The sequence below is a fragment of the Novosphingobium sp. Chol11 genome (assembly GCF_945870625.1).
Taxonomy (GTDB): domain Bacteria; phylum Pseudomonadota; class Alphaproteobacteria; order Sphingomonadales; family Sphingomonadaceae; genus Novosphingobium.
In genome coordinates this window covers 1-54954 of record NZ_CAMBTS010000004.1, presented here as the reverse complement: position 1 = coordinate 54954, position 54954 = coordinate 1, and the positions used below count along the sequence as shown (strand labels likewise).

The following is a 54954-nucleotide window of genomic DNA, read 5'->3' as shown; positions in this document are numbered from 1 at the left end:
CGTCGATGGCGGGCCAGCCTGCCGACGGGGCAGGCGCGCGGGGGACTTCGATGTTCAACGTAGAGGCTCCCTGTGATGCGCCCGCACACGCCGGAGTGCCGGGGCATCCCGGCAGATGCGGCCGTCAGACCAGCTTTTCGTCGTCATCCTGTCCCGATCCGCGCACGTCTTTGCCTGCATCCCCGCTCACTCCCGTTCAGCTGCAGTGTGCGCGTTATTCGTCTGTATGCGCAAGTATTACCGGTGAAAACGCGCACCGCAGCGATTTGAATACGAATGCGGCGCTGCTGTGCGTATTTACAGCATGCGCCGCAGCGTCTGATCCTTCAAGGCAAAGTGGTAATAAAGAGCCGCGCCGATGTGCAAGGCTGCCAGCGCGGCAAAGCCATAGCCGAGAATTTCATGGGCTTCCGTCGCCGCGCCGACAATCGGCATGGCCTTGGTCAACGGCAGCTTGGGCCACAGGAACAGGCCGTACATCGAGATCGGATACTTGCTCGCCGATACGAAAATCCAGCCGGTGATCGGCATGACGAGCATCAGCGCATAGAAGGACAAGTGCGTAACGCGCGCCACCTTGCGCAGCAGCGGGCTGACATCCGCAGCGTGGGGAGGCGCGCGCCAAGTCAGCCGCCAGCCCAGCCGGACCAGCGAGAGCAGCAGGATGAGAATGCCGGTCGCCAGATGCGAGGGCGCCGGGATCTGGAGTTCTTCCAGCGTCTCGCCCAGCAGTCCGGTGACGAGATTGAGGAGGACAAGCGCGGCGATGATCCAGTGCAGCGCCCGCGCGGTCTGGTTGTAGCGCACGGGCCCCGGAATGCTGGCCATGCCGATCAACGCTTCTTGGCGGCGATCGCCTCGATCTCGATGAGGAAGTAAGGACCGGCGAGCGCTGCGACCTGAACGGTCGAACGCGCCACGGTATTGGGGTTTTCAGCGGTCTTGAAAAACTGCTTGAAGCCTTCGTTGACGCCGGCAAAATCCATCTTGCCCAGCTTTGGATCGGCCACGACAAACTGCGTCAGCTTGATGATGTCCGACATCGCATAGCCGCGCGCTTCGAGGATTTTCTTGATCTGATTGAACGTGCTGATCGTCTGGGTCTTGGTGTCGCCCAGATCCTCGATCGATTTGACCTGGTCAAAAGTCTTGGTGGGATCGACCGGCGAGGCCAATTGGCCCGAGAGATAGAAGATATCGGTGCCCGCCTGAACGTCTGCGCCATCAAGGATCAACCCCTTGGGATTGCTCTGAATGCGCGTCACTTGCGCCTGCGCGGTGGCCAGAGGGGCAAGCGCGATGAGGGCCGCGGCGGACAGAAGCGTGAAGCGCATCGGTGGTTCCTTTTTTGCAGGAGCGGTTGGTATTAGCGGGACATCACCCACCCTTAGGTCATGGCCATGCATGGGTCATACGCGAAACAGCGCATGGGCAAAAGCGCTCGCTTGAAGCGTGTAGCAGCATGCTGGGGCAGGTTTGAGCAATGCATCAGGTGAACTGGCATCACTGTGCTTGCCCGAAAGGCGCAGTTATCGGGACAACAAACTGCTTTGCGCACATGGTGCGACACCATAACACGAGCCAATCATTCATTTTGTGCATGAAAGCTGGCATATGATCTTGCTCAGGTATCGAGCAGCGGCGTTGCTCTCGGGCACCCTTTCTCTCGCCGTCGCGCTCGCTCAGGCATCGCCCGGCTTCGCGCAGGACCGGCCCAGCAATGGCGAATCCGCGGTCGAGGTTTCGGCCGAAGGCCGCGAGATTTATGAGCAGATCTGCCAATCGTGCCACATGGCCGATGCCAAGGGCTGCGGCGTGCCCGGCGCGATGTTCCCCGCGCTGGCAGACAATCCCCGGCTGGCGGACAAGGACTATGGCAGCATCATCCTGCTCAAAGGACGCGGCGGCATGCCGTGGTTTGCCGGCATGCTGACCCGCCCGCAGATCGCCGCTGTGCTCAATTACGTGCGCGGCCATTTCAACAAGTATCAAGATACGGTGACGGTGGCCGATCTCGATCGGATCACGACTGCCAATCCGCCGGTGCCCGATTGCAATTGCGGCCACTGATCCGCCGCGTTTTGCCAAATTCATTTGGGGTTCGGCGTTCCTGCCGCCCCCGCCGCCACAGGAGGTTTCATGCTCGATCACTTCACTGCGCCAACGCGGCGCGATCTGCTCAGGGTGATCGGCAAAGTCGGCGGCGGTGCGGCGCTTTATCAGACGATGACGGTGCTGGGCCATGCGGCCGAATCGCATTTCACCGGCCCGCCGCAGCTCACCGGCGCGCGGCCCGGCGCATCGGTGCTGGTGATCGGCGCGGGCCTTGCCGGGATGCTCGCGGCCTATGAACTGACCAAGGCGGGCTACAAGGTCCAGATTCTGGAGCTGCAGGGACGCGCGGGCGGGCGCAACATGACGCTGCGCGGCGGCGATACGGTGAACGAACTGGGCTCGGTGCAGAAAGTGGGCTTCGCGCCGGGCAATTATCTTAATCCCGGCCCCTGGCGCATTCCCTATCACCACCGCACCGTGCTGCATTACTGCAAGGAACTGGGCGTTGCGCTCGAACCGTTCATGCAGAGCAACCACAACGCCTTCATCCACCGCAAGACCGCATTTGGCGGCAAGCCGCAGCGCTACCGCGACCTGACGATTGACTTCAAAGGCCACGTCTCCGAGCTGCTGGGCAAGGCGCTCAATGCCGGCGCGCTCGATGCTGCGGTCACGCCGGAGGACAAGGCCAGGTTGCTTGAGGCGATGCGCAGTTGGGGCGTGCTCGACAAGAACATGACCTATGGGAAAAGCGAGAAAGTGGGCGAGCAGCGCGGCTGGGAGCGGCCGCCGGGCGGCGGGGTGAACGGCGCGCCGATCCCCAATGATCCCTTCGGCCTTTCCGAAACGCTCGACAGCAAGATCTGGGATCAGCTTGGCTTCTTTGCCGAGCATGCGATGCAAACCTCGATGTTCCAGGCCAAGGGCGGGATGGACCGGATCGGCAAGGCATTTCAGGCGCGCGTGGGCAAGACGATCCGCTTCAACACGCGCATCACCAAGATCGCGCAGGACGAAAAGGGGGTGACCGCCAGCTGGACCGACGCCATCACCGGCGCGGCCGGCGAGACCAAGGCCGATTGGATGGTCTGCACCATTCCTGCCAGCATTCTGGGCCAGATCGACGTGCAAATCGCCGATACCAAGAAAGCGGCGCTCAAAGCGTTGCCCTATGGAAATTCGGTGAAGATCGGGCTGGAGATGAAGCGCCGCTTCTGGGAAACCGAGGATGCGATCTATGGCGGGAGCTCGTTCACCGATCAGGCGATCGGGCTGGTCAGCTATCCGGGTCACGGTTGCTTCAGCGATGGTCCGGCAGTTCTTCTCGGCGCTTATCCGTTCGGGGTGGGCGCGTATGTGCTGGCGGGGATGACCCCCGAAAGGCGCATCCAGGCCGCGCTGGATCAGGGCGCGGTGTTCCATCCGGCGCACTACAAGGCGGAGTTCAGCAATGGCGCGTCGCTGGCGTGGAGCCGTATGCCGTGGATTCTGGGATGCTGCGCCACCTGGACCGAGGAATCGCGCGCCGCGCATTATCAGAATCTGGTGTCGATGGACGGGCGCATCGTGCTCGCGGGCGAGCATTGCTCGTATTACGGCTGCTGGCAGGAAGGCGCGCTGCTCTCCTCGCTCGACGCCATCACCAGGCTGCACCAGCGCGCATTGGCGGGGTGAGCCGGGGGCAGGGCGCGCTTGCGGCAAAAAGTATCTTCGTCACCCAGAACGCGTTTCAGGGTCCATCCATCTGCATATGCGGTGCTCGCCGGAAAGGCACCCCGCGGCAGCATCATCTTTTCATTGCAAGCTCCGGCGCGCGCTGAGAGATGGACCCTGAAACAAGTTCAGGGTGACGACGGCTGGACTGAGCGGGTGACTGACATGGCTGCAGAATCGACAATGCGCGTCCTCGAAGTTTCAGCGCTCGCGCCCGATCTGGCGGGGGTAGCGCTGGGGACGCGCGCGGTGCCGGAGCCCGGGCCGGGCGCGGCGCTGGTGCGGATCGAGGCAGCGGCGCTGGGTTTTCCTGACTTGCTCATGACCGAGGGGCTCTATCAGGCCAAACCGCCACTGCCGTTCGTGCCGGGCATGGAAGGGGCAGGGGTGGTCGCGCGCGCGGGGCCAGGCAGCCAGTGGCAAGCCGGCGACCGGGTGATCGTCGGCGGGATCGGCTGCGCGGCGCAGTACGGCGTGTTTGCCGATGCGGCGATCATGGCGCTGCCGGATCGCTTGAGCTTTGCCGAAGGGGCGGCCTTGCGCGCCGCCTATCTCACCGCGTGGGTCGCGCTGGTGCGGCTGGGCCGCGCCGAGGCGGGCGAGACGCTGGTGGTGCACGGCGCGGCGGGCGGCGTGGGCCTTGCGGCGGTCGATCTGGGCCGCGCGCTGGGCCTTGCCGTGATTGCGGTGGCATCGAGCGCGGAGAAGCGCGCCGAGATTGCGCGGCTTTATGCGCCCGATCACCTTCTCGCGGGGCCGACTGGAATCCGCGAGGAAGTGCTGGCGCTCACCGGCGGGCGCGGGGCGGAACTGGTCTATGATCCGGTCGGCGGCGATGTGTTCGATGAGGGCTGCCGCTACACCGCGTTTGGCGGCCGCCTGCTGGTGGTCGGCTTTGCCAGCGGCCGCATCCCGCAGGTGCGCGCCAACATCCCGCTGATCAAGGGTTTCGCCGTGGTCGGCGTGCGCGCGGGCGAATATGGGCGGCGCTTCCCGGAGCGCGGGGCAGAGAACGTCGCCGCGATCCTCGCGCTGGCGGTAGAAGGCAAGATCCGCCCGCATGTAAGCGCGCAAGTCGGGCTGGACGACTGGCGCGAAGCCTATCTTGCGATGCGCGAACGCCGCGTGGTGGGGCGCACGGTGATCCTGCCGCATGGGTGAAGGGGGATGATCGGTTCGCGTGCGCCGCGCCGCTGCTGCTAGCTTTCCGCCAGATCCTGGGCAGCCGAAAAGCGGGCAGATAAGCGCTCGAACGCCGCCTCCTCATTAGAATTGGCGGGCTTCCACCTGTAGTCATAGCCGCGAACCATCAGCTGGCGGCAGCGCCTGCAGTGGGTCCACCTGTTGAATTCGTAGCTTTTTGATTGCTGGCGAAGCGGCCAATGGCCACGAAAATGGCACCACACCCGTGTCAAGGATCTCAGCTTATAGAACATTTTTGACGGTCAACTGGTTTTCCATCCTCAGCGGGAGTTTCGGGCACGCACCTGCGGAGCTTAACCTATATTGTTAACGGCATGGTCCGTCTACGCCAACTAGCTAAATGCTGTGCCAGGACGGCTCTCATCACGGCCCGGTCGCCGCAGCCTTGCCGCCGGGGCCTTTGACATGGCGGGGCTCGCGGCCTTCCGCCCGTGTCCCGGCGCGTTTCTCGGCGGCGAATAGCAGAGCGCGTGGTGTCGACCACCAGCGCCGGATCGCATGCTTCTACCCCAAAAAAAAGGGGCCATCCGTTGCCGGATGGCCCTTGAAAGTTTGGGAGAGGGTGCCTGAAAGGCTTAAGATAAATGCGCCCCTGGGGACTATCTCGCAAGTGCGAAATGCACGAACATGGTTGCGCTTTATGCAATCGATTGTTTCGGGTGGGGTGGAACTCTTGCACCTCCAACCCCGCTCACCCTGCAGTCCTGAGCATGTCGAAGGGCGAAAGGTGTTAGCGCAGCGGTTGCGCTGCGATGCTTCGACAAGCTCAGCATGAGCAGGGTTGGGGTGTTTGAGTAAGGCTTGGCGCAAGCCGCTCTAAACCTCTGAAATTCCAGGCGCATGACAAAACCTGTTGCCAGCACGGCGCAGGCGGGGCAGCTTTGCCCGCATCAAGGAGCCAGCCTGACATGATCAAATCTCGCCTCACCCTCTCCGCCGCGATGGCGGCATTTGCACTTGCGGGCCATCCCGCCCAGGCCGCAGCGCCCGGCTACCCGCAGGCGGAAGCGCAAGTGCTTGATCTTTCGATGAAGTCCATTGCCATGCGATCGGTGCGCGGGCCGAACAACCGCACCATCGACGTGGCCAATCTTTACAAGCAGGCGCTGCTTGCCGGCGGCTGGGCCGAAGGCGACATCGAGATAACCCCGGTCGATGATACGGCCTATATCATTGCCACGTGGAAGGGATCGGAACCGGCGCTGAAGCCGCTGGTGATTTCGGGGCATATGGACGTGGTGGAAGCCAAGCCCGCCGACTGGACACGCGATCCGTTCACCCCGGTGGTCGAGGAAGGCATCCTCTATGGCCGCGGCGCGACCGACATGAAGTTCAACGGGGCGACGGCGCTGGCCTCGCTGGTCGAGCTGCGCCGCGCTGGCTTCAAGCCGAAGCGCAGCGTGATCCTCCAATTCTCGGGCGACGAGGAAACGGTGATGAAGACCAGCGGGATCATCGCCGAGAAGCTCAAGAATGCCGAAATGGTGATCAACATCGATGGCGGCGGCGGCAAGCTGGACGAGGCATCGGGCAAGCCGCTGGCATGGTCGTGGGACGGCGCGGAGAAGACCTATGGCGATTTCCAGCTCGAAGTGACCAATCCCGGCGGCCACAGTTCTGCGCCGCGCCCAGATAACGCCATCGTGCAACTGGCGCAGGCGCTGGCGAAAGTGGGTGCTTACAAATTTCCCGCCGAGCAGAACGAGCTGACCAAAGGCTTTTTCGCCAAGGCCGCCGATCTGGAGCCCGATCGGGAGTTGGCCGCGGCGATGCGCGCCTTTGCCGCCCATCCGGGCGATGAGGCCGCGCTCGCGATCCTGCGCGCCAATCCGGCCACGGTTGGCAAAGTGGGCACGACGTGTGTGCCGACGATGGTCAGCGCCGGCCACGCGGTCAACGCGCTGCCGCAGCGCGCCACTGCGAATGTCAACTGCCGCATCTTCCCCGGCCATCTGCGCGCCGAGATCATGGCGCAACTGGGCAAAGTGATCGCGATGCCGGTGGTCAAGATTACCGATGTTTCCGAAGGCTCGCTCGAAACGCATGCCTCGCCGATGCGGGCGGATTTTGTCGCGGCGAGCGAGAAGGCGATCCGCAAGGCCTGGGGCAAGGATGTCGTTGTGGTGCCCGGCCAGTCCTCGGGCGCTTCTGACAGCATGTACTACCGCGCGCTCGATGTGCCGAGCTATGGGGCCAGCCCGCTGTTTACCAAGGATTCGGAGGAATTTTCGCATGGCCTCAACGAGCGGGTGCGGCTGGTGAATATCCGCCCCGGGATCACCTATTTCCTCAGCCTCGTCACCGATCTGGCGAAATGAGCGCATCGAGGAAGCGGCGCGCAATCCCGCCCGCTTCCTCCGCGCTGAAGCACCCAGGCGATAGGCACAGCTCCAGCCAAAGCCCATCGACCAGCGCGGTAACCGCAATCGCGGCCCGGCGCAGATCGGGCTCTGGTACGCCGCATCCGGCCAGCAGGCGTTCGAGGCGGGCGCGATAGCCGGCATATTGCGCATCGTGCTGGCGCGCGAGATCGGCGCGCGCGGTAATCAGGCTCCAGAACGCGATCCATGTCGCCAGCAGCGCGCGATCGGCAATCGGCGCGTCAAAGCTGGCGGTGACGAAGGCTTCGAGCCGCGCGCGGGGGGCGGCGCCAGCCGCCGCGACTGCGGCATCGAGCGCGTCTGACACTTGCGCATCGACATGGGCATACGTCGCCGCCACCAGCGCGTCGATCCCGCCGAAGTAATGCCCGACAAGGCCAGGCGAAACTCCCGCCTCCAGCGCAATCGCGCGCACACTCGCACCGGCGGAACCGGCGGCGGCAAGCACCCGTGCGCAGGCCTCGATCAGGCTGAGGCGGCGGGCGTCAGGCTCGGCGCGGGAGAAGGCGGGCGATTTCATCTTGCATGGGATACGCGTTGTTGTACGATCGTCCAACAGGCAATTTCGTGCGCAGGGATTCGGCAGATATGGGTGATCAATCCGCGTTTCCGGCGCTGGCTGAGAGTGAGCACGATCCCGACGCGGACTGGAGCCTGCCCGGCTGGCTCTACACCGATCCCGAAAACCATGCGCGCGAGATGGAGCGCGTGATCCGCCCGTCGTGGCAGATCGTCTGCCACGAAAGCGATCTGGCGCAGCCCGGCGATTACCGCACGCTCGACTATATCGGCGAAAGCGTGATCGCGGTGCGCGGCGAGGACGGCGTCATCCGCGCCTTCGCCAATGTCTGCCGCCACCGCGCGATGCGGCTGGTCGAAGGCCCGGCAGGCTGCGCGAAGAAGCTGGTGTGCCCCTATCATGCCTGGGCCTATGAAACCGATGGCCGGCTGACCGGGGTGCCGATGAAGGCGGATTATCCAGCGCTGAAGCTGGAGGAAAACGGGCTGGTGCCAGTGGCGCTGGAGATTTGGCACGGCTTCGTGTTCGTGCGGCTGACCGATGCGGGCTTTCCTTCGGTGGCGGAGATGATGGCCCCCTATGAAGCCGAAGTCGCGCCTTACCGGTTTGCCGAGATGCGCCGGATCAGCGATGTGCGGCTGCGCCCGCGCAGCGTGAACTGGAAGAATGTCGGCGACAACTATTCCGACAACCTCCACATTCCAGTGGTCCACGACGGGCTGGTGCGGATTTTCGCCAAGTCCTACGAGATCGAGGCGCAGGAATGGGTCGACCGGATGAAGGGCGATCTGGTCGACAAGCCTTCTGCGCTGTTCTGGGAGCGGTTTTATCAGGCGCACCTGCCGCCTGCGCCGCATCTGCCGCTCGAAGGCCAGCGGCGCTGGCTCTATTACAAACTGTGGCCCAATATCGCTTTTGATATCTATGCCGATCAGATCGATTTCATGCAGTGGCTGCCGACCGGGCCGACGACTTGCGTGCTTCGCGAAATGGCCTTCGCCTTGCCCGATGCGAGCCGCGAAATGAAGCTGGTGCGCTATGCCAACTGGCGGATCAACAGGGTGGTCAACAAGGAGGATACCTGGCTGATCGAGCGGGTGCAGCAAGGCATGGCCTCGCAAACCTATGGCGCGGGGCCGATTGGCCAGAGCGAGGTCTGCCTGCGCAGCTTCGCGCGCAAGATCCGCGCGATCACGCCCGAGGCGCGGCTGCACAAAGCGCCGCCGCCGGGGTGGAGCAAGGGCTAAGGGAATGCCCACCCCCGGCCCCTCCCGCAGGCGGGAGGGGGGAAGGAGGGGCGCAACGCAAATCTCCCTTCCCGCTTGCGGGAGGGGTCGGGGGTGGGTTCTTCCCACTTAGGAAATCGGGAGCATACCAATGACCAATCGCTACGACGCGCTCATCATCGGCGGGGGCCACAATGGCCTTGTCTGCGCGTTTTATCTGGCCAAGGCGGGGATGAAAGTGCGCGTGCTGGAACGGCGCGATATCGTCGGCGGGGCCTGCGTGACCGAGGAATTTCATCCCGGTTTCCGCAATTCGACCGCGAGCTACACGGTCAGCCTGCTGCGGCCCAAGGTGATCGCCGACATGAAGCTGCACGACCGCGGCTTTCGCATCATCGAGCGCACGATCAGCAATTTCTTCCCGTTTGCAGATACCTACCTGAAGCTCGGCGGCGGGGCGGCGCGCACCGAGGCGGAGTTTGCGCGGTTTTCGCAGAAGGACGCCGACGCCTACAAGCATTACGACGCCGCGCTTGAAAAGGTGGCACAAGTGCTGCGCGATATCGCGCTGCAAACCCCGCCCAATGCCGGCGGCGGCGCGCGTTCACTGATGCTGGCGGCGCAGCAGGGCTGGCCGCTGGCCAAGATGGACCTCGCCGCGCAGCGCGATCTGCTCGACATTTTCACCAAGTCGGCGCGCGATTTCCTCGATGGCTGGTTCGAACATGATTATGTGAAAACTGCGTTCGGCTTTGACGCAGTCGTGGGCAATTATGCCGGCGTCTCGACCCCGGGCAGCGCTTACGTGCTGCTCCACCATGTGTTTGGCGAAGTGAACGGCAAGATGGGCGCATGGGGCCATTCGGTTGGCGGGATGGGCGCGATCACCACCGCGATGGCCGCCGCCTGCGCCGAATATGGCGTGGAAATCAGCCTCGAATGCCCGGTCGACAAAGTGCTGGTGAACAATGGAAAAGCGACCGGCGTCAAGCTGGCGAGCGGCGAGGAGCTTTATGCGCCGATCGTTGCGGCCAATGTCGGCCCGGCGATGCTCTTTCGCCAGATGGTGGATGCAAGCGATCTTGATCCCGATTTCAACCGCCGGATCAAGGGCTACAAGACCGGCTCGGGCACTTTCCGCATGAATGTCGCGCTGTCGGAGCTGCCCAGCTTTACCGTGCTGCCGGGCAAGGACAAGGCCGAGCACCACACCGCCGGGATCATCATCGCGCCGGGCATGGACTACATGGATCAGGCGTTTACCGACGCCAAAGCGCAGGGATGGTCGAAAAAGCCGATCATCGAGATCAAGTTGCCGAGCACAGTGGACGACAGCCTCGCGCCGCCGGGCCAGCATATCGCCAGCCTGTTCTGCCAGCAGTTCGCGCCCGAATTGCCGCCCAAGAAGAACGGCAGCCCGCAAAGCTGGGACGATGTGCGCGAGAAGGTGGCCGATCTCATCATCGACACGGTCAACGACCATGCCCCCAATTTCAAGGCAGCGGTGCTGGGCCGCCAGATCCACTCGCCGCTCGATCTGGAGCGCAAGTTCGGCCTGATCGGCGGCGATATCTTCCACGGCCAGATGGGCCTCGACCAGCTTTATGGCGCGCGGCCCGTGCTCGGCAACGGCGACTACCGCTCGCCGATCAAGGGGCTCTACATGTGCGGATCGGGCACGCACCCGGGCGGCGGCGTCACCGGCGCTCCCGGCCACAATGCGGCGGCGGAGATCATCCGCGACCGCTCGGTGGTGTGGAAAGCGCTGCATAGGGCGCGGTAAAGCACCCCTCCGTCAGTCCTCCGGACTGCCACCTCCCCATTTGCCCTGCGGGAAAATGGGGAGGACCTTGATCCTCCCTGTTTTGACGAAGTCCAAACGGGGAGGGGGACCGGCGCCGAAGGCGGTGGTGAAGGGGGACGCGCGCTAGAGCGCTGCGATCAGCGAGATCCCAAACTCGAACACGAACTGCAGCAGCACGGGCAGCAGCTGGATGCCCACCTGCAGCACCCCCCATAGCACCCACACCGTGATCGCCCCGGCGATGATCCAGTGCTGCTTGCAATAATAGAGATAGCGCAGCCAGAGCCGCTTCCACCAGCGGGGCTTCATGCCAGCGCCGCGCCTTGCCCCCGCCGCACCGCCCAATAGACCGGCAGCCCTGCCGCCACGAGCAGCGCGCCGTATCCCACCGCGCTCGCGCCCAGCCCCCAGGTCGCCCAGACGATGAACGCCGCGCCGATCAGCGCGACCACGATCAGCCAGCGTTCTTCCGGCAAGAGCCGGATCGCGGCCATCATGCTGATGAAATAGCTGAGCATTCCCGCCGCCAGACTGATCGAGGCAATGAACTGGAACAGATCGCCCATGCCGCGCCCGAAATTGAGTAGAGTTACCGCCGAAAGCAGGATCGAGGACACCACATGGCTGCGCACCGGCGTGCCGCTCGCGCCATCATGTGCGAACCATGCCGGAAACACCCCGCCGCGCGCCATCGCGCAGGGCATTTCGCCTTGCAGCAGGATGAAACCGTTGAGCGTGCCGAAGGCGCTGATCGCGGCGAAGACCGCGACCACTTGCCCCATGCCGCTGCCGAAATAGCGGCCCAGCAAATCGGCGACCGGGGCGGGGGAGGCGGCGGCGGCAGCCAACGGCATATAGGCCCAGAAGGCCAGGCTGATGCCGAGGTAGATCACGCCTGTGAGCATTACGCCGATCAGCGTGGCGAGCGGCACCACGCGCGCCGCGTTTTCCACTTTGCCCGCCGGAACGGTCGCGGATTCAAGGCCGAGGAAGCCCCAGAAGGTGAGGCCCGCCGCCGTTGCAATCGCGCCCGCCGCAATCGGCACCGGCGGCTGCGCTACATGCGGCGCGCCGATCAGCGTGAGCCACAGCGCAAGCCCGATCAGCAGCACCAGCGGCATCAGCTTGATCGCGCTGGTGATCACCGAAACCTCTCCGGCAGAGCGCACACCGCGAATATTGACCCAGGTCAGCAGCCAGACGCAGCCCACCGAGAGCAGCGCGGGCAGGCCGGTGGTCTGGCCGATGGCGGGAAAGATCAGGCTGAGATTGCTGACGACGGCGACAGCAATCGCGCCGTTGCCCGCCCACAGCATCACCCAATAGCTCCATGCCGCGCAAAACCCGGCAAACGGCCCGAACGCGGCCTGTGCATAGGCATAAGGCCCGCCGCAGATCGGCAGCTTCGCGCTCATCCGCGCAAACACCGCAGCAAGGCAGGTCGCCCCGCCGATGGTCACGATCCAGCCATAAAGCTGGTTGGTGCCCAGCGGCGCGAGCGTGGCGGGGAGCAGATAGATGCCCGAGCCGATCATGTTGCCGACACACAGCGCCAGCACCATCCAGAAGCCGAGACCTTTGCCCTTGGTGCCCACGCGCGCCTCCCCCGCTCCCCGCTTCGGGGACAAGATCATGACAGTAACGCTTGATCGCGCGCCGTCACCGTGTTTGTTGCAAAGGTGATGGCCACTGTCACTGCATACGATCCGCGCCTCGTTGCCGCCGCCATGGCGATGAACGACAACGTGCTCCACGAGGCCGAGCCGCTGCTGCGCGCGCTGCTCAAGGAAAATCCGTTCGATGTGCGCGCGATCCGCCTGTTTGCCGAGCTGGCCGGACGGATCGGGCGCTATACCGACGCGGAAAACCTGCTGCGCCGGGCGATCGAGCTCGCCCCCGGTTTCACCCCGGCGCGCGCCAATCTGGCGCTGGTGCTCTATCGCACCAACCGCGCGGCCGAGGCGATCGACGAACTGGCGCGCGTCACCGCCGAAGATCCCGACAATATCGGCGCAGCCAATCTGCAGGCGGCTGCGTTCGGCCGGCTTGGCGAGTTTGACGAGGCGCTGGCACTTTACCGCCAGGTGCTGAGCGATGCGCCGAATCAACCTAAAGTTTGGATGAGCTTTGGCCACATGCTCAAGACCGTGGGCCAGCTGACCGAAGGGATTGCCGCCTATCGCCGCGCGCTTGAGCTCAGTCCCGGGCTGGGCGAGGTGTGGTGGAGCCTTGCCAATCTCAAGACGGTGCGCTTTTCTGACAAGGATCTGGCGGCGATGCGGGCGGCGCTGGAGCCGGACGATCTTGCGGACGAAGACCGCTGGCATCTCGATTTTGCGCTGGGCAAGGGACTGGAGGATCGCGGCGAGGCCGAGGCCGCTTTCGCGCACTATGCCGCCGCCAACGCCTTGCGCAAAAAGCGCTTGGCATACCGGGCGCAGGACATGACCGCGCAAGTCGATGCCATGATCGCCGCCGCCGCGCCCGCGTTGTTTGCGCGAGGGGCAGGGGCCGGCTGCGCCGCGCCCGATCCGATCTTCGTACTGGGCATGCCGCGCGCGGGCTCCACGCTGATCGAGCAGATCCTCTCCAGCCACAGCGCGGTGGAGGGCACCACCGAGCTGCCCGATATCGCGATGCTCGCGCGCAGTATCGATGGCTATCCTCGCGCGCTGGCGGAACTGTCTGCGGCGCAGCTGCGCGCGCTGGGCGAGGACTATCTGGCGCGCACCCGGGTGCAGCGGCACACCGCGCGGCCGCTGTTCATCGACAAGATGCCGAACAACTGGCTGCACGCGGGCTTCATCCACCTCATCCTGCCGGGTGCCAGGATCGTCGATGCGCGCCGCCATCCGCTGTCGTGCTGCTTTTCCAATTTCAAGCAACACTTTGCGCGGGGGCAGGGCTTTACGTATGATCTGGACGACGTCGGGCGCTATTACCGGGATTATGTGCGGCTGATGGCACATCTCGATGCGGTTTTGCCGGGCCGGATTCACCGTGTGATTTACGAGCGGATGGTTGACGACACCGAGGGCGAAGTACGCGCGCTGCTGGCTTACTGCGGGCTCGATTTCGAGCCCGCGTGCCTGGCCTTTTATGACAACGCGCGCGCGGTGCGCACACCCAGTTCAGAGCAAGTGCGCCAGCCGATCTACCGCGAAGGGACCGAGGCATGGAAAGCCTTCGAGCCTTGGCTAGGGCCGCTGGAGGCAGCACTGGGGCCAGTTTTGGAAGCATACCCCGATGCGCCGCCCGGTTTGTGATCGGCAGTGTGGCTGAGTTGCAACAGATTGGGGCGCAACAGATCAAGCACAGTCGTACCTTCTTGACCTCACCGGTGCGCTGGGTGCACCCGGTTGGGATAATCGACGTAAAACGTGGGATGGGCAAAATCATGAAAATTTACGGGGACTCGATGGCCGGTCGTTTGACCCGGCTGGCTTTGCTGGCTTCCACCGCGCTCGCCGCGCCAGTCGCGATGGCGCAGGATGCGCCGCAGAATGCAGCAGATGCTGCGATTGTCGATTCCGATCCCAACGTGATCATCGTCACAGCCCAGAAGCGTAGCGAAAACCTCCAGAACGTGCCGATCGCCATTCAGGCGCTCACTAGCGCCAAGCTTGATCAGCTTAACGTTTCGAATTTCAACAGTTACACGCAGCAGTTGCCATCGATCGTGGCGCAATCGGCCGGTACGCCGGGAACCAACGTGATCTACATGCGCGGCGTGGCCTCGGGCGGCGATGGCAATCATTCAGGCTCACTCCCCTCGGTCGGTGTCTATCTCGATGAACAGCCGGTTACGACGATCGGCGGAAACCTCGACGTCCATGTCTACGATATTGCCCGCATCGAAAGCCTCGCCGGGCCGCAGGGCACGCTCTATGGCGCAAGCTCCGAGGCAGGTACGATCCGCATCATCACCAACAAGCCTGATGCAACCGGATTTTCCGCGTCGATCGATAGCCAGGTCAACACCGTTGAAAAGGGCGGCCAGGGCGGAAACATCGAAGGCATGATCAACCTTCCGCTATCGTCGGCGGCTGCGCTGCGCATTGTTGCTTTCTACCAAAAAGATGCCGGGTTTATCGACAACGTGGCCGGGACGCGCTGTTTTCTGCTCCAGCCAGGCGGGATTTGCGTTAACAACGCGGGCTTGGTGGAAAAGAACTTCAACGATACCGACATCTATGGCGGCCGCGCCGCGCTGAAGGTCAATCTGGACGACAACTGGACGGTGACCCCGTCGGTCATGATTCAGGAAACCAAAAGCCACGGTATCTACAGCTTCGATCCCAGCGTCGGCGATCTGCAGGTCCAGCGCTTCTTCCCCGATTTCCGCAACGACCGGTTTATCCAGGGCGCGCTGACGATCGAAGGCAAGATTGGCAACTGGGATCTGACCTCGGCCACAGCCTACCTTGATCGCAAGACTTTTTCGTCGAGCGACTACACCGACTATGCCGAGGCTTACGATTCGATCTATGCCTCGTCTGGCGGAGTGGCTTCGTACCAGTATTTTCAGGATGGAGCCGGAGACACGATCGATCCGCGCCAGCGGGTGATCGGCGGTGACCATTTCAAGATGTTCAGCCAGGAATTGCGCATTGCCTCACCGGTGGAAAATCCTGTGCGGCTTGTAGCTGGCGCATTTTACCAGTTCCAGTCGAACCAGATCGAGCAGAATTATCTGGTCACCAATCTTGCTCCGCAGCTTTCGGTCAATAATCTGCCTGGAACCCTGTGGCTCACAAAGCAGTATCGCGTCGACAAAAACTACGCGGCGTTCGGCGAACTGAGCTGGGACATTGCGCCAACCGTCACGCTGACCGCCGGCGGCCGGTATTTCAGATATGACAACACGCTGATCGGCTTCTTCGGCTTTGGCCGTGATCCAAACTTCATTCAGGGCGGCAACAACAGCGGCCCGCCCAACGCAATCTTTTCGACGCAAACCGGCGTTGCCGGGTGCTTCACCCAATCCGGCGTGCGGCTGCGTGCCGCGCAATTGGCGGGACAGGCAGACACCACCTTGCTTCCGGCCGCCGTGGCCGGAGGGCCATGCACCAACCTTGGCGAGTTCAACAACGGCAGGGTCGATCCCGTGCGGGCCAAGGGTGACGGCGCAACCTGGCGCTTCAACGCCACTTGGAAACCTCGGGATGGCTTGTTGTTCTATGCCACAGCATCGAAGGGCTTTCGCCCCGGCGGCAATAACCGCCGCGGCGATTTCGGCAGCTACCGGCCGGATTTCCTGATGAATTATGAACTTGGTGCCAAGGTAAAGCTGGGTGCCATGCGGCTCAATGCCGCCGTTTATCAGCAAAACTGGCAAAATTTCCAGTTCAGCTATCTTGGCCCCAACAGCTTTACCGTCATCACCAACGGTCCTAACGCGCGGATTCGCGGCTTCGACGTTGATGCCACTTTCCAACTGGAGCGGCTCAACCTCAACATTGCCGCAGCTTACACCGATGCCAAGACGCTGAACAACTTGTGCCGTACTGCGGATCAAGGCGTGGTCTGTTCGGGCGCCGACGTATTGGCTCCCGGCGGAACCCGTCTGCCGATCACTCCGCAGCTCAAAATGGCGGCAACCGCGCGCTACACAGCGCCTGTCGGCAGTGCCAATGTCTATGGCCAATTGAACTTCAGCTTCCAGTCGGAGGCTTCATCGGATCTGCGCGTTGCCTTTGCCAATGCCCAAGGCGGCTTGCCGTCTTTTGGCACAATCAACGCAGCCATCGGCAGCAATTGGACAAACTATTCGCTCGAGCTTTTCGTCTCCAACATCTTTGATACGCGCGGCCAGCTCTCGCGCACGGTTTCGTGCGGGGCATGCACCGGTCGGCCTTATGTTTTCGCCACCGCACCTCGCACGATCGGCCTTCGCGCAGGGGCAAAGTTCTGATCGGGTCGTATCTGCAAAACGGATGAGACAAAGGGGGGCGCGTCCGCAAGGATCGCGCCCCTTTTTCGCGCGCCGCGCCCCTTATGGCCGATCGAGCACATAGCCCAGCGCGCGGACGGTGCGCAGCATGTTGCCCGCGCCCGCCTCGCGCAGTGCGCGGCGCAGGCGGCTGACCCAGGCGTCCACCGTGCGCTCGTCGAGCGGTGGCTCCACTTTGCCCAGCGCGGCGATCAGTTGCGCGCGCGAGAATACGCGGCCCGGCTGCTCCATCAGGTAGCGCAGCAGGCGAAATTCGTTGGGCATAAGCGGGATCGGCGTGTCTTTCCAGCGCACCTGCAAGGCGGCCAGATCGAGCGAGAGATCGCCCAGCCGCCGTGTGCGCGCGGCAAGCTCCTGCTGCGGCAGTTGCACCGCCAGCACCCGGTCTAGCAGCACCGCCCGGGTCAGCGGGCCGACAATGTAATCGTCCGCCCCGGCGCGCAGCGCGCGGCGTCTCGCGTCATCGTCATCATCCTCAAGGATCATCGTGACATGCGCGTTCTCGGTCTGCGGGTCGAGCCGCAAACGGCGGCATAGCTCAAGCCCGGAAAGCGCAGGCAGCAACCAATCGACAAAGGCCCATGCGCGCCCTTCCAGCAGCGGCAGCCGCGCGGCGCCATCCCACAGGTGAAACACCACGCGCAGCTCGTTGTGGGCGAAAGGCTCATGCCCGACCGCCAGCGAACCGGTCAGCAGAATATCGATCTGCGGCATCGTCTTCCGCCCCTGAAGGTCTGGTGTTCAGCGCTCCTGTGGGGCTGTCATATGACGGGTGCATGACGAACTCGGCCGCGCCAAAGGGCACATGCGGTCAAACCGGATGAACAAAGGGCCGACTCTCGCGAGCCGGCCCGTTCTTGTTACGCAGTGCTGCGGATAATCAGCCGACGACGCGCTCGGCCAGCACAGTCAGACCCTTGTCGCCGACTTCGGCAAAGCCGCCTTCGACCATGATCTCCTCAGGCGCTGCACCCGCGCTGCGATAGACCTTGAGCGCGCCGTCCTTGATGATCGACATGACCGGCGCATGGCCTTCGAGCACGCCAAACTCGCCCTCCGCACCGGGCACGACGACCATGTAAACATCTTCCGAGCGGACAAGGCGGGCGGGGGTAACGAGTTCGAAGTGTAGCGACATTTCAGCTTCTCCCCCCTCCCGTGTGCGGGAGGGGCCGGGGGTGGGCCGGGGCGGAGCGCTGCGTTTGCGGCAGGCCCACCCCAAACCCCTCCCGCGTGCGGGAGGGGCTTCGGTTCAAATCAAGCTTCTTCGGCCATCTTCTTGGCCTTGGCGACTGCATCGTAGATGCCGCCGACCATGTAGAATGCGCTTTCCGGCAGATGGTCATATTCGCCGTCGACCACCGCCTTGAACGAGCGGACGGTGTCTTCGACTTGCACGAACTTGCCCGAGATGCCGGTGAACACTTCGGCCACGTGGAACGGCTGGCTGAGGAAGCGCTGAAGCTTGCGCGCGCGCGCCACAGTCACTTTGTCTTCTTCCGAAAGCTCGTCCATGCCCAGAATGGCGATGATGTCCTGCAGCGACTTGTACTTCTGCAAGGTTTCCTGAACCCGGCGCGCGGTCTCGTAGTGCTCCTGGCCGACAACGGCAGGCGTCAGCACGCGGCTGGTCGAGTCGAGCGGATCCACTGCCGGATAGATGCCCAGCTCCGAAATCGCGCGGTTGAGCGTGGTCGTCGCGTCCAAGTGGGCGAACGACGCGGCCGGCGCAGGATCGGTCAAATCGTCGGCAGGCACGTAAATCGCCTGAACCGAGGTGATCGAACCTTTGGTGGTCGAGGTGATCCGCTCCTGCAGCGCGCCCATGTCGGTCGACAAGGTTGGCTGGTAGCCCACCGCCGAAGGAATACGGCCGAGCAGCGCGGACACTTCCGAACCCGCCTGCGTAAAGCGGAAGATGTTGTCGACGAAGAACAGCACGTCCTGGCCTTCTTCGTCGCGGAAGTATTCGGCCATGGTCAGGCCCGAGAGCGCAACGCGCGCGCGCGCGCCCGGCGGCTCGTTCATCTGGCCGAACACCAGCGCCACTTTCGAGCCCTCGGGGGTCGGGTTGCCCTCAGCGTCCTTGGCGATAACGCCGGCGTCGAGGAATTCGTGGTAGAGATCGTTGCCTTCGCGGGTGCGCTCGCCCACGCCGGCGAACACCGAAACGCCGCCGTGGCCTTTGGCGATGTTGTTGATCAGCTCCTGAATGAGCACCGTCTTGCCCACGCCGGCGCCGCCGAACAGGCCGATCTTGCCGCCGCGCGCATAAGGCGCGAGCAGATCGATCACCTTGATGCCGGTGACCAGAATGGCCGCCTCGGTCGATTGCTCGATGAACTCAGGCGCCTTGGCATGGATCGGATTGCGCTTGGCCGCGCCCACCGGACCGCGCTCGTCGATCGGCTCGCCGATCACGTTCATGATGCGGCCGAGCGTCATCGGACCAACCGGGACCGAGATCTGCGCGCCAGTGGCCGTCACAGGCTGGCCGCGCGTCAGGCCGTCGGTCGAGTCCATGGCGATGGTGCGCACGGTGTTCTCGCCCAGATGCTGCGCCACTTCGAGCACGAGGCGATTGCCGTTGTTGTCGGTCTCAAGCGCCGAGAGAATCGCGGGCAGTTCGCCAGTGAAGCTCACGTCGACAACCGCGCCGATCACCTGGCTGATCTTGCCAGTGGGAGCATTGCCGAGGATTGGCATGGTAAGTTCGGGTGCGGTGGCCATTGGTGTTTTCCTTGCCTTAATTCTTGAAGTTCAGCCGAGGCGGCGCTCGAGATCATCGACCGACGCCTGCCAATCGGCATACTCATCGGTTTCAGCCCAAAGTTCGTTCAATTCACTGCTGGTTGCGATCAGGTCAGCCGCTTGCTTGGCTTTCGAAGCAAATGCGGCAGCGCGCTCGGCGTGCTCCGCTGCCCAAGCGGCCAGCTCTGCATCCAGATGCGGGGAGGGGTTGCCCAGCGCCGCCGCGACCAATTCGCTTGCTGCAAACGCCTGATCGGCGTCGTCGTACCCGCCGCTATCGATAAAATCGGTCAGGCATGCTTCCACGTCGGCCCAATCGCGCGACTCCCCGATTTCGCCAAGGAAATCGAGCGCACCATCGTTCTCGGTGAACTGGACGCCCCAAGCACCCATTACAGAGCCTCTGCGCCTGCGATGATCTCGATCAGCTCCGTCGTGATCGCGGCCTGACGGCTGCGGTTGTACTGGATGGTCAGCTTCTGGATCAGTTCGCCCGCGTTGCGGGTGGCGTTGTCCATCGCGGTCATCGAAGCGCCCTGTTCAGATGCTTCGCGTTCGAGCAGCGCGCCGAAGATTTGGGTGGTGACGTAGCGCGGCAGCAGGCCTTCGAGGATTTCCGCTTCGCTCGGCTCGTAATCGACAACAGCGCCGCTGTCGTTCGCAGCGACCGGGGCGGGGACCGGGATCAGCTGCGCGGTCACCGGGTCTTGCGCCAGCGCTGATTTGAACTTGGGCGCGATCAGGTGCGCGACATCGAACTTGCCGCCTTCGAACAGCGCGATCAGCTCGCGGGCAATCGCGCCAGCTTCCTCGAAGCCGGGCGTGCGCACGGTGCTGGTGTCGAAGCCATCCGCTTTGAGATCGGGATATTCGCGCTTGATCGGCGCGCGGCCCTTCTTGCCCACGAGGTAGAACGACACATCCTTGCCCGCCGCAATCAGCGCGCGCGCCTGAATCTTCGCTTCCTTGATGATGTTCGAATTTAGACCGCCGCACAGGCCCTTGTCGGTGTTGACGACAACCAGCAGATGGCGCTGGCTCGACCCGGTGCCGCGCATCAGCAGCGGCGCGTTGTCCTGGCCTGCCACTTTGGAGGCAAGGCTGCCCATCACGGCGGCCATGCGGATGCCATAGGGACGCGCGGCTTCCGCCGCCGCCTGCGCCTTGCGCAGCTTGGCCGCCGCGACCATCTGCTTGGCCTTGGTGATCTTCTGGGTCGATTTGACCGAGTTGATCCGCCCTTTGAGTTCCTTCAGCGAGGCCATGACGGCTCCCTCAAACCGTCATCCCGGGCAAGTGCCGGGACGACGCAATCCAAAATTTAAGCGAACTGCTTGCCGAATGCATCCAGCACGTCCTTGGCCTTGGCTTTTGCGCCGTCGCCCAAGTCCTTGCTGTTGCGGATTTCCGCCAGCAGATCGGCCTGCTCGCTGCGCAGATGGCGCACCAGTTCGGCCTCGTATTCGGTCACGCGCTTCACCGGCACGGCATCGAGATAGCCTTGCGTGCCTGCGAAGATGATGATCGTCTGCTCTTCGAAGGCGAGCGGGCTGAACTGTGGCTGCTTGAGCAGCTCGGTCAGGCGCGCGCCGCGATTGAGCAGCTTCTGGGTCGAGGCATCGAGGTCCGAACCGAACTGCGCAAAGGCCGCCATTTCGCGGTACTGCGCCAGCTCCAGCTTGATCGAGCCCGAAACCTTCTTCATTGCCTTGGTCTGCGCCGCCGAACCCACGCGCGACACCGAGAGGCCGACGTTGATGGCGGGGCGCACGCCCTGATAGAACAGGCCGGTTTCAAGGAAGATCTGGCCGTCGGTGATCGAGATCACGTTGGTCGGGATGTAGGCCGAAACGTCGCCCGCCTGCGTCTCGATGATCGGCAGCGCGGTGAGCGAGCCGCCGCCCAGCGAATCGTTCATCTTCGCCGCGCGCTCCAGAAGGCGCGAGTGGAGATAGAACACGTCGCCGGGATACGCTTCGCGGCCCGGCGGGCGGCGCAGCAGCAGCGACATCTGGCGGTAGGCCACGGCCTGCTTCGAAAGATCGTCATAAACGATGACCGCATGCATGCCGTTGTCGCGGAAGAACTCGCCCATCGTCACGCCGGTATAAGGCGCGAGGTATTGCAGCGGTGCAGGCTCCGAAGCGGTGGCGGCGACCACGATGGAATATTCCATCGCGCCGTTTTCTTCGAGCTGACGCACGATCTGCGCCACGGTCGAGCGCTTCTGGCCGATGGCGACATAGATGCAGTAAAGCTTCTTGCTCTCGTCGTCGCCGGCGTTGGGGCCCTTCTGGTTGATGAAGGTGTCGATCGCCACGGCGGTCTTGCCGGTCTGGCGGTCGCCGATGATCAGCTCGCGCTGGCCGCGGCCCACGGGAACGAGCGCGTCGATGGCCTTGAGGCCGGTCTGCACGGGCTCCGAGACCGATTGGCGCGGGATGATGCCGGGTGCTTTGACTTCGACGCGCTTGCGCTCGGTATATTCGATCGGGCCCTTGCCATCGATCGGATTGCCAAGACCATCGACCACGCGGCCGAGCAGACCCTTGCCGACGGGAACGTCGACGATGGTGCCGGTGCGCTTGACGACATCGCCTTCCTTGATTTCGGCGTCCGAGCCGAAGATCACGACGCCGACATTGTCGGCCTCGAGGTTGAGCGCCATGCCCTTCACGCCGTTCGAGAATTCGACCATCTCGCCGGCTTGGACCTGATCGAGGCCGAAGATGCGGGCGATGCCGTCGCCGACCGAGAGCACGGTGCCCACTTCGGTGACTTGCGCTTCGGTGCCGAAGCTGGCGATCTGGTCCTTGATGACCTTCGAAATTTCAGCAGCGCGGATTTCCATTTTCGGACCTTTCGTAAAACCTTCTCGCTCAGCCCCAAGTTTCGGGGCTAAGTTTTAGCCTTTCATGGCCTGGGCGAGCGAATTGAGACGGGTGCGGATCGAGCTGTCGATCATGCGGCTGCCGATCTGGACCACCAGACCGCCCAGAATCGCCGGATCGACTACGGCATTGAGTTTCACATCGCTGCCTTCGAGCGCTTTGAGCTTTGCCGCGAGCGCGTCGATCTGAGCGGCGTCGAGCGGATGCGCGCTGGTCACGGTCGCGCTCACTTCGCCGCGCTCTGCTGCGGCAATCGCGGCAAAGGCGCGCGCCATATCGGGCAGCGAGGCAAGGCGGCGGTTGGCGGCGAGCACGCCGAGAAAATTGCCAGTGAGCGGCGAAAGACCGAGCAGCTGGGCGATAGCGGCGATGGCCTTGGCCGAATCTTCGCGGCGCACTTCGGGGTTGCGGATCAGCCCGGCCAGATCATCCGACCCGCGGATGGCGCTGGCCAGCGTTTCAAGATCGCTCTCGACCACGGCCACACTGCCATGCGCCAGCGCAAGATCATAGAGCGCCGAAGCATAGCGTCCTGCCAAGCTGGCCGTAATCCCGCCGGAAATCTCCACGCGTCAAAGTTCCCTTCACCAAGGATAATTCAAGCAGGCCATGGTGCTGTGCACAAAGTCACAGCAGCCCGCAATCGGGGCGCGGTTAGCAACGTAGCCGCCGCATTACAAGACGCCAGTTTTCAGTGCTGTGGTTTCGCGCGTTCGCGGGTGCGGAAAGGTGCCCGGCGAGCCGCGTTCCCGAAGATTTGCTTTGAGCGCATGGCGCGGGATGGCAAGCGCAGCGGCTAAGGGCAAAGCTTGGTGAAAGGAACATGGAGACGCGATATGATGAGCGATGAAGAAGCATGGGCGGCTGTCTGCGCGCGCGACCGCGCCTTTGATGGCCGCTTTGTCACCGGCGTGCTGACCACCGGCATCTATTGCCGCCCGTCGTGTTCTGCGCGGCATCCCCGGCGCGAGAACGTGCGCTTCTTCGCCGATGGCGCGCGTGCCCGCGATGCTGGCCTGCGCGCCTGCCAGCGTTGCTCGCCCGATGATGTGTCGCGCGATGAGCGCGCCGTGCTGGCCGCCATCGCTGCGATCAAGTCTGCAGAACAGCCGCTGGCGCTGGGCGCGCTGGCGCAGGAGACCGGCTATAGCCCCGCGCACTTCCAGCGCGTGTTCACCCGCCATACCGGCCTGTCGCCCGCCGCCTATGCCCGCGCGCTGCGTGCCGAGCGCACTGTTCAAGCCCTTACGGAGACCGCCCGCGTGACCGATGCCATCTATGATGCCGGCTTTTCCGGCCCCTCGCGCTTCTATGCTGCCATGGGCGCAAGTGAAGGGGGGCGGCTTGGCATGAGCCCCTCGGCGTGGGCGCAGGGCGGGCGCGGGGTCACGATCCGCTGGGCGACGGTGCCCACAACGCTCGGCAAAATGCTCGTCGCCGCGACCGACACGGGCGTTTGCCGCCTCTCGTTCGGCGAAGACGGCAGCGCGATTCGCCAGCGCTTTCCGAATGCCGAACTGATCGAAGGCGGCGCGGAGTTCGAGGTATTGCTCGGCCAAGTCGTTGCCGCAGTCGAAACGCCCGGCGATTTCGCGCATATTCCGATCGACGTCAAAGGCACCGCGTTTCAGGAAGCAATCTGGCGCGAGTTGCGCCGCATCCCGCGCGGGGAGACACGCACCTATGCCCAGCTCGCCGCCGCTGTCGGCAATCCGGGCGCGGTGCGTCCGGCGGGCAGCGCCAACGGGGCGAACCACGTCTCGGTCCTCATCCCCTGCCACCGGGTGATCCGCACCGATGGCAGCCTCGGCGGCTACGCCTGGGGTCTCGCCATCAAGCAAGAGCTCTTGGCGCGGGAAAGGCCTTAACCGGCCCTCGGCGAAGGCTGGGGCCTCGTGCGGTCAAGCACGCCGCCAGCCCCCTCATTCCCCCTTAACACCGCGCCGCCGCTGCTATACCCTCCAAGATCAATCGCATTACCCCCCGGGAGAACCAGCCATGACCACCACCCTCGCGCTCGACCCTGCCATGCCGCAGACCATTGGCGAAGCTTTCGCCCATATCGGCAAAGTCACCGCGCCGACCGCGCTGGACATCAAGGTCATGGTGCTGGTCGAGGCAGCGAGCAAGGAGCTTTACCGCGCCTCTGCCGCGCAAAGCGACAACCCGGCGGTGGCCGATCTGCTCGTCGCCAATGGCGATGAGGAATTCCTCCACGCGACCCGCGCCGCCGCCGCGCTGAAGGCGCTGACCGGCGAAGAGTTCGCGCCGCCCGCCGCTCAGAACAACCCCTACCTCGCCGGCGGCGCGTTCCCGCTCGCCGAACTCACCCCGGCGGCATTGCGCAAACTGGCCGATGCCGAATTCGCGGGCGAAGCGCTCTACGAAGGTTGGGCCGCGAGCATCGGCAACGCCGAAGCCGCTGCGCTCTTCCGCGCCAACGGCAAGGAAGAAACCGACCACGGCAACCGCTTGCTAGCGGCAGCGGCGCTGCTGGATTCTGCGCTGGAGGGGTGAAGGGGGAGCTTGCGCAGCCCCCCTATGCAACGTGGCGGTCATGCAGCCCGGCGCATTTGTCCATAACCCGTGGCTTCGTATTCGAAGCGACCAACCAGTTCGTTCATCGCCCCGGCTTGATTAAGCAGCGAGCGTGCTGCGGCGGAGGACTGCTCGACGAGTGCGGCGTTTTGCTGGGTCGAACGATCCATGTCTTCCACCACTGAACTCACCTGCGTGATCGTCGCCGATTGATCGCGCGCGGCAACCGCTATGCTCTCGATCATTTCGGACAATTCCTGCGTGCTGGCGACGATTTCCGTCAGCGCGGTCTGTGTCTGGCCGATCATGGTAACGCCTTGCACCACATCGCGGCCGCTTGACTGGATGATGCTGCCGATATCCTTGGCTGCATCCGTGCTGCGCTGCGCCAGCGCGCGGACTTCGGTTGCGACAACGGCAAAGCCCCGTCCGGCTTCGCCTGCACGCGCGGCCTCGACGCCCGCGTTCAGTGCAAGCAGATTGGTCTGGAACGCGAGCCCTTCGATAATGCCGACAATTTCTTCCATGCGGCGGCTCGATTCGGCGATCTGGTTCATCGCCGCGACTGTCTGGGTCATCGAATCGCCGCCGCCGTTGGCGCTGTTTTGCGCGCTCCGGGCCAGAGCGTTGGCGTCGGTCGCCGTCTTGGCTGTGCCGCTGGCCGACTTGTTCAAATTGCGCACCGCCGCAGATGATTCCGCGAGGCTTGAAGCCTGACGTTCGGTGCGCATGGCCAGATCGCTGGCGGCGGATGAAATTTCATTGGCCCCATTGCTCACGCTGTGCGCCGTATCTGCCAATTGTCGGATGAGATCTGCTGTGGTGGCCAGGGCATCGTTGAAATCGGCGCGGAGCCGCTCATACTCGCCGGGGAAGGGTTCATTGATCGATGCGGTCAAGCGACCGGCTTTCAGCGCGGATAGGCCTTCGCCAAGCGCGCCAACCACTTTGCGTTGAACCGCCATCTGGCTTTCAGCATCGGCGGCGCTGCGGGCCGCCACGCTGAGCTTGATGGACGCCAGCGCCCGTCCGATATCGCCGACTTCATCGGTCAGGTCCTCGCCGGGGATGGCGTGGTCGATGTTGCCGCCAGCTATTTCCTGCATGGCGTCGATGAGCTTGGTGAGCGGCGCCGACAAGCGGTGCCGAAACAGCAGCACGATGCCTGCTGCCAAGGCGAGCGAGAATAGGATCAGCGTGATAGAGAGAAATTTGAAGGTGCCGACGGCCGCTTTTGCTTCGGCGTTTGCGGTCTTCGACAGCTGCACGTTGGAGGCAATATCTTCGTTCAACGCACCGACTGCGGCATTGCCGGTCGGGGCAAGCGCTACTGCCTGCGCAGCCGCTTCAGCGCGCTGTGTCAGGGGGATCCGAGAAATCTTGATTGCCGCGGTCTTTTAGTCGGCCCACCGGGATAGGACCTTGTCATAAATGACTCGCTCGGCGTCATCGGATACCATTGAGCGGTACGTAACCAAAGCGGCATCCACGGTGCCGATTTGCTTGGCTGTGGTTTCCCTGTACTGGCGTAGTTCTGGCTCGCTGGATGAGATGACCTGCTTGTTCAAAGAGAGCCGTGCTTCGATCATTGTGGTGCGCACATTGCCCAGGAGTTGAAGGCTGGGTACGGTATTCTCGGCCGAATAGGCCAGGCGACTGCCCAGCGCTTGTGTGGCTGTCAGCACCATGGCTGCGCTGCCGACCGCCGCTCCGGCCAGGAGGAGGCTACCTACCAACGCCACTGTCTTTATTTTCAGGTTCCCAAAAATTGCCATGAGTCTCGTCCTACAACATGAATCTGTGCGCAATTCCAACCGCCGACCAACCGCCGATAGGGCAGCGCGCGGTTTGCCTTCTATGTTGTCATGCTTCAAAAACCGCTCTGGATAATATGGGGTTATCCCTTATCAGCTCGGGCCTCCCGAACTGATTTTAAACAAACGAATAGGGATCGATATCCACCGCCACGCGCACGCCGGGCGGGAAGGTCAGCTCGCCCAGCCAGTCGCGGATGATCGCTTGCACTTCGGCGGAGCGGCGCGCGTTGATCAGGAGGCGGTAGCGGAAGCGGCCGCGCAGCAGCGAAAGCGGGGCAGGGGCGGGGCCGAGCACCATGACATCGGGCAATTCGGGCCGGGTGCCGCCGATGGCGCGCGCGGCGTCGCGCGCTTCGGCCTCGTCCTCGCTCGAGACGATGATCGCGGCCCAGCGGCCGAACGGCGGCGCTCCCGCCTCGCGCCGCGCTTCGGTCTCGGCGGCATAGAACGCGTCGCGCGTGCCGCTGGCGAGCGCGGCGATCACGGCGGCGGCGGGATGGCGCGTCTGGATCAACACTTCGCCCGGCTTGGCCCCGCGCCCGGCGCGCCCGGCGACTTGCGCGATCTGCTGATAGGTGCGCTCGGCGGCGCGCAGATCGCCGCCCTCCAGTCCCATATCGGCATCGACCACGCCGACAAGCGTCAGTTCGGGAAAGTGGAAGCCCTTGGTGACGAGCTGCGTGCCCACGATCACGTCGATCGCGCCGCTTTCGGCCTGGGCGACAAATTCCGCCGCCTTGGCCGCGCTGGTCAGTGTGTCCGATGTCACCAGCGCCACGCGCGCACCGGGCAGGATTTCGGCGACCTCGTCGGCGATCCGCTCGACGCCGGGGCCGCAGGCGACGAGGCAATCGGGCTCGCCGCATTCGGGGCACGTCGGCGGCGGCGGCACTTCGTGGCCGCAGTGGTGGCAGGCCAGCCGCCGCGAGAGGCGGTGCTCGACCAGCCAGGCCGAGCAATTGGGGCATTTGAAGCGAAACCCGCAGTGGCGGCACAGCGTGAGCGGGGCATAGCCGCGCCGGTTGAGAAACAGCAGGCTCTGCTCGCCTTTGGCCAGCCGGTCCTTCAGCGCCTCGACCAAAGGCGGCGCGAGCCAGCGCCCGCGCGGGGGCTGCTCCTCGCGCAGATCGATCACGCGGATTTCGGGCAACCGCGCGCCGCCGAACCGGTCGGGCAGCACCAGCCGTTCATAGCGGCCCATCTCGGCCATCTGGAGGCTTTCGAGCGCGGGGGTGGCGCTCGCCAGAATGATCGGCGCGCCTTCGAACCGCGCGCGCATCACCGCCACATCGCGCGCATTGTAGCGCACCCCGTCATCCTGCTTGAACGAAACTTCGTGCGCCTCGTCGACCACGATCAAGGCGAGGGCCGGGAAGGGCAGGAACAGCGCCGAACGCGCGCCGACCACCACCCGCGCGCCGCCAAACGCCACCTGCCGCCACGCGCGCCGCCGCTCGGAGGCCTTGAGCCCCGAATGCCAGAGGACCGGCTCTGCCCCAAAGCGCGCCTCGAACCGCGCCAGGAACGCCGCCGTCAGCGCGATTTCGGGCAGCAGCACGAGCACTTGCCCGCCTGCCTCGATGGCGGCGGCGATGGCTTCGCAGTAAACCTCGGTCTTGCCCGATCCGGTCACGCCATCGAGCAGGAAAGTGCGGAATGCGCGGGCCTTGACCGCGCCTACCATCGTCGCTGCTGCCTCGGCCTGCAGCGCGGAAAGCTGCGGCTCGGCAAAGCGCGGATCGGGCGCGGGGTAGGGCCGGTCGCTGTCGACCAGCACCGGCTCCAACAGGCCGGCATTGGCCATCCCGCGCAGCACGCCTTCGGAAACGCCCGCGATTTCGGCCAGTTCGCGGATCGAGCCTTGCTCGCCGCCGATCAGGTCCATCGCCTGCAGGCGCTGCGGGGTGAGGCGCGGCGGCTCCTGCCCGGTCAGCCGGTATTCGGTCACGGTCCCCCCGCCGCGCAGCGCCGCGCTGCTCGACATAGCCATGCGCGCCACCGAGCCGAGTGGGGCGAGGTAATAGTCCGCGCACCATTCGGCCAGCCGCCGCAGCGGCGCGGGCAGCGGCGGCACGGGCAGCACCGCCAGCAGCGGGCGCAGCTTGGCGGCGGCCACTTCCGCGCCGGGCAGGCGGCCATCGTCCCACACCACCGCCACGATCTGGCGCGGCCCGAGCGGGGCCAGGACCACGCTGCCCGGCGTCACCTCCATCCCCTCGGGCACGCGGTAATCGAGCGCGCCCAGCGCGGCATTGAAGACGAGGCAGCGAACGCGGTTCATCGCACCCTCGCTAGTGCGGCGGCCGCGCAAAGGAAAGGCGCTGCGCGGCGGGGGCCTAATGCAGGGGGCCAAATGCAGGGGGCCAAATGCAGGGGGCCAAATGCAGGGGGCTAAATGCAGGGGGCCAAATGCAGGGGCCGAATGCAGGGGCCGAATGCAGGGGCCAAATGCAGGGGACTGACAGCGCGGCCCCGACTGCTTATAGCCCCATGGGAATCGCCCCGAACGGGCTTGGAGAGAGCGCGTCATGAAATTCTTCGTCGATACTGCCGACACCGCTGAAATCGCCGAAATGGCCGCCACCGGGCTGCTCGATGGAGTGACCACCAATCCTTCGCTGATCGCCAAATCGGGCCGCGATTTCATGGAGGTTACGCGCGAAATCTGCGATCTCACCCACGGCCCGGTCTCGGCCGAAGTGATCGCGCTCGATCACGAAGGGATGATGCGCGAGGCCGAAATCCTGAGGCGGATCGCCGACAATGTGTGCATCAAGGTGCCGCTGACGATCGACGGGCTCAAGACCTGCAATAAGCTGACGGGCGATGGCACGATGGTCAATGTCACGCTGTGCTTTTCGGCCAACCAGGCGCTGCTCGCCGCGAAAGCTGGCGCGACGTTCGTCTCGCCGTTCGTTGGCCGCCATGATGACAACGGGTTCGACGGGATGGACCTCATCCGCGACATCCGCCTGATCTACGACAACTATGCCTTCGCCACAGAAATCCTCGTCGCCTCGATCCGCCACGGCGTGCATGTGCTTGAAAGCGCAAAGATCGGTGCGGATGTGATCACCGCGCCGCCCGCCGTGATCAAGGGCCTGTTCAAGCATGTGCTGACCGAAAAGGGCATCGAGGGCTTTCTTGCAGATTGGGCCAAGACGGGGCAAAGCATAGTGTAATCGGGCGACTAACTGATAAATCGGCGGAGCAGACTTGAGCGACACCACCCCCCTCGACCAATTCCGGACCGTTCTGGCGGGCACGGCGCGTGCAGTATCGGATGATCCTGAGGTCGAAGTGGCGTGGACCGCCGAGGCCGCGAGCCAGTCCGGCGGCAACATGCGGCTGCCGATGCCGGGGCGCACGCTTCCGGCTGCACAAGTCGCGCAGGCGCGCGGCGCGGCCGATTCGATGGCGCTGCGGCTGCGGCTGCACAACGATATCCTGCATCAGCGCGGCGCTCCGGCAGAACCTGCGGCCCGCGCTTGCTACGATGCGGTCGAACAAGTGCGCTATGAGGCGCTGGGCACCGATGGCTATGCCGGGATGCGCGGCAATATCGGCGCCGTCACCGATGCGCGCCTCGCCAGCGATCCAATCGCGCGGGCTTCGCGCAGCGAAGACGTGCCGCTCGCCTCCGCGCTGGCCATGTTGCTGCGCGAAAGCCTCACTGGCGAGCCGATCCCGCCCGGCGCACAAGAAGGCACCGACATGGTGCGCGGCTGGATTGCCGAGCGCGCGGAGGGCGATTTTGCCGCGCTGGCTGATGTGCTGAGCGATCAGAAGGCGTTTCAGCAACTCGCGCTCGATATGCTGGGCCATCTCGATCTCACCAAGACCAGCGAGAACGAGGAAAACAAGAGCGACGAGGATCAGGGCGAGGACGGCGACAACGACGACGAGGACCAGCCCGACACCTCCGAGGATTCCGCCGAGCAGCAGCCCACCGAAGTCGCGGGCGAGCCTAGCGAGAGCGAGGAGCAGGGCGAGCAGGAGCAGGACACCGAGCGCCCCGAGGAGACCGCCGACGCCGATCTGGCCGATGACGGCGAGGAGGGCATGCTGCCCACCCGGCCCAACCGGCCGTGGACCGATCTGCCCGATGGCTGGGACTACAAGCCCTACACCACCGCGCACGACGAGGTCGTTCTGGCCAGCGAACTGTGCGACGAAGAGGAACTGACCCGGCTGCGCGCCTATCTCGATGCGCAATTGAAGGGCCTGCAAGGCATCGTCACGCGCCTCGCTAACCGGCTGCAGCGCCGCCTCATGGCGCAGCAAAACCGCTCGTGGGATTTCGATCAGGAAGAAGGCATGCTCGATGCCGCGCGGCTGGCGCGGGTGATCATCTCGCCCGGGCATTCCTTGTCCTACAAGATCGAGCGCGAGGTGAAGTTCAAGGACACCGTCGTCACTTTGCTGATCGACAATTCTGGATCGATGCGCGGGCGGCCGATCTCGATCGCGGCGATCAGCGCGGATATCTTGGCGCGCACGCTCGAGCGCTGCGGGGTCAAGACCGAGATCCTGGGCTTCACCACCCGCGCGTGGAAGGGCGGACAATCGCGCGAGGCATGGCTGGCAGGCGGCAAGCCGCCGCATCCCGGCCGTCTCAACGACTTGCGCCATATTGTTTACAAGAAAGCGGACGAGCCATGGCGGCGCGCGCGCAAAAACCTCGGGCTGATGATGCGCGAGGGGCTGCTCAAGGAAAACATCGACGGCGAGGCGCTGATCTGGGCGCATAGCCGCCTACTCGCGCGACAGGAAGATCGCCGCATCCTGATGGTGATATCGGACGGCGCGCCGGTCGACGATTCGACGCTGTCGGTCAACAACGCGGGCTATCTTGAGCAGCACTTGCGCCAGGTGATCGGGTGGATCGAAAAGCAATCGCCGGTGCAACTGGTGGCCATCGGCATCGGCCACGATGTCACGCGCTATTATCGCCGCGCTGTCACGATCATGGATGTCGAGCAACTGGGCGGCACGATGGTCGAACAACTCGCCGGTCTGTTCGAGGACGATTGACGGCAAGACTTTAATCGGACAGTTAAACAGCCATGATCGCCCCGATGTCCGTTTCCGAAGCCGTCGCCTCGCGCCGCTCGATCCGCCGCTTCTTGCCCGATCCGGTCGAGCGCGCGGTCCTGGAGCGGGTGCTTGCCAAGGCGCAGCGCGCGCCTTCGGGCGGCGATACCCAGCCGTGGAACGCGGTGATCGTGACCGGCGCAGAGCTGTCGCGGATCAGCACCGCGATTGTGGAACTGACCAAAACCGCGCCGCTCGGGGCCGGGGTCGAATACGCGATCTATCCCGCCGAAATGGAAGGTCGTTATGCGGCGCAGCGCATGGCGGTGGGGCAGGCGATGTTCACCGCGGCCGGCATCGCACGCGGCGACCGCGAGGCGCGGTTTTCCCAGATGCGCCAGAACTGGGAAAGCTTCGGCGCGCCGGTCCAGCTGTTTACCTATACGCCAAGCTACATGGGCAAGCCGCAATGGTCGGATATCGGCATGTGGCTGCAAACGGTGATGCTGCTGCTGCGCGAAGAGGGGCTCGACAGCTGCGCGCAGGAAATCTGGGCGATGTATGGCGAGGCGATGAAAGGCCTGCTCGGCATTCCCGAGGGCCACATCTTCTTTTGCGGGATGGCGATCGGGCGGCGCGATCCTGATGCCGCGATCAATACCTTCCCGGTGCCGCGCGTCCCGTTCGAGGATGTCGTGCGGTTCGAGGGCTTCTGACTTTGGTGACTGCAGAACAGTCTGTAGCTGCCCTCAATCTCAATCTGGAGTGATAGACATGAATGTTTCCGAAGCTGTAATGACGCGCCGCTCGATCCGCGCCTTCAAGGATACCCCGGTGCCGCTCGAAACCTTGCGGCGGGTGATGGATACCGCGCGCTGGACGCCGTCGGGCTGCAATTTCCAGCCATGGGAGGCCACGATCCTCGCCGGCGCGCCGCTGCGCGCGCTGCAAGACAAGATGCTCGTCACCCCGCCGCAGGACCCGCGCGAATATAGCTGGGATGATCCCGAAGTGATCCCGCAGTGCCTCGCCCGGCTGCACGGTGTGGGCGCAGCGATGTACACCGCGATGGGAATTGGCCGCGGCGATGCCGAAGCGCGCGATGATTTCATGCGCAGCAATTTCGAATCGTTCGGCGCTCCGGCGGTGCTGTTTTGCTATTTTGATCGCCGCATGGGGCCGCCGCAGTGGTCGGATGTCGGCATGTGGCTGCAAACCATCATGCTGCTGCTGCGCGGTGAGGGCCTTGATAGCTGCCCGCAAGAAGCGCTGTCGCTCCACGCCAAGCTTATCAAGGAGTTCCTCGGCGTTTCGGACGAAAGCCACATCTTCTTCTGCGGCATCGCCATCGGGTATCGCGATCCGGACGTGCCGGTGAACAACTTCGACCGCGAGCGCGAGCCTATCGACGGCAACGTGCGCTTCGACGGGTTCTGAGCACCGCGGCGCGGCGGGTCCACCGCCGCGCCGCGCACTTGACCTTGGCCCGCGCTGGCTGGCAGAGCATGGGCCCATGGAGCCTCAACCCGCGCCGCCGACCCTGTTCAACAGCCTCACCCGCAAGGCCGAGCCGTTCGTGCCGGTGCATGCGGGGGAGGCCCGGGTCTATACCTGCGGGCCCACGGTCTATAATTACCCCCACATCGGCAACATGCGCGCCTATGTCTTTGCCGATGTGCTGGGCCGCACGCTGTCGTTCAAGGGCTACAATCTCAGCCACGTTATCAACATCACCGACGTCGGCCACCTGACCGACGATGCCGATGCGGGCGAAGACAAGCTGGAAAAAGCCGCCAAAGCCTCCGCCCAATCGATCTGGGACATCGCGCAGCATTATACCGAGGCCTACTGGGCAGATATCACCGCGCTCAATATCCGCCAGCCCGCGCACTGGTCGATCGCCACCGATTACGTGCCGCAGATGATCGAATTTGCGCAAAGCATCGCCGCGAAACACTGCTATGAACTGCCCTCGGGCCTCTATTTCGACGTGGCGAGCGTGGCCGATTATGGCCGCCTTGCCCGCGCCGCGACGGACGAAGGGGAGGGCCGCATCGAAGCGGTCGACGGCAAGCGCCAGGCCGCCGATTTCGCGATCTGGCGCAAGACGCCCGAAGGCGAGCGCCGCCAGATGGAGTGGGACAGCCCGTGGGGCCGCGGCGCGCCGGGCTGGCATCTCGAATGCTCGGTAATGTCGGGCGCGCTGCTCGGCTTTCCGTTCGACATTCACACCGGCGGCATCGACCACCGCGAGATCCACCACCCCAACGAGATCGCCCAGAATCAGGCAATCTGCTGCACCGGCGGGCTCGACGTGGCATCACATTCCGGCGCCAACATCTGGATGCACAACAATTTTCTGGTCGAACGCTCGGGCAAGATGTCGAAGTCCTCGGGCGAATTCCTGCGCCTGCAGTTGCTCATCGACAAAGGTTACCACCCGCTCGCCTACCGCCTGCTCTGCCTGCAAGCGCATTACCGCAGCGAACTGGAATTCAGCTGGGAAGGGCTGGGCGCGGCGCTCACGCGATTGAAGCGGATGGTGCTGGGCATCGAAGCTCTTAAGCACCGTCATGCTGAACTTGTTTCAGCATCCATTTCTCCCCCCGCCTCGTTGTCGCCGGACGAGGGATGGACCCTGAAACAAGTTCAGGGTGACGATGAATTGATGAAGGCGCAGGGGGGCAACCTGCAGGCGTTCGACGAGGCCATCTCGAATGATCTTGCGACCCCTGAAGCGCTGACGGACATAGATCTGGTCCTCGCGGCCAAGAAGCAAGCGCCTGCCGTCCGGTTGCGAGCCATCGCCGCGATGGACGCGGTCCTCGGCCTCAATCTGCTCACGCTCACCCGTGCCGACTTGCGCCTCCGCCCCAAATCCGCAACCTTCGCCGAAGCCGAAATCGAAGCCATCCTCGCGCAGCGCAAGGAAGCCCGAGCCGCCAAGGACTTCGCCCGCTCCGACGCGCTGCGCGATGAGCTTGCCGCGAAGGGCGTCGAGGTAATGGACGGCGACCCGCTCGGCTGGGAATGGAGGCTCGCATGATCTTGCGCCGCCTTCTGAAAATGTGTATATAATTGCGCATGGCGCGTGATAGCCGGAAGATTGTCCAACGGCTGCTCGCGGATGGTTTTGTGCTTGTGGCAATCAAGGGATCGCATCACAAGTTTCGTAAAGGGGGCCTGGTGGTGATCGTACCGCACCCCAAGAAGGACTTGCCCACGGGCACCGCGCGCAGCATCGCAAGAATGGCAGGCTGGCAATGAACTACTACTACGCCGTGGTCCACAAGGACGCAGATAGCGCCTTTGGGGTCCATTTTCCCGACCTTCCGGGCTGTTTTTCGGCGGCGGACGAAGCGGAGGCACTTGTGCCCAATGCTTGTGAAGCGCTGGAGCTGTGGTTCGAGGATGCGGCCGAGGTCGCCCCGCCGCGCAGCCTTGAGGCCATTCGCGCGGCAGCAGCGGATGATCTTGCAGCTGGGGCGTTCATCTTGGCGGTGCCGCATATCCGCCGTACCGGGCGACAGGTGCGCGCCAATATCTCGATGGATCGCGGCATGCTCGACGCTATCGACAAAGCCGCCGCCGAACGGCATCTTACCCGCAGCGCTTTCCTTGCTGATGCGGCGCGCAACGAAATAGAGCAGCGGCGCGCCTGATCCGCGACCCGCTCGGCTGGGATTGGAGGCTCACATGTTCTTGGCAACACTGGCTCTGGCCGCCGCGAAGCTCTCTACGCCCGAGGCCGCCGTCGCGGCGATCTATGCGCCGTACCGCAGCGCGCAGATGGAGCTTTCCGCGTGGGAGCGGCCGATCTACACTGCTTCGCTGCGCACGCTGATCGCGCGGTGGCGCGCGGTTACACCGACAGATGAACTCGACGATCTCTCGGATTTTGACTGGCTGTGCCAATGTCAGGATTGGGATGCGTCCTCCTTGCGGCCACGCGTGATCCGCGCCGTGCCGCTTGGCGCGGGGCGGCGCGAAGTGACCGTGACGCTGTCCAGCCGCCGCCCGCCGCTGCGCTTCGTGCTCAGCCAGGTTGGCAGCCAGTGGCTGATCGATGACATGATCGCCCCCAGCTTCGCCAAAGGCCTGCGCGCGGCGCTGGTAAAGACGATTGCGGCCGACATCGCGCTGCGCAAATCCCGTCCATAGCAAGGAAAATCAGGGCAATGACCGTCCCCAAGACTGTGCTCGTCATGAATGCGCTCGCCCGCCCGGTGATCGAGCCGCATCTGCCCGATTGGATCGACGCCCGCTATTTCCGTCACCGGCAGGAATTGCTGGAAATGGCGCCCGAGGCCGAGATTGGCTGGTTCGATCTGGAAGACAAGGACGACATGGTCCGCGCGATCGAGCGGGCGGAAAAGCTCAAGTGGCTCACCTCGATCTATGCCGGGATCGATGGCTTTCCGCTCGATCTGATGGCGCAGCGCGGGGTGGTTTTCACCAATGGCGCGGGGATCAGCGCGATTACCATCGCCGAATATGTCGTCATGGGCATGCTCACCATGGCCAAGGGCTACCGCGAGGTGGTGCATGCCCAAAGCCGCCATGAGTGGTTGACCGATTCGCCGGGCAAAATCGAGCTGGCCGGCAGCAAGGCGCTGATCGTGGGCTATGGCGCGATCGGCGGGCTGGTCGATCGCATGTTGCAAGGCTTCGCCGTCGAAGTCACCAAAGTGCGCCGTTCTGCGGGCGAAGGCGTGCTCCAGCCGCATGAGTGGCGCGCGCAGCTGGGCAAGTTTGACTGGGTGATCCTCGCGGTGCCCGCCACGGCGGAAACCGAAGCGATGATCGGCGCGGCCGAGCTTGCCGCGATGAAGCCCACCGCTGCGCTCATCAATATCGCGCGCGGGAGCGTGATCGATCAGGATGCGCTGGTTGCGGCGCTCGCCGAAAAGCGCATCGGCGGCGCGTTCCTCGATGTCACCACGCCCGAGCCGCTGCCGCCGGAGCATCCGCTCTGGTCGCTTCCGGGGGCGCATGTCACGATGCACCTCTCGGGCCGCGCGCAGGACAAGATGTTTCCCCGTTCGGCCGAGCGTTTCCTCGCCAATATGGCCCGCTATGGACGCGGCGAGCCGCTGGAATGGCAAGTGGACTACGCGCTCGGGTACTGAAGCATCCTGCCCAAAATCTGCAACCCCGCACCTGGATCGATCCGCCGCGCGCCCCACTCAATCATCGAGCAGCAGCAGGTCCACTTCAAGCTCCATCCATGGCTCGGGCAGCAGGATCTGGTGCGCGATGCTCGCCGCCGCGTCTGCGACCAGCACGCCGGGGATGGTAAACTCGTGCTCGGGCAATTGCCGGCGGAAATGCTCGGCATCGTCGCAGGCTTCCCACCCGGCAAAGCGCAGCACCATGGTGTGGCGCGATCCGGCGAATGTCACGCTGGCCCAGGGCGTCTCGGTATGGCTGATCATCTCCGCGCTGGCTCCGGCGAGCGCGCGCACCGCGCGCAGCAGCCGTTCGGCCGGGCTGATGCGCACGCGCGGGGCAGGGGCCGATTTGCGTTCGAACAGAGTGCGATCAAGCCACATGGGTGTTGCTCCGATAGTCGTTCATGAAATGTTCCACTCGTGATACTGTCGCGGGACGCGGTGCGCGGCCATTGCGCAGATCGCCAACAAAGCGGGGATCATGCGCGGCCAGCCGGCCGAATTTGGTCACCGGCATGCCGGTCAGGTCAAGGAACTGGTCGATTTTCAGGATCAGCATCACACTTTCTTCCCAGATGAGTCGCAAAAGCATTTTTCTTTTGTTGACGGAAAAATCCTACACGTCTAGAGAATATTCTTCCGATATGGAGGTAGGTGATGGATTCCCGAATCGAGACAGTTGATCCGGTGCGCGAGCGCCTCGTCGCGCTGGCGGCCTCGCGCCGGATCAGCCTTGCGGCGCTGTCCGGCTTGCTGGATCGCAACGCCAGCTATCTGCAGCAGTTCGTGCGCAAGGGTTCGCCGCGCAAGCTGGAGGAGAACGACCGGCGCACGCTCGCCGAATTCTTCGGCGTGGACGAGGCCGAACTGGGCGGAGCGCCGCGCGAAAGCGTGCTTACTCCCGGCATGCGCGCGGCTGCCGCGCCGCCGGGTGCCAAGCCCGCGCCCGCCGAATGGGCCGATATTCCCCGCCTGCCGCTGGGCGCTTCGGCCGGCCCGGGCGCGCTCGCCGATGCCGAGCGGCCCAGCGGCGCCTTGCGCTTTTCGCACCGCTGGCTGCGGCGGCTGGGGCTCGATCCTGCCACGCTCAGCGTTGTCGAGGTCGAGGGCGATTCGATGGAGCCGACCTTGCGCGATGGCGACGAGATCATCGTCGATCGCAGCCTCACCGCGATGCGCGCCGGCATCCACGTCATCCGGCTCGACGATGTCCTGCTGGTCAAGCGGATCGAGGCGGGCCCGGCCGGCCTCTTGCGCGTGATCAGCGACAACCCCGCCTATCCGCGTAGCGAGCGGCCCGAACGCGACACCACCATCGTCGGCCGCGTGGTGTGGAAGGGCGGGCGGCTTTAGTCCAACAACTCTTGCCTTCCGCGCCCACCATCGCCAAGTTCGCGCCATGACCGAAACCCAGCAACCGCCCTTCAAAGTGGCGATCATCCCCGTCACCCAGCTCCAGCAGAATTGCACGCTGGTGTGGTGCACCAAGACCATGCGCGGCGCGTTCATCGATGCGGGCGGCGATCTAGACAAGCTGAAGCTCGCCATCGCGCGCTCTGGCGTCACCATCGAAAAGCTGCTGGTGACGCACGGCCACATCGATCATTGCGGCAGCACCGGGGTGCTGGCGCGCGAACTGGGCGTGCCGATCGAGGGCCCGCACGAGGCGGATCGCTACTGGATCAACAAGCTGGCCGACGATGGCAAGCGCTGGGGCATTCACGGCGAGATTTTCGAGCCGGACCGCTGGCTGCAAGATGGCGACACTGTCACGCTGGGCGATCTCGTGCTCGATGTGATCCACTGCCCGGGCCACACTCCCGGCCACGTGGTATTCGTCCACCAGCCGTCACGCTTTGCGATTGTCGGCGATGTCATCTTTCAAGGCTCGATCGGCCGCACCGATTTTCCGCTGGGCAATCATCAGGATTTGATCGATTCGATCACGCAAAAGCTCTGGCCGCTGGGCAACGACATCACCTTCGTGCCCGGCCACGGCCCCACCAGCACCTTTGGCCAAGAGCGCAAGACCAACGGTTATGTGAGTGACTACGTGCTCGGCTGATCAGTAGCCCAGCGCGATCTTGACCGCCCAGATCGCCAGCGCCAGCTGAACCAGCAGCGTCGAAAGCGTGCCGATCATCCGCCCCGCCGCCAGCGCGCCGCCATCCATGCCAAGTCCGTGCAGCACGCGGCCCACGGTGAAGATCGCGGCGATGGCCATCAGCACCGTGTCGCCCGGGCGGGCCAGCTCGATCGCGGCGATCAGCAAGAGCACCAAGGGCGCGTTTTCGATGAAATTGGCCTGCGCGCGCATCCGCCGCACCAGCGGTTCGCTGCCGCCATCGCCGATGGATATCTTGAGGGTGGTGCGAAGTTGGCCGATGCGCAGGCCCAGCCAGATATTCAGAATGGCCGCAGCGGCACCGGCGCAGAGTGTGGTGGTCAGGATCATCGTATCGGCCTTGTTTTCCTCGGCGCGGCCCCGATGTGGTCGCCGCTCGCCCCTCGAATTTCGTTGGTAGCCTTCCCAAGCTTGCAAAGCACCCAAAATTACGTATACGCGCGCTTCGCCTGCGACGGGCGATTCCAGTTTGCTATGTAGTCCCACCGCGCGCGCGCACAGGGGTTGTGTGCGGTGCTGGTTTTGCCTATCGCCATCAAAACATAACGACCCTTAGATCAGGAACAGGTGCCGCAATGGCCGTCCCCAAACGAAAGACCTCGCCGTCACGCCGTGGCATGCGCCGCAGCCACGATGCGCTGAAGGTCGATGCTTTCCACGAATGCAGCAATTGCGGCGAACTGAAGCGTCCGCATATGCTCTGCGGTGCCTGTGGCCACTATAATGGCCGTGAGATCATCGCTGTCGGCCTTTGACGTCCGACTAAGGGAGAAGCGCCGACTATGACATTGCCGCGTATCGCCGTTGACGCGATGGGCGGCGATGAAGGCGTGCGTGTCATGGTCGAAGGTGCCGCGCTTGCGCGCACGCGCCATGATCAGTTCAAAATCCTGCTGGTCGGCGATGAAGAGCGGATAAAGCAGGCGCTTTCCCGCCATCCCAATCTGCGCGCAGCATCCGAAATCCTTCATGCGCCCGATGTCGTCAGCGGCGATGAAAAGCCGACACAGGCGCTGCGCCGCGCAAAAACGACCTCCATGGGCCTCGCCATCGACGCGGTGAAGCGCGGCGAGGCGGGCGCGGCGGTTAGCGCGGGCAACACCGGCGCCTTGATGGCGATGGCCAAAGTGGCGCTGCGCATGGTGCCCGGAATCGATCGCCCGGCGCTGGCCGCCTTGATGCCGACCTTGGGCAAGCACGATCTGATCATGCTCGATCTCGGCGCGAATGCCGAATGCGATGCGCGCAATCTGGTGCAGTTTGCGATCATGGGCGCGGCTTATGCGCGGATTGTCAACGGGCTCGAAAATCCGCGCGTGCGCCTGCTCAATATCGGGTCGGAGGAAACCAAGGGCACCGGCGAACTGCGCGAAGCCGCCGCGCTGCTGAAAGAAGCGGCGCTGCGGCTGGAATTCAGCTTTGACGGCTTCATCGAAGCGGACAAGCTGTCACGCGGGGATTTTGACGTGGCCGTGACCGACGGGTTTTCCGGCAATATCGCCTTGAAAGCGATGGAGGGCGCAGCGCGGTTCGTCGCCGATCTGCTCAAGCGCAGCTTTGCCAGCTCGCTGCGCTCCAAATTCGGCTTTCTGATCTCCCGGCCCGCGACCGAGCTGCTCAAGCATCACCTCGATCCCAACAATCATAATGGCGCGGTGTTTCTGGGGCTCAATGGCATTGTCGTGAAAAGCCACGGCGGGGCCACGGCACTGGGCGTGGCGCATGCGGTCGATGTCACTGCCCGCCTGCTGGCCGAAAACCTGACCGAGCGTATCGCTGCCGATCTTCAGCGTTCGGCCAATGTCGCCTTGCGCAGAAGCCCGCAAACTGCGGAACCGGCCGCATGATCGTGCGTTCGCTGGTCCGGGGCAGCGGTTCGGCGCTCCCCGTTCGCGCCGTTTCCAACGACGAGCTTGCGGCGCTGGTCGATACCACCGACGCCTGGATCACCGAGCGGACTGGCATCCGCAATCGCTATCTGGCGGGGGAGGGCGAAACCACCGCCAGCCTTGCGATTCTGGCCGCCCAGCGCGCGCTGGAAGCGGCTGGGATGGAGGGCGCATCGATCGATCTGATCGTGCTGGCCACCACCACCCCGGATCAGACTTTTCCGGCCACGGCCACGATCGTCCAGAATGCCATCGGCTGCCGCGGCGGGATCGCGTTCGATGTCGCGGCGGTCTGTTCGGGCTTTCTCTATGCGCTGGCGACGGCGGACGCGATGCTGCGCACTGGCGGTGCGCGCCGCGCGCTGGTCATCGGCGCCGAGACGATGAGCCGTCTGCTCGATTGGGAGGATCGCGGCACTTGCGTGCTGTTCGGCGATGGCGCGGGCGCGGTAGTGCTCGAAGCGGGCGAAGTCGATGAGACCGATCCCGCCTCGCCGGGAATCATCGCCTCGCGGCTTCATGCCGATGGCGCTTACAACCAGTTGCTCTATGTCGATGGCGGGCCTTCGACGACCGGAACGGTCGGCAAGCTCAGGATGAAAGGGCGCGAGGTCTTTCGCCATGCGGTGGTCAATCTCGCTGCGGTTCTTGAAGAAGTGCTGCATGCTGCGGGAATTTCGCCCGGCGATATCGATTGGGTAGTGCCGCATCAGGCCAATCTGCGCATCCTTGAGGCGACCGCGCGCAAGCTTGGCCTTGCGCCTGAAAAGCTGGTCGTCACGGTGGACCGCCATGCCAATACCAGCGCCGCCTCGGTGCCGCTGGCCTTCGATGTCGCGGTGCGCGACGGCCGGATCAAGCCGGGCGATCTGGTAGTGTTTGAGGCGATGGGCGGCGGCTTCACCTGGGGTGCCAGCTTGGTGCGCTTGTAAATCCTGCAATCGATTTCGGTGATTTGTATTTTTTCCTTACATATCAATCGTTATAGGTCCGGTCACTATCTTGCCAACGGTTAAAAACGGTTTAACAAGCTCCCTCTCGCATTCGTCGTCGTGGGGAGAAGTTTGGAAATGCGTACGGTTGGGGCTCTTACGCGAGCCGATCTGGCAGACAGCATCAATCGCAGAGTCGGCCTGAGCCGGGCAGACTCGCTTGATCTGGTCGAAGGTATTCTTGAACATATGAGCAATGCCATGGCGCAGGGGCAAAACGTCAAGATTTCCGGCTTTGGCACCTTCATTCTGCGCGACAAGTCCGAGCGACTGGGCCGCAATCCGAAAACCGGCGTCGAAGTGCCCATCACCCCGCGCCGGGTCATGACCTTCCGGGCGAGCCAGATGCTCAAGGAACGGATCGCCGAAGTCGAATGATCACGCGCTAGAATATGGAAAATCCGGTTCCTTCCAGCAGCAATCGATCGGTTTTCGATGATGGCAAGGAGACTGGCGCGCTGCGCACGATTGGCGAGGTCGCCAAAGCGCTCGGCATCAAGCACCATGTCCTGCGCTATTGGGAGGAGCAGTTTCCGATGCTCCGCCCGCTCACCCGTGCCGGCGGGCGGCGATACTACCGAACCGAAGATATCGCCCTGATCTGCGAGATTGATCGCCTGCTGCACTGCGAGGGTTACACTATCCGCGGCGCGCGGCTCGCGATTGAGGCGGGGGGCGAGGGAGCGGGCCAGGGAGCGGGCACGGCTAAGACGAAGGCCGCGGTCTACGAAGACGCGCAGGCCCCGTTCAACGCTCCAGTGCTGGCTGCGCCTGCGGCCTCCGATCCGCCTGAACGAGCTGCCGCCGAGCCCGAAGTGCAGGAGATCATCACCGCGCTGCGCGTGCTGCGTGGCCATCTCGAAGGCATTCACGACCGGCTCAACGCCGCGCTTGACGAATAAGCGCGGCGCTGGCCCAAGCTGCGTCCATTCTGGAACACGCATCCTGAGCGAATTCGCATGCGACACCGACCTAAAGGAAGATCGGTCTCTAATCGCCTTCCCAACCAAAAACGTCTTCAAGTCCGACATTGAATACCCGTGCAATGCGGAAGCTGGTTTCGAGGCTAGGTGAATAACGAGCTTGCTCGATTGCGATGATCGTATGGCGGGTAACGCCGACCGCTTCTCCCAAGGCTGCCTGGCTCATCGGGCCATGCGCCTCGCGAAGTTCGCGGACCCGGTTCGTGATTGGGGGTGGCTTTCCCATGGATCAAACTTTGGAGCGAAGCAGGAAAATCTGCATGCCATATTCAATGATCTGACCGACAACCAGCGATGTCAGGGCGATGTGAAACAGCGCCATCCCGTCTTGCGAGGCCATAAACCAGCCAAGGCCCGCGACGACGCCGGTTGGCAAGACATAAGATGAGAAATGGGCTGCCTTGTCGATCACCAGCCGCTCGCGTTCGTCTGCGGGGGTGGACGTTTCGCGAGGAGACATGAGCGCCAGAACAATTTGCGCTGCGATCGACAGAACGACGGTGAAAAGCACCAAGGGAATAGCCGCAGCGGATGGGGGGACGCCATCCCCGATCACCAGCTTGAGGTAAAATCCGCCGACCAGAATGAGCATGCAGCTCATCACCCATGCTGAGCGTTCACGAAATGTCATCAATCCCCCCTATGTAAAATATCTTCTACATAGATGGCATCGATCCAGCCAATGTCAAATATTTTCAACATGTGCAGTGTGAACGTCTTTGCTGGGGAGGCCGTCAAAATGGGCCGCAAGCGGCTAGCGCACTGCCAACTTGCGCTTAATCGTTCAGGTCCGGCCCCAGTTCGGGATCGAGGTCGCGCGGGCGGGTCAGGTGGGTCAGCCGGGCGCAGCGCTCGGCGAGCTGGTCCCAACGCTCGATGGCCAGCTCCATCACCGCAAATGTCGCGGTGGGAAACTTGATCTCGACTTCGGCGCGCAGCGGATTGGCGCTATCCTGCGGCACCAGATCGAATATCAGGTCTTCCAGCCCGGGATTGTGTCCGACCATCAGCACGCTGGCCGGATCGCCGCCCACTTCGCGCAGCAGATCGATCAGCGTTGCCGAGCTCGCCAGATAGATCCGCCGGTCCCACTCGACTGGAAAGCTGCGGCCCCACGCCTTGCTCGCCTGTTCGATCGTTTCGGCCACGCGCACGGCGGGCGAGGCGATCACCCGGTCGAAGTGCCAGCCGCCGGCCATGATGTGTTGCCCCATCGCCAGCGCGCCGCGAAGCCCGCGCGCATTGAGCGGCCGGTCGAAATCGCGCGCGCGCGCATCGGACCAGTCCGATTTGGCATGGCGAAACAGGGCGAGGGTCTTCACGGTCAAGGCCCTTCTTTCTCGGCGCGCGATTCATGGGGCAGCGCAGTCTCGCGCGCAGAAACACCGCCCGACACGCGTTGTAAAGCCGCATCGAGCGTTAAGCGATGAACCGGTGTTCCCGCCGGAAACGCGCTGAGCAGGCGCGAGGGGAAAGCCGACGACAGCACCACGAAATGCCCGCGGTCGGTACGCGTGCGGATCAGGCGGCCAAAGGCCTGCGCCAGCCGCGCCCGGATGATATGGTCATCGTGGGCTTGGCCGCCCCCTCTTGCCGAGGCGGCCAGCCGCCGCGCGCGGTGCAGGATCGAAGGCTTGGGCCAGGGCACTTGCTCCATCACCACCAGCCGCAGCGAATGGCCCGGCACATCGACCCCGTCGCGCAGCGCGTCGGTGCCCAGCAACGAAGCGCGCGGATCGTCGCGGAAAATGTCGACCAGCGTGCCCGTGTCGATGGGGTCGACATGTTGGGCAAACAGCGCCAGCCCGCCGCGCGCCAGCCGGTCGGCGATCCGCCCATTCACCGCGCGCAGCCGCCGGATCGCGGTAAACAGACCCAGCGCGCCGCCGCCCGCCGCCTCGATCAGTTGCGCATAAGCCGCCGCCAGCGCCGGGATATCGCCCTTGGGCACGTCGGTCACGATCAGCACTTCGGCCTGGCTCGCATAATCGAACGGGCTGTCGGCGGCAAACAGCTGCGGCGTGACGTCGAGATAGCCCGCGCCGCTGCGCGCAATCGCGCTGTCCCAGTCATGCCCGTCGCGCAAGGTGGCGCTGGTCATCATCACCCCGTGCGCAGGCGCGAGCACGGCGGCGGCAAACGGCTTCATCGGATCGAGATAGCGCCGGTGCAGCCCGACATCCCATTCGCGCCCATCCGAGCGGTCGAGCGCCAGCCAGTCGACAAAGTCGGGGTCGCCCGGCCCGCCGAGCCGCGCCAGCAGCGCGATCCATCCGGCCAGCAGATCGGCGCGCCAGCCAATCGCGCCGCGCGCGCCTTCGATCCGCGCGCGCGCCGGTCCGTCGAGCCAGTCCGGCCCGTCGGCCATCAACGCTTCGAGCCGTAGCCCCAGCCGCACCAGCGGCTGACGCAGCGCCTCCAGCGCTTCCTGCGCATGCCCCGCAATTTCGATGTAAGCGCCGCCCAGTTCGGCGGCTTCGGTCTCCAGCCCATAGCCTGCGTCCTGCCCGCCGCTCTCGTCGCGCGCCAGCACCAGCGTGCGCGTGGCGGCAAGCAGCGTCTCGATCGGGCCATAAGGGGCGCCTTCGCTCATCCGCGCCAGCCAGCCATCGCCGGGCAGAGCCTCTGCCGCATTGCGCGCCTGCCCGATCGCGCGCGCGCCTTCCTCGTCGTAGCTTGCTACATCGGCCAGCCTTGCGGCCAGCCCGCGCCGCCGCCCGCGCGATTTGCTCTCCGGCCCGATCACCCAGCGGCGCAGCTCGATCGTTTCCGCCCCGGTGAGCGCGGCGGCAAACATCGCATCTGCCGCTTCGAACACATGGTGCCCTTCGTCGAACACGATGCGCGTCGGCCGCTGCGCCGCATCGCTGCCCCGGATCCCACTGGCGCGCGCGGCATTGACCATCACCAGCGCATGGTTGGCGATGACCAGCTCGGCCTGCGCCGATGCCCGCGCCGCGCGCTCGATGAAGCATTTGCGGTAATGCGGGCACCCGGCATAAACGCATTCGCCGCGCTGGTCGGTCAGCGCTGCGATCCCCCGGCGGCGAAACAGCGTGCCGAGCCAGCCGGGCAGATCGCCGCCGATCATGTCGCCATCCTGGCTATAGGCGGCCCAGCGCGCCACCAGTTGCGCCATGATCGCCGCCCGCCCGGTAAATCCGCCCTGCAGCGCATCTTCCAGATTGAGCAGGCAGAGGTAATTCTCGCGGCCCTTGCGCACCACCACCGGCGGCTTGCCGTCACGAACTTCCGGAAACGCACGGCGGCTCTCGCGGCGCAGCTGGCGCTGCAAGGCCTTGGTGAAGGTCGAAACCCACACCGTCCCGCCGCTGCGCTGCGCCCACAGGGATGCGGCGGCGAGATAGCCCAGCGTCTTGCCGGTGCCCGTTCCCGCCTGCGCCAGCAGGATATGCGGCTGGTGCACCGCGCGGCGCGGGGCAAACATTGCGCCCGCCGCGCGGGCATAGTCTTGCTGCCCGGCGCGCGTTTCCGCGCCGCTGCCGGTCAGCTCGGCCAGCCGCCCGGCAATCTCGCCATCCTCGAGCACAATCTGCGCGGGCTGCGGCCGCTCGGGCGCATCCTCCCATTCCGGCAGCCGGGCAAACAGCCAGCGCTCGGCGCGCTCGGGCCTGCGGATGCGCTGTGCCAGCAAATCGGTCCAGCCCCAGTGCAGCCGCGCCAGCGATTGCAGCGCGCTCCACGCTCCCTCCCGCGCGCCCCACAGCGGGTCGTCGCACGTCGCGAGCAGCGCCGCGGCGGCGGTTTGCAACAGGGCCGGCACCGCATCGTCGCTGGCCGGTTCGGGCAGATCGAGCGCATGCGCCAGCCCTTTGGGTGTGGGCACCATGAAGCGGGCGGGGTGGATGAAGGCAAACAGCTCCAGCAGATCGAGCCCCGCCAGATCAGGATAGCCCAGCCGGCTCGCCACCAGCGGCGCGTTGAGCATCAGCAGCGGCGCATCTGCCGCTGCGGTGATCGCCTCGCCCTTGCCGATGGGGCGCGTGCTCCCGGCCATTCTGCCCTGCGCATCGCGCATCCAGCATCCGCCGTGGCTGGCGTGCAATGCGGGAAGGGCGGCGGCCGACATGGCTTGACCCTGAAGGCAAAAGCCGCACGGAGCAAGCGCCCGCCGGGCCGCGCCGCTGCTTTTCCCATAGGCATTCATCCGCATGCCGATGAAACCTGTCTTAACCATCTGCACGGTTAAACCACTTGCGGGCCAGCCGTCCTACTCCTCGGGATTTCAACCGGGTTTGCGCTTCGGCGGCCCGCTAGTGGAGAATGGGATCATGGCAGTAATCAACACCAATATCAGCGCGATCAAGGCGACAAACGCCTCCAACACTGCCGCCAAGATGTCCGGCATCGCGATGGAGCGCCTCTCTACCGGCAAGCGCATCAACGGTGCGAAGGACGATGCCGCAGGGCTCGCCATCACCACCACGATGACCGCGCAGATCAAGGGCATGGGCCAGGGTATCCGCAATGCCAACGACGGTATCAGCTTCGCGCAGACCGCCGACGGTGCGCTCAACGAAGTGACCGCGATGCTCCAGCGTGTGCGCGAACTGGCCGTCCAAGCGAAGTCGGAAACCTATCAGCAGTCCGACCGCGACGCGATGCAATCGGAAGTGTCAAACATCACCGGCCAGATCAGCGACGTGCTGTCAAAGGCCAAGTTCAACGGCAGCATGCTGTTCACCGTGACGCCCGCAGCGCCTGCCGCCGCAGGCGCAGACGATACGCTGTTCTCGATCCAGACCGGCTCGGAAACGACCGACACTGTCGATCTCGTCAGCAAGGCGATGGACGGCTCGAAGATGTTCGGTACCGGCAACGTGGTCTATGATCCCGCCGCCGCCACACAGGCGCTCGATGTCTCGACCTCAGCGCTGGCCAGCACCACGATCGACAACGTCGATGACTCGCTTGTTGCCGTCAACGCCGCGCGCGCCTCGTTCGGTGCCGGCCAGAACCGCCTTGAATCGGCGGTCAACAACCTCAACGACAACGTCACCAACTTGTCCGATGCGCGCAGCCGCATCCTCGATACCGATTATTCGGCCGAAACGACAATGATGGCCAAAGCGCAGATCCTGAGCCAGGCCTCCACCGCGATGATCGCGCAGGCCAATCAGGCGCAGCAGAATGTCCTGTCCCTTCTGAAGTAATTCTCCCCGCGCCGGGCATGGTGTCCCAAACACCCGGCGAAGCCGCCTCCTGAATTGAAGCGCTCCTCCACGAGGATGCGGTGTCGCCGAAAGGCGTCACCGCATTTTCGCGTCCCGCTCAGGCAACCAGCGCCATGTCCAGATTGCGTGCGGCGAAGTTCCAGTTGATCAGCTTGTCGAGAAACGCCTTAACATAGGCGGGCCGCCGGTTTTCGTAATCGACGTAATAGGCGTGTTCCCACACATCGAGCGTCGCGAGCGGCACGCGGTGCGAACCCACCGGGGTTTCGGCGTTGCTCGTCTTGATGATGGCCAGCTTGCCCGCCTCGCTTACCAGCCAGATCCAGCCCGAACCGAAAGCGCCGACTGCCACTTTGGTGAAAGCTTCCTTGAAGGCGGCCAGGCTGCCAAAATCCTTGTCGATGGCGGCGGCAAGCGAGCCTCCCGGCCTATCGGCCCCGTCCGCACTCAGCGAGTTCCAAAAGAAGGCATGGTTCCAAGCTTGCGCTGCGTTGTTGTAGATGTCCTTTCTGGCAAGGTCATCTTCGCTGGCATGGATGATCTCCTCCAGCGGCAACGCGGCCAGCGGCCCGTTCTCAACCAGAGCATTGAGCTTGGCGACATAGTTGGCGTGATGCTTGTCGTGATGCAGCATCAGCGCGTGCGCCGACAGATGCGGCTCAAGCGCATCATCGGCAAAGGGCAGGGGGGGGAGTTCGATTGACATGACATTGTCCTTGTCTTCTTGCGCGCAGACCGCTCAAATTAGGGACTATGCGCGTATTGACCGGTGCACGGCCAAAGCAAAGCATATACCTGCGCAAGTAGCGCTGACAGTCAGCAGTTTTGCTTAACGCGGCGCTCGGTCTCGGGTGGACTCAGCGGGTGGACTCAGCGGGCGACGGCCGGGATAATCCAGACCGCAGACATGGCGAGGACCGCCAGCAGCAGGCTGAATGCCAGCACATAACGGACGATATGCGGCGTGCTTCCAGCGCGCACGTCTTCGGTGCTGATGTGCGGGGCTTTGCGCGGACCTTTGGGCGGTTTGCCGGGTAAAAATCTGGCCATAGGAAATGCTCTCCAATGGTCCTTTAACCCATGGGAGCTTGCCTTGTTCCGCCCTTCCATCAGGGGGCCCGCAAGCGATCAGGCCGCCGCGCCGCGCCCGCCCGCCAGCCGCGCACGTTGTTCGAGGAGCAATCCCTCCAGCCGCGAGACATCGGGAACCCCGGCGATCAGGAACGTCTCGGTGATCCGGTCGCCGTCGCTGTCGACCGAGCTGCCGGTCTGGATGGCAAGGCTGCCATAGCCGTCGCTGCCCGCCTTTACCTTGAACGGCCCCATCTGATCGAGCATGACACTGGCGCTCTCGCGGCTCTTGCCTGCTGTCACGCTCAGCACGCGCCGGTCGGTCAACGCGAAGATCGTGCGCTTGGCCTTGGCGATCGCCTTGAACGGGGTCGCCAGCATGTAAAATCCGATCACGATGAACGGCAGGCCGAACAGCGGAAACACGATGCCGAAGGACCATGTGATCGCGGCCGGCGTCTTGGTGCCGCCGCCCCACAGCATCATCAGCGCCATGCTCTCCCAGAACAGCGCAAACACCGTCCATGGAATCGCAAACAACCATAGCCCGAACGCGGCATAGAGCTTGTGCGGATTGGGCTGGCCGCGCCACAGGATGCGCTCGCCGGTCATCATCTCGCGGCGCAGAATGGCATCCAGTTCAGGATCGATCATCACCGGCGGTCTGTCCATCGCGGCCTCCTGCGCTTCGCGGCTCTCTGCTCAGGCAAAGCGGCACGGCGCTCGCAGTTCTTAGCACCGAGCCGTTACCGAATTCCTGCGCGGTTTTCCTACAGCGCCAGAACATGCTAAGTCCCGCCCATGTTCAGCCCGGAAACCCAGTATTTGCAGTGTTCTGGCTTCGCCTGGGGGGCTCTGTGCGTGGTTTCTCAGGCCCCCGGAGTTTGTGCTCTGGACTGTGTCAACTATGTCAACTTAGAAAGCTTTTCCTTGCGCAAGATGAACGCAGCCGTGAAAGAGCAGGGGCTATGACCACCGCAGATTCGCTCGTCCACGAAGCGCCCGGGCAAGACCTCATCGCCGCCGCGCAGAGCTCCAAGGCCTGGCCTTTCGAAGAAGCGCGCAAGATCGCCAAGCGCTTTCCCGGCGGCAAGCGCGACGGCGCTGGCAACCTCGTGCCCGTCGTGTTCGAAACCGGCTATGGCCCCTCGGGTCTGCCGCATATCGGCACCTTTCAAGAGGTTTTGCGCACCACGTTCGTGCGCCGCGCCTATGAAGCGCTGACAGGGGGCCATCCCACCCGGTTGGTCGCCTTTTCGGATGACATGGACGGGCTGCGCAAAGTGCCCGACAACGTGCCCAACCAGGGGCTGCTCGCGGCGCATATCGGCCATCCGCTCAGTCGCATTCCCGATCCCTTCGATCGCTTCGAAAGTTTCGCGCATCACAACAACGCAATGCTGCGCGATTTTCTGGATCGGTTCGGCTTCGATTATGAATTCATCTCGGCGAGCGATCACTACAACGCGGGCGGCTTCGATGCGGCGCTGATCAATGTGCTGATGCATTTCGAGGCGATCATGGGCATCATGCTGCCCACCCTGCGCGAGGAACGCCGCAAGACTTATTCGCCCGTCCTGCCGATCTCGCCGACCAATCATCAGGTGCTGCAAGTGCCGGTCGAGGTGGTCGATGCTGCCGCCGGGATCATCCGCTTCACCGACATGACCGGCGAAGTGATCGAGCAATCGGTGCTTGGCGGGCGGTCGAAGCTGCAATGGAAAGTCGATTGGGCGATGCGCTGGACCGCGCTCGGCGTCGACTACGAGATGTGCGGCAAGGATTTGACCGACAGCGTCACGCAATCGGGCAAGATCGCCGCTGTGCTTGGCGGACGGCGGCCGGAAGGGCTGATCTACGAGCTGTTCAACGACGAGAACGGCGAGAAGATCTCCAAGTCCAAGGGCAATGGCCTCACCATCGAACAATGGCTCGCCTATGGCAGCGAGGAAAGCCTCGGCTTCTACCTTTTCCGCGAGCCCAAGAGTGCCAAGTCGCTGCATGTCGGGATCATCCCGCGCGCGGTCGATGAATATTGGCAGTTCCGCGAAAAGCTGGCCGAGCAGCCGCTCGATCAGCAATTGGGCAACCCTGTCTGGCATCTGCTGCGCACCAATGGCTATGCGGGCGGCGCGGGCGATGCCTTGCCGGTCACGTTCGGCTTGCTGCTCAACCTTGTCGGCGTGCTCGGCGCCAAGGCCACCCGCGCGCAAGTCTGGTCGTATCTGGGCAATTATATCGCCGATGCCGATCCGGCGGCGCACCCTGCGCTCGATACGCTGGTCACTTGCGCGCTGGACTATAACCGCGATTTCGTCGCCCCCACGCTGCAGCGCCGCGCGCCGCTTCCCAACGAGGCCGCCGCGCTGGCCGCGCTCGATGCCGCGCTGACCAGTGCCGATGAGGCCGCATCTGCAGAAGACATCCAGACCATGGTCTACGCCATCGGCAAAGACCCGCAGTACGAATTTGAGTCGCTGCGCGATTGGTTCAAGGCGCTTTACGAAACGCTGCTCGGCTCTTCGCAAGGCCCGCGCATGGGCAGCTTCATCGCGCTTTATGGGGTGGCAAGCACCCGCGCCCTGATTGCCGAGGCGCTGGCGGGGGCCTGAGCGGGGGCCAGCGCGGACGCCTGAGCGGCAAGCCAGCGGTCGATCTTGCCCTCCAGCACGGGCATCGGCAAAGCCCCGCTGCTCAGCACCGCGTCGTGGAAGGCGCGGATATCGAACCGCTTGCCCAGCTGCTGCTCGGCCTTGGCGCGCAGCCGCTGGATGGTCATTGCGCCGATCTTGTAGGCCAGCGCCTGGCCGGGATTGGCGATGTAGCGTTCCACTTCGGCGATGGCGTCGCTCCGGCCCATCCCCGAATTGGCCAGCATATAGGCAATCGCCCGTTCGCGGCTCCACCCCTGCGCGTGGATCCCGGTGTCGACCACCAGCCGCATCGCGCGCAGCATCTCATCGTCCAAAGTACCCCAGTGCTGCAACGGGTCCTTGTAGAGCCCCATTTCATAGCCCAGCGTCTCGGCATAGAGCGCCCAGCCTTCGTCGAACGCGGTGTTGCCGCTAAACCGCTGGAAGTCGGGCAGCTTTGCGTTTTCCTGCGCCAGACTGATCTGGAAATGGTGGCCCGGCACCCCTTCGTGCAGATAAAGCGTGGTGATGCCGCTCAGAAAGCGGCTCTTGAAATCGTAAGTATTGAAGTAAAAAATCCCCGGCTGGCGGCCATCTGCCGAGCCTTGGCCATAGCTTCCGCCGGCATCGAAGCGCGCGCGGAACGAGGCGTAGGGCACGATCTTGAGCGGGGTGCGCGGGAGATGCAGAAAATAGTCGGGCGCCAGCAGCGAGACTTGTTTGCCAACGCTGCGAAAGCCGCGCTCAAGCTCGGCCGCGCTGGCGGGATGAAAACGCGGATCGGTGCGGATGGCATCAAAGAAGGCGGGCAGGGGCCCTGCAAATCCAAGCTCGCGCTTGACCGCTTCCATCGCGCGCTGGATCCGCGCCACTTCGGACAGGCCAAGCTGGTGCACGGCATCGGGATCGAGGTTGATCGTGGTATGGCGGGCGATCAGCGCGCGATAAAGGCGCGGGCCGCCGGGTAAATCCACCAACCCGGCGGTTTCGCGCGCAGCGGGCAAGTATTCCTCCGCCAGAAAGCGGCGCAAGGCGCGGTAGGCGGGATAGACTTTCGTGCGGGTCGCCGCGCTGAAATCGAGCGCGAGCCGCTGCTGTTCGGCGCGGCCAAACCGGCGCGGAACTTGCCCTGCAGGGCTGGTAAAGGGCGAGCGGCCCACCGGCTCGGCCAGCACCGCGTCGATTTGGGCGATCATGTTGCGCACTGTCACACGCGGCTCGAGCACGCCTGCGGCCATCCCTTCGCGAAACCGCGCAATCGCATCGGCAAACACGCCGGGCAGCGCCCGAAGTAGCGCCAACCGCAATTGAAAGTCTGCCCGCGTTTCGAGCGGCATGGCCGAATCGGCGGCGACTTGCCCCGGAAACTCGACCGGAAATCCGCCGAAGTGGTTGAACGGCATGACCGCCTCCATCGCCTCGATGGCCGGCGACAAGTCGGCCGCAGTGCTTTCCTGCCCGGCGCGAAACACATCGTAGGAAATGCGCTGCGCCTCGCTCAGCGCGCCGCGGTCGATCGCCGCAAGCCGCTGCAACGCGGCGGCGTTGAGCGCGCGCCGCCGTTGCGCCAACTCGCGCTTGAACATGAGCCGGAAATGCGCCGGATCAACCCGGTCGCCGCGTTCGAGCGCGCCGATCGGATCGAGCGCGCGCTCGGCGCGGATGGTCTCGAAAAACAGTTGCGCCAATTGCCGCCCGGCATCGCTCGGCGCTGCCGGCATACTGGCCGGACTATCGAGCGCGGCGCGCGGCGGTCCCGGCTGTTGCCCTGCGCCGGCGCTGCCCGCCCCGCCGATCATCAAGGCGGCCAGCAGAACCCGCACGGGTTTCAGAGCGGACGAGCAATTCAAGCCCATGGCCGCACCCGATACCACTTGGTCACGACATACTTCGTGCCCTTGATCACAGGCATCCCGGCGTGGAGGCTGAGCGGATTGGGGGTGCCGTTCGGGCTCATGTTGTCCCAGACCAGCAGCGCGCCGACCTGCGGCGCGACCGACAGGCCAAGCTTGGGAAAGTCGGTGCTGCCGCCTTCTTCGACGTCGTTCAGATACGCCATCGCGGTCCAGCTGCGCTGGCCGCCGCGGGCCTGCTCGCCCGGCCAATAGGCGGCGCTCTGGTCGAAATGATCGAAGTGCGCGCGAAATTGCTGGCCGGGCGTATAGCGCTGCCCTTGCAAGGTTTCGCCGCAGGCTGGATCGATGCCCAGAAGATCGTCGATCCGTCGCTGTAGCATGCGGATGAAGGGCGCCGATGGATCGACATCGCCGCTGAAGCTGGTGCGCCCGCCGTCGCTGTTGCCATGATACGTGGGCGAGGGCACCGCCACCGCATCGACCATCTCGATCAGGCGCGCGCATTCGCTGGCGGAGAGAAAACCGCCCACGCCATAGATCGACAATCCTTCGACCGGGAGGCGATAAGCCGCCGGATCGAGATCAAGCCGCGCGCAGACCGCCTTGCCCATGCTCTTCAGCGCCAGGCTGTCTGGATCGGCATGCATTGTGCGGCGTTTGAGAACCATGATCAGGCGGTGTCATGGCGCACTGCGGCAAATGCTGCAAGGTCTCGGTCCCGCCCAACGCGAACAGCTCCCCGCGCCCCTGCCGGCGCAGGGGCGCGGGGACCATTCGCTCAGGCAGGGTCACCAGTCGAAGTTGGTAATCACATCGACCACTTCGCCGGTAAAGGTGTCGACCAAGATCGCATCGTTGAAGTAGCGCACCCAGCGATAGGGGCCATAGGCATCAGGCAGGTGATAGTCCCACGGATTGTTGATCCAGTACCGCTGATCATAAAACGCCGATCCGAGGAAAATCCCGATGCTCAGCCGGCTGTAGGAATAGCCGCGAAACGGCGCGTTGTAGAAGCCGCCGCGAAAGAAATTGCGGTGGCTGTTGCGCCAGCCATACCAGTCATAGCGGCGATCCCGCCGCCAGCCGTTGTCCCAGGCGCGGAAGCCGCCGTTGCCCGCAAAGCCATAGCGATTGCCGTTCCATCCGCGATTGC

57 protein-coding genes (1 of these 57 only partly in view) are annotated in these 54954 nt (G+C 64.2%); 28 read left to right on the top strand and 29 right to left on the bottom strand.

What is annotated here, in order from left to right; translation table 11 throughout:
• The 3 genes from Q0O40_RS01645 to Q0O40_RS01635 form a co-directional block, all read right to left on the bottom strand.
• Window positions 1–52, bottom strand: the start of a protein-coding gene (locus tag Q0O40_RS01645) for a glycogen/starch/alpha-glucan phosphorylase (protein ID WP_295525385.1). It extends 2384 nt beyond the left edge of the window; only the first 52 of its 2436 coding nucleotides appear in the window; its start codon is at window positions 50–52; its stop codon lies beyond the left edge, outside the window.
• 245 nt (window positions 53–297) lie between these two features.
• Window positions 298–828 carry a cytochrome b gene (locus tag Q0O40_RS01640; RefSeq protein ID WP_295525363.1) on the bottom strand — a complete coding sequence of 177 codons (531 nt, stop codon included), beginning with the start codon at window positions 826–828 and terminating at the stop codon, window positions 298–300.
• A gap of 5 nt (window positions 829–833) precedes the next feature.
• Window positions 834–1334, bottom strand: coding sequence for a Rid family hydrolase (locus Q0O40_RS01635; RefSeq protein ID WP_295525360.1), 501 nt, complete (start codon window positions 1332–1334; stop codon window positions 834–836).
• Between the two features lie 280 nt (window positions 1335–1614).
• On the opposite strand from Q0O40_RS01635, the gene Q0O40_RS01630 reads away from it, so the two are divergent.
• The 4 genes from Q0O40_RS01630 (at window position 1615) to Q0O40_RS01615 (ending at window position 7289) form a co-directional block, all read left to right on the top strand.
• The gene (locus Q0O40_RS01630) at window positions 1615–2070 is read left to right on the top strand and encodes a cytochrome c (protein ID WP_295525358.1); all 456 of its coding nucleotides are present in this window, start codon (window positions 1615–1617) and stop codon (window positions 2068–2070) included.
• A gap of 69 nt (window positions 2071–2139) precedes the next feature.
• On the top strand, window positions 2140–3729 hold the full coding sequence (locus Q0O40_RS01625; RefSeq protein WP_295525357.1) for a flavin monoamine oxidase family protein: 1590 nt from the start codon (window positions 2140–2142) through the stop codon (window positions 3727–3729).
• A gap of 204 nt (window positions 3730–3933) precedes the next feature.
• A complete protein-coding gene (locus tag Q0O40_RS01620; RefSeq protein WP_295525355.1) occupies window positions 3934–4929 on the top strand; it encodes an NADPH:quinone oxidoreductase family protein in 996 nt (331 codons plus the stop codon).
• A gap of 950 nt (window positions 4930–5879) precedes the next feature.
• Window positions 5880–7289, top strand: a complete 1410-nt coding sequence (locus tag Q0O40_RS01615; protein WP_295525352.1) for a M20/M25/M40 family metallo-hydrolase — start codon at window positions 5880–5882, stop codon at window positions 7287–7289.
• Here Q0O40_RS01615 and Q0O40_RS01610 read toward each other — a convergent pair.
• Window positions 7270–7872, bottom strand: coding sequence for a TetR family transcriptional regulator C-terminal domain-containing protein (locus tag Q0O40_RS01610; RefSeq protein ID WP_295525350.1), 603 nt, complete (start codon window positions 7870–7872; stop codon window positions 7270–7272). The two genes, Q0O40_RS01615 and Q0O40_RS01610, sit on opposite strands and share 20 nt — an antisense overlap.
• A gap of 68 nt (window positions 7873–7940) precedes the next feature.
• Between Q0O40_RS01610 and Q0O40_RS01605 the strand changes: the two genes are divergently transcribed.
• Together Q0O40_RS01605 and Q0O40_RS01600 are read left to right on the top strand one after the other, a co-directional pair.
• Complete coding sequence (locus Q0O40_RS01605) at window positions 7941–9119, top strand: aromatic ring-hydroxylating dioxygenase subunit alpha (protein ID WP_295525348.1); 1179 nt, start codon at window positions 7941–7943, stop codon at window positions 9117–9119.
• Between the two features lie 130 nt (window positions 9120–9249).
• Window positions 9250–10881 (top strand): NAD(P)/FAD-dependent oxidoreductase, encoded by a 1632-nt coding sequence (locus Q0O40_RS01600; RefSeq protein ID WP_295525346.1) that lies wholly within the window; start codon window positions 9250–9252, stop codon window positions 10879–10881.
• 144 nt (window positions 10882–11025) lie between these two features.
• On the opposite strand, the gene Q0O40_RS01595 is transcribed toward Q0O40_RS01600, so the two are convergent.
• Together Q0O40_RS01595 and Q0O40_RS01590 are read right to left on the bottom strand one after the other, a co-directional pair.
• Complete coding sequence (locus tag Q0O40_RS01595; protein WP_295525343.1) at window positions 11026–11211, bottom strand: hypothetical protein; 186 nt, start codon at window positions 11209–11211, stop codon at window positions 11026–11028.
• Complete coding sequence (locus Q0O40_RS01590; protein ID WP_295525341.1) at window positions 11208–12536, bottom strand: amino acid permease; 1329 nt, start codon at window positions 12534–12536, stop codon at window positions 11208–11210. Before Q0O40_RS01590 ends, Q0O40_RS01595 begins: the two co-directional genes overlap by 4 nt.
• Window positions 12537–12584: 48 nt before the next feature.
• Between Q0O40_RS01590 and Q0O40_RS01585 the strand changes: the two genes are divergently transcribed.
• Window positions 12585–14168 (top strand): sulfotransferase, encoded by a 1584-nt coding sequence (locus tag Q0O40_RS01585; protein WP_295525338.1) that lies wholly within the window; start codon window positions 12585–12587, stop codon window positions 14166–14168.
• Between the two features lie 131 nt (window positions 14169–14299).
• Entirely contained in the window at window positions 14300–16816 is a 2517-nt protein-coding gene (locus Q0O40_RS01580; RefSeq protein WP_295525337.1) for a TonB-dependent receptor, read from the top strand.
• Between the two features lie 81 nt (window positions 16817–16897).
• Here Q0O40_RS01580 and Q0O40_RS01575 read toward each other — a convergent pair whose 3' ends face one another.
• The 7 genes from Q0O40_RS01575 to Q0O40_RS01545 all read right to left on the bottom strand — a co-directional run bounded on the left by Q0O40_RS01575 (window position 16898) and on the right by Q0O40_RS01545 (window position 23066).
• A complete protein-coding gene (locus tag Q0O40_RS01575) occupies window positions 16898–17569 on the bottom strand; it encodes a response regulator transcription factor (protein ID WP_295525335.1) in 672 nt (223 codons plus the stop codon).
• 166 nt (window positions 17570–17735) lie between these two features.
• On the bottom strand, window positions 17736–17993 hold the full coding sequence (locus Q0O40_RS01570) for an ATP synthase F1 subunit epsilon (protein ID WP_295525334.1): 258 nt from the start codon (window positions 17991–17993) through the stop codon (window positions 17736–17738).
• A gap of 119 nt (window positions 17994–18112) precedes the next feature.
• A complete protein-coding gene (gene atpD / locus Q0O40_RS01565; protein WP_295525383.1) occupies window positions 18113–19561 on the bottom strand; it encodes a F0F1 ATP synthase subunit beta in 1449 nt (482 codons plus the stop codon).
• Window positions 19562–19615: 54 nt separating this feature from the next.
• Window positions 19616–19999, bottom strand: coding sequence for a DUF4259 domain-containing protein (locus Q0O40_RS01560; protein ID WP_295525332.1), 384 nt, complete (start codon window positions 19997–19999; stop codon window positions 19616–19618).
• Window positions 19999–20871, bottom strand: coding sequence for a F0F1 ATP synthase subunit gamma (locus Q0O40_RS01555; protein ID WP_295525330.1), 873 nt, complete (start codon window positions 20869–20871; stop codon window positions 19999–20001). The genes Q0O40_RS01560 and Q0O40_RS01555 overlap by 1 nt, the downstream gene beginning before the upstream one ends.
• Window positions 20872–20927: 56 nt before the next feature.
• On the bottom strand, window positions 20928–22457 hold the full coding sequence (gene atpA, locus Q0O40_RS01550) for a F0F1 ATP synthase subunit alpha (protein ID WP_295525328.1): 1530 nt from the start codon (window positions 22455–22457) through the stop codon (window positions 20928–20930).
• 54 nt (window positions 22458–22511) lie between these two features.
• Window positions 22512–23066: a F0F1 ATP synthase subunit delta gene (locus Q0O40_RS01545; protein WP_295525326.1), complete on the bottom strand. Its 555-nt coding sequence runs from the start codon at window positions 23064–23066 to the stop codon at window positions 22512–22514.
• Window positions 23067–23333: 267 nt separating this feature from the next.
• Here Q0O40_RS01545 and Q0O40_RS01540 point away from each other — a divergent pair, with 267 nt between their 5' ends.
• Entirely contained in the window at window positions 23334–24365 is a 1032-nt protein-coding gene (locus Q0O40_RS01540) for a bifunctional transcriptional activator/DNA repair enzyme AdaA (protein ID WP_295525325.1), read from the top strand.
• A 130-nt stretch (window positions 24366–24495) separates the two neighbouring features.
• On the top strand, window positions 24496–25014 hold the full coding sequence (locus Q0O40_RS01535) for a ferritin family protein (RefSeq protein WP_295525323.1): 519 nt from the start codon (window positions 24496–24498) through the stop codon (window positions 25012–25014).
• Window positions 25015–25052: 38 nt separating this feature from the next.
• Here Q0O40_RS01535 and Q0O40_RS01530 read toward each other — a convergent pair whose 3' ends face one another.
• The 3 genes from Q0O40_RS01530 to Q0O40_RS01520 all read right to left on the bottom strand — a co-directional run bounded on the left by Q0O40_RS01530 (window position 25053) and on the right by Q0O40_RS01520 (window position 29133).
• Entirely contained in the window at window positions 25053–26327 is a 1275-nt protein-coding gene (locus Q0O40_RS01530; protein ID WP_295525321.1) for a methyl-accepting chemotaxis protein, read from the bottom strand.
• 105 nt (window positions 26328–26432) lie between these two features.
• A complete protein-coding gene (locus tag Q0O40_RS01525; protein WP_295525319.1) occupies window positions 26433–26810 on the bottom strand; it encodes a Tar ligand binding domain-containing protein in 378 nt (125 codons plus the stop codon).
• A gap of 157 nt (window positions 26811–26967) precedes the next feature.
• Window positions 26968–29133 (bottom strand): primosomal protein N', encoded by a 2166-nt coding sequence (locus tag Q0O40_RS01520; protein WP_295525316.1) that lies wholly within the window; start codon window positions 29131–29133, stop codon window positions 26968–26970.
• A gap of 247 nt (window positions 29134–29380) precedes the next feature.
• Between Q0O40_RS01520 and fsa the strand changes: the two genes are divergently transcribed.
• From fsa to Q0O40_RS01475, 9 genes are all read left to right on the top strand, one after another.
• Window positions 29381–30034 carry a fructose-6-phosphate aldolase gene (gene fsa, locus Q0O40_RS01515; RefSeq protein WP_295525313.1) on the top strand — a complete coding sequence of 218 codons (654 nt, stop codon included), beginning with the start codon at window positions 29381–29383 and terminating at the stop codon, window positions 30032–30034.
• Between the two features lie 34 nt (window positions 30035–30068).
• Complete coding sequence (cobT, locus tag Q0O40_RS01510) at window positions 30069–31886, top strand: cobaltochelatase subunit CobT (RefSeq protein ID WP_295525310.1); 1818 nt, start codon at window positions 30069–30071, stop codon at window positions 31884–31886.
• A 32-nt stretch (window positions 31887–31918) separates the two neighbouring features.
• Window positions 31919–32602: a nitroreductase gene (locus tag Q0O40_RS01505; protein WP_295525307.1), complete on the top strand. Its 684-nt coding sequence runs from the start codon at window positions 31919–31921 to the stop codon at window positions 32600–32602.
• Window positions 32603–32660: 58 nt separating this feature from the next.
• Window positions 32661–33323, top strand: a complete 663-nt coding sequence (locus Q0O40_RS01500; protein ID WP_295525304.1) for a nitroreductase — start codon at window positions 32661–32663, stop codon at window positions 33321–33323.
• A gap of 76 nt (window positions 33324–33399) precedes the next feature.
• Window positions 33400–34932 (top strand): cysteine--tRNA ligase, encoded by a 1533-nt coding sequence (gene cysS, locus Q0O40_RS01495; RefSeq protein ID WP_295525302.1) that lies wholly within the window; start codon window positions 33400–33402, stop codon window positions 34930–34932.
• A 38-nt stretch (window positions 34933–34970) separates the two neighbouring features.
• Window positions 34971–35153, top strand: coding sequence for a type II toxin-antitoxin system HicA family toxin (locus tag Q0O40_RS01490; protein WP_295525299.1), 183 nt, complete (start codon window positions 34971–34973; stop codon window positions 35151–35153).
• On the top strand, window positions 35150–35548 hold the full coding sequence (locus Q0O40_RS01485; RefSeq protein ID WP_295525296.1) for a type II toxin-antitoxin system HicB family antitoxin: 399 nt from the start codon (window positions 35150–35152) through the stop codon (window positions 35546–35548). The genes Q0O40_RS01490 and Q0O40_RS01485 overlap by 4 nt, the downstream gene beginning before the upstream one ends.
• A gap of 34 nt (window positions 35549–35582) precedes the next feature.
• A complete protein-coding gene (locus tag Q0O40_RS01480) occupies window positions 35583–36047 on the top strand; it encodes a DUF3828 domain-containing protein (RefSeq protein ID WP_295525294.1) in 465 nt (154 codons plus the stop codon).
• Between the two features lie 17 nt (window positions 36048–36064).
• Window positions 36065–37015 carry an NAD(P)-dependent oxidoreductase gene (locus tag Q0O40_RS01475; RefSeq protein ID WP_295525290.1) on the top strand — a complete coding sequence of 317 codons (951 nt, stop codon included), beginning with the start codon at window positions 36065–36067 and terminating at the stop codon, window positions 37013–37015.
• A gap of 57 nt (window positions 37016–37072) precedes the next feature.
• On the opposite strand, the gene Q0O40_RS01470 is transcribed toward Q0O40_RS01475, so the two are convergent.
• Together Q0O40_RS01470 and Q0O40_RS01465 are read right to left on the bottom strand one after the other, a co-directional pair.
• On the bottom strand, window positions 37073–37438 hold the full coding sequence (locus Q0O40_RS01470) for a hypothetical protein (RefSeq protein ID WP_295525288.1): 366 nt from the start codon (window positions 37436–37438) through the stop codon (window positions 37073–37075).
• Window positions 37428–37616 carry a hypothetical protein gene (locus Q0O40_RS01465; protein ID WP_295525380.1) on the bottom strand — a complete coding sequence of 63 codons (189 nt, stop codon included), beginning with the start codon at window positions 37614–37616 and terminating at the stop codon, window positions 37428–37430. Before Q0O40_RS01465 ends, Q0O40_RS01470 begins: the two co-directional genes overlap by 11 nt.
• A gap of 98 nt (window positions 37617–37714) precedes the next feature.
• Here Q0O40_RS01465 and Q0O40_RS01460 point away from each other — a divergent pair, with 98 nt between their 5' ends.
• Window positions 37715–38410, top strand: coding sequence for a S24 family peptidase (locus Q0O40_RS01460; protein ID WP_295525285.1), 696 nt, complete (start codon window positions 37715–37717; stop codon window positions 38408–38410).
• A 46-nt stretch (window positions 38411–38456) separates the two neighbouring features.
• A complete protein-coding gene (locus Q0O40_RS01455; RefSeq protein WP_295525282.1) occupies window positions 38457–39122 on the top strand; it encodes an MBL fold metallo-hydrolase in 666 nt (221 codons plus the stop codon).
• Here the strand turns inward: Q0O40_RS01455 and Q0O40_RS01450 are convergent, their stop codons facing one another.
• Complete coding sequence (locus tag Q0O40_RS01450) at window positions 39123–39512, bottom strand: MAPEG family protein (protein WP_295525279.1); 390 nt, start codon at window positions 39510–39512, stop codon at window positions 39123–39125.
• Between the two features lie 245 nt (window positions 39513–39757).
• Between Q0O40_RS01450 and rpmF the strand changes: the two genes are divergently transcribed.
• The 5 genes from rpmF to Q0O40_RS01425 all read left to right on the top strand — a co-directional run bounded on the left by rpmF (window position 39758) and on the right by Q0O40_RS01425 (window position 42965).
• Window positions 39758–39937, top strand: coding sequence for a 50S ribosomal protein L32 (gene rpmF / locus Q0O40_RS01445; protein WP_292930218.1), 180 nt, complete (start codon window positions 39758–39760; stop codon window positions 39935–39937).
• 27 nt (window positions 39938–39964) lie between these two features.
• A complete protein-coding gene (gene plsX, locus Q0O40_RS01440; RefSeq protein ID WP_295525274.1) occupies window positions 39965–41029 on the top strand; it encodes a phosphate acyltransferase PlsX in 1065 nt (354 codons plus the stop codon).
• Window positions 41026–42003, top strand: a complete 978-nt coding sequence (locus Q0O40_RS01435) for a beta-ketoacyl-ACP synthase III (protein ID WP_295525271.1) — start codon at window positions 41026–41028, stop codon at window positions 42001–42003. The genes plsX and Q0O40_RS01435 overlap by 4 nt, the downstream gene beginning before the upstream one ends.
• A 138-nt stretch (window positions 42004–42141) precedes the next feature.
• Entirely contained in the window at window positions 42142–42441 is a 300-nt protein-coding gene (locus Q0O40_RS01430; RefSeq protein WP_295525268.1) for an integration host factor subunit alpha, read from the top strand.
• A gap of 14 nt (window positions 42442–42455) precedes the next feature.
• Window positions 42456–42965 (top strand): MerR family transcriptional regulator, encoded by a 510-nt coding sequence (locus tag Q0O40_RS01425; protein WP_295525266.1) that lies wholly within the window; start codon window positions 42456–42458, stop codon window positions 42963–42965.
• A gap of 88 nt (window positions 42966–43053) precedes the next feature.
• Here Q0O40_RS01425 and Q0O40_RS01420 read toward each other — a convergent pair whose 3' ends face one another.
• The 4 genes from Q0O40_RS01420 to Q0O40_RS01405 all read right to left on the bottom strand — a co-directional run bounded on the left by Q0O40_RS01420 (window position 43054) and on the right by Q0O40_RS01405 (window position 47136).
• A complete protein-coding gene (locus Q0O40_RS01420; protein ID WP_295525264.1) occupies window positions 43054–43272 on the bottom strand; it encodes a helix-turn-helix transcriptional regulator in 219 nt (72 codons plus the stop codon).
• Window positions 43273–43275: 3 nt separating this feature from the next.
• On the bottom strand, window positions 43276–43677 hold the full coding sequence (locus Q0O40_RS01415) for a hypothetical protein (RefSeq protein WP_295525261.1): 402 nt from the start codon (window positions 43675–43677) through the stop codon (window positions 43276–43278).
• 145 nt (window positions 43678–43822) lie between these two features.
• Window positions 43823–44368, bottom strand: a complete 546-nt coding sequence (locus Q0O40_RS01410) for a histidine phosphatase family protein (RefSeq protein WP_295525378.1) — start codon at window positions 44366–44368, stop codon at window positions 43823–43825.
• Window positions 44369–44370: 2 nt separating this feature from the next.
• A complete protein-coding gene (locus Q0O40_RS01405) occupies window positions 44371–47136 on the bottom strand; it encodes an ATP-dependent DNA helicase (protein ID WP_295525258.1) in 2766 nt (921 codons plus the stop codon).
• A gap of 202 nt (window positions 47137–47338) precedes the next feature.
• Between Q0O40_RS01405 and Q0O40_RS01400 the strand changes: the two genes are divergently transcribed.
• Window positions 47339–48220, top strand: coding sequence for a flagellin (locus tag Q0O40_RS01400; protein ID WP_295525256.1), 882 nt, complete (start codon window positions 47339–47341; stop codon window positions 48218–48220).
• A gap of 118 nt (window positions 48221–48338) precedes the next feature.
• On the opposite strand, the gene Q0O40_RS01395 is transcribed toward Q0O40_RS01400, so the two are convergent.
• The 3 genes from Q0O40_RS01395 to Q0O40_RS01385 form a co-directional block, all read right to left on the bottom strand.
• The gene (locus Q0O40_RS01395; RefSeq protein ID WP_295525254.1) at window positions 48339–48947 is read right to left on the bottom strand and encodes a superoxide dismutase; all 609 of its coding nucleotides are present in this window, start codon (window positions 48945–48947) and stop codon (window positions 48339–48341) included.
• A 164-nt stretch (window positions 48948–49111) separates the two neighbouring features.
• Window positions 49112–49291 (bottom strand): hypothetical protein, encoded by a 180-nt coding sequence (locus tag Q0O40_RS01390; protein WP_295525251.1) that lies wholly within the window; start codon window positions 49289–49291, stop codon window positions 49112–49114.
• A 78-nt stretch (window positions 49292–49369) separates the two neighbouring features.
• Window positions 49370–49984 carry a hypothetical protein gene (locus tag Q0O40_RS01385; RefSeq protein WP_295525249.1) on the bottom strand — a complete coding sequence of 205 codons (615 nt, stop codon included), beginning with the start codon at window positions 49982–49984 and terminating at the stop codon, window positions 49370–49372.
• Between the two features lie 296 nt (window positions 49985–50280).
• On the opposite strand from Q0O40_RS01385, the gene Q0O40_RS01380 reads away from it, so the two are divergent.
• On the top strand, window positions 50281–51924 hold the full coding sequence (locus tag Q0O40_RS01380; protein WP_295525246.1) for a lysine--tRNA ligase: 1644 nt from the start codon (window positions 50281–50283) through the stop codon (window positions 51922–51924).
• On the opposite strand, the gene Q0O40_RS01375 is transcribed toward Q0O40_RS01380, so the two are convergent.
• From Q0O40_RS01375 to Q0O40_RS01365, 3 genes are all read right to left on the bottom strand, one after another.
• Window positions 51870–53768, bottom strand: coding sequence for a DUF885 family protein (locus Q0O40_RS01375; protein WP_295525244.1), 1899 nt, complete (start codon window positions 53766–53768; stop codon window positions 51870–51872). The genes Q0O40_RS01380 and Q0O40_RS01375 overlap by 55 nt on opposite strands.
• Window positions 53769–53791: 23 nt before the next feature.
• Window positions 53792–54469 (bottom strand): 2OG-Fe(II) oxygenase, encoded by a 678-nt coding sequence (locus tag Q0O40_RS01370; RefSeq protein ID WP_295525242.1) that lies wholly within the window; start codon window positions 54467–54469, stop codon window positions 53792–53794.
• Window positions 54470–54589: 120 nt separating this feature from the next.
• On the bottom strand, window positions 54590–54954 hold a 365-nt coding region (locus Q0O40_RS01365), incomplete at its 5' end, for an RcnB family protein (RefSeq protein WP_295525240.1).

What these genes read in the sequence shown, in the direction of transcription:
- Q0O40_RS01640 (WP_295525363.1), bottom strand. Translation starts at nt 828, where the DNA reads ATGGCCAGCATTCCGGGGCCCGTGCGCTACAACCAGACCGCGCGGGCG.
- Q0O40_RS01635 (WP_295525360.1), bottom strand. Translation starts at nt 1,334, where the DNA reads ATGCGCTTCACGCTTCTGTCCGCCGCGGCCCTCATCGCGCTTGCCCCT.
- Q0O40_RS01630 (WP_295525358.1), top strand. Translation starts at nt 1,615, where the DNA reads ATGATCTTGCTCAGGTATCGAGCAGCGGCGTTGCTCTCGGGCACCCTT.
- Q0O40_RS01625 (WP_295525357.1), top strand. Translation starts at nt 2,140, where the DNA reads ATGCTCGATCACTTCACTGCGCCAACGCGGCGCGATCTGCTCAGGGTG.
- Q0O40_RS01620 (WP_295525355.1), top strand. Translation starts at nt 3,934, where the DNA reads ATGGCTGCAGAATCGACAATGCGCGTCCTCGAAGTTTCAGCGCTCGCG.
- Q0O40_RS01615 (WP_295525352.1), top strand. Translation starts at nt 5,880, where the DNA reads ATGATCAAATCTCGCCTCACCCTCTCCGCCGCGATGGCGGCATTTGCA.
- Q0O40_RS01610 (WP_295525350.1), bottom strand. Translation starts at nt 7,872, where the DNA reads ATGAAATCGCCCGCCTTCTCCCGCGCCGAGCCTGACGCCCGCCGCCTC.
- Q0O40_RS01605 (WP_295525348.1), top strand. Translation starts at nt 7,941, where the DNA reads ATGGGTGATCAATCCGCGTTTCCGGCGCTGGCTGAGAGTGAGCACGAT.
- Q0O40_RS01600 (WP_295525346.1), top strand. Translation starts at nt 9,250, where the DNA reads ATGACCAATCGCTACGACGCGCTCATCATCGGCGGGGGCCACAATGGC.
- Q0O40_RS01595 (WP_295525343.1), bottom strand. Translation starts at nt 11,211, where the DNA reads ATGAAGCCCCGCTGGTGGAAGCGGCTCTGGCTGCGCTATCTCTATTAT.
- Q0O40_RS01590 (WP_295525341.1), bottom strand. Translation starts at nt 12,536, where the DNA reads ATGATCTTGTCCCCGAAGCGGGGAGCGGGGGAGGCGCGCGTGGGCACC.
- Q0O40_RS01585 (WP_295525338.1), top strand. Translation starts at nt 12,585, where the DNA reads ATGGCCACTGTCACTGCATACGATCCGCGCCTCGTTGCCGCCGCCATG.
- Q0O40_RS01580 (WP_295525337.1), top strand. Translation starts at nt 14,300, where the DNA reads ATGAAAATTTACGGGGACTCGATGGCCGGTCGTTTGACCCGGCTGGCT.
- Q0O40_RS01575 (WP_295525335.1), bottom strand. Translation starts at nt 17,569, where the DNA reads ATGCCGCAGATCGATATTCTGCTGACCGGTTCGCTGGCGGTCGGGCAT.
- Q0O40_RS01570 (WP_295525334.1), bottom strand. Translation starts at nt 17,993, where the DNA reads ATGTCGCTACACTTCGAACTCGTTACCCCCGCCCGCCTTGTCCGCTCG.
- atpD (WP_295525383.1), bottom strand. Translation starts at nt 19,561, where the DNA reads ATGCCAATCCTCGGCAATGCTCCCACTGGCAAGATCAGCCAGGTGATC.
- Q0O40_RS01560 (WP_295525332.1), bottom strand. Translation starts at nt 19,999, where the DNA reads ATGGGTGCTTGGGGCGTCCAGTTCACCGAGAACGATGGTGCGCTCGAT.
- Q0O40_RS01555 (WP_295525330.1), bottom strand. Translation starts at nt 20,871, where the DNA reads ATGGCCTCGCTGAAGGAACTCAAAGGGCGGATCAACTCGGTCAAATCG.
- atpA (WP_295525328.1), bottom strand. Translation starts at nt 22,457, where the DNA reads ATGGAAATCCGCGCTGCTGAAATTTCGAAGGTCATCAAGGACCAGATC.
- Q0O40_RS01540 (WP_295525325.1), top strand. Translation starts at nt 23,334, where the DNA reads ATGATGAGCGATGAAGAAGCATGGGCGGCTGTCTGCGCGCGCGACCGC.
- Q0O40_RS01535 (WP_295525323.1), top strand. Translation starts at nt 24,496, where the DNA reads ATGACCACCACCCTCGCGCTCGACCCTGCCATGCCGCAGACCATTGGC.
- Q0O40_RS01525 (WP_295525319.1), bottom strand. Translation starts at nt 26,810, where the DNA reads ATGGCAATTTTTGGGAACCTGAAAATAAAGACAGTGGCGTTGGTAGGT.
- Q0O40_RS01520 (WP_295525316.1), bottom strand. Translation starts at nt 29,133, where the DNA reads ATGAACCGCGTTCGCTGCCTCGTCTTCAATGCCGCGCTGGGCGCGCTC.
- fsa (WP_295525313.1), top strand. Translation starts at nt 29,381, where the DNA reads ATGAAATTCTTCGTCGATACTGCCGACACCGCTGAAATCGCCGAAATG.
- Q0O40_RS01505 (WP_295525307.1), top strand. Translation starts at nt 31,919, where the DNA reads ATGATCGCCCCGATGTCCGTTTCCGAAGCCGTCGCCTCGCGCCGCTCG.
- Q0O40_RS01500 (WP_295525304.1), top strand. Translation starts at nt 32,661, where the DNA reads ATGAATGTTTCCGAAGCTGTAATGACGCGCCGCTCGATCCGCGCCTTC.
- cysS (WP_295525302.1), top strand. Translation starts at nt 33,400, where the DNA reads ATGGAGCCTCAACCCGCGCCGCCGACCCTGTTCAACAGCCTCACCCGC.
- Q0O40_RS01490 (WP_295525299.1), top strand. Translation starts at nt 34,971, where the DNA reads ATGGCGCGTGATAGCCGGAAGATTGTCCAACGGCTGCTCGCGGATGGT.
- Q0O40_RS01485 (WP_295525296.1), top strand. Translation starts at nt 35,150, where the DNA reads ATGAACTACTACTACGCCGTGGTCCACAAGGACGCAGATAGCGCCTTT.
- Q0O40_RS01480 (WP_295525294.1), top strand. Translation starts at nt 35,583, where the DNA reads ATGTTCTTGGCAACACTGGCTCTGGCCGCCGCGAAGCTCTCTACGCCC.
- Q0O40_RS01475 (WP_295525290.1), top strand. Translation starts at nt 36,065, where the DNA reads ATGACCGTCCCCAAGACTGTGCTCGTCATGAATGCGCTCGCCCGCCCG.
- Q0O40_RS01470 (WP_295525288.1), bottom strand. Translation starts at nt 37,438, where the DNA reads ATGTGGCTTGATCGCACTCTGTTCGAACGCAAATCGGCCCCTGCCCCG.
- Q0O40_RS01465 (WP_295525380.1), bottom strand. Translation starts at nt 37,616, where the DNA reads ATGCTGATCCTGAAAATCGACCAGTTCCTTGACCTGACCGGCATGCCG.
- Q0O40_RS01460 (WP_295525285.1), top strand. Translation starts at nt 37,715, where the DNA reads ATGGATTCCCGAATCGAGACAGTTGATCCGGTGCGCGAGCGCCTCGTC.
- Q0O40_RS01455 (WP_295525282.1), top strand. Translation starts at nt 38,457, where the DNA reads ATGACCGAAACCCAGCAACCGCCCTTCAAAGTGGCGATCATCCCCGTC.
- Q0O40_RS01450 (WP_295525279.1), bottom strand. Translation starts at nt 39,512, where the DNA reads ATGATCCTGACCACCACACTCTGCGCCGGTGCCGCTGCGGCCATTCTG.
- rpmF (WP_292930218.1), top strand. Translation starts at nt 39,758, where the DNA reads ATGGCCGTCCCCAAACGAAAGACCTCGCCGTCACGCCGTGGCATGCGC.
- plsX (WP_295525274.1), top strand. Translation starts at nt 39,965, where the DNA reads ATGACATTGCCGCGTATCGCCGTTGACGCGATGGGCGGCGATGAAGGC.
- Q0O40_RS01435 (WP_295525271.1), top strand. Translation starts at nt 41,026, where the DNA reads ATGATCGTGCGTTCGCTGGTCCGGGGCAGCGGTTCGGCGCTCCCCGTT.
- Q0O40_RS01430 (WP_295525268.1), top strand. Translation starts at nt 42,142, where the DNA reads ATGCGTACGGTTGGGGCTCTTACGCGAGCCGATCTGGCAGACAGCATC.
- Q0O40_RS01425 (WP_295525266.1), top strand. Translation starts at nt 42,456, where the DNA reads ATGGAAAATCCGGTTCCTTCCAGCAGCAATCGATCGGTTTTCGATGAT.
- Q0O40_RS01420 (WP_295525264.1), bottom strand. Translation starts at nt 43,272, where the DNA reads ATGGGAAAGCCACCCCCAATCACGAACCGGGTCCGCGAACTTCGCGAG.
- Q0O40_RS01415 (WP_295525261.1), bottom strand. Translation starts at nt 43,677, where the DNA reads ATGACATTTCGTGAACGCTCAGCATGGGTGATGAGCTGCATGCTCATT.
- Q0O40_RS01405 (WP_295525258.1), bottom strand. Translation starts at nt 47,136, where the DNA reads ATGTCGGCCGCCGCCCTTCCCGCATTGCACGCCAGCCACGGCGGATGC.
- Q0O40_RS01400 (WP_295525256.1), top strand. Translation starts at nt 47,339, where the DNA reads ATGGCAGTAATCAACACCAATATCAGCGCGATCAAGGCGACAAACGCC.
- Q0O40_RS01395 (WP_295525254.1), bottom strand. Translation starts at nt 48,947, where the DNA reads ATGTCAATCGAACTCCCCCCCCTGCCCTTTGCCGATGATGCGCTTGAG.
- Q0O40_RS01390 (WP_295525251.1), bottom strand. Translation starts at nt 49,291, where the DNA reads ATGGCCAGATTTTTACCCGGCAAACCGCCCAAAGGTCCGCGCAAAGCC.
- Q0O40_RS01385 (WP_295525249.1), bottom strand. Translation starts at nt 49,984, where the DNA reads ATGGACAGACCGCCGGTGATGATCGATCCTGAACTGGATGCCATTCTG.
- Q0O40_RS01380 (WP_295525246.1), top strand. Translation starts at nt 50,281, where the DNA reads ATGACCACCGCAGATTCGCTCGTCCACGAAGCGCCCGGGCAAGACCTC.
- Q0O40_RS01370 (WP_295525242.1), bottom strand. Translation starts at nt 54,469, where the DNA reads ATGGTTCTCAAACGCCGCACAATGCATGCCGATCCAGACAGCCTGGCG.